Raw genomic sequence first — 57,671 nt, forward strand, 5'->3', positions numbered from 1 at the left:
GTGCCGGAGCCGGCGCGACCGCAGCAGGTGCCGGAGCAACCGGGGCGGGCGCAGGGGCCACCGGAGCAGGAGCAGGCGCGAGAGCAGGCGGCTTGTACTCCGGCTCGGGCTGCGGCTGGGGTTGCTGCTGTGGCGGCGGAGCCTGGATGACCGGCGGCGGCGCCAACGTGGTCGTCGTTGTCGTGGTCGTCGGCGTGGTGGTCGTAGGCGTCGTGGTCGTCGTAGTCGTGGTGGTCGTCGGAGTTGTCGTGGTGGTCGTCGGCGACGTCGTGGTCGTCGTCGGCGTCGGGAACGGCCACGTCGGCCTCGGGAACGGATCCCACGGCGGAATGACCGTCGGCGGAACCGGCGGCACCTCGGGAACCGGCACCGGCGCCTGGCCGGGGTCGACGACGACTGGCGGCGCCGACGGCACGTTCAGCGGCGCCGGGGCGCGATTGATCGGGATGTTCGGCCGCAGCGGAGCGGCGGGCTGCGGCGACACCACCGCCGCCGGCAACGCCACCGGATCCGGCTCGTGCGGCACCGCAGGCAGATAGCGGCCCGGCACCGTGTCGGACTGCACGGGCGGCAGCGGCTGCGCTTCGACGTCGGCAACCGGCCGGATGTTGATCGCGACTGCAACGGCCAGCGATGTAAACGCCATCACCACGAACGCCATCGCGCTGCCCATCAACAGCGTCTTCGGCGGCGGCGGCGCGATCACCGCGGTGTAGGGCGACTCGTCCTCCTGCTCGGGCAAGAACTCCTCGACCGATTCCGGGGACATCTCGTACGGGTCGGGCTCTTCCTGCGAGTAGGCCAGCAGCGGCCCGACGACGCCCTCAGCAGCGGGAGCCGCCTGCGTCGCATCGGCGGCAGCGGGCGCCATCTGCGTGGCATCACCGGCCGCCGGTGCCATCTGCGTGGCTTCCGCGGCCGCCAGGCCCATCGCCGTCGCGTCGGCGGCAGGCGCCATCTGCGTCGCCGCACCCGCGGCGGCGACACCGCCATCCCCGGCCGTCTGCGCGGCACCGCGGGCGATCGCGAAGCCAGGATCCGGCGGAACCTCCACCGGCATCATGGAATGTAGTTCTGCCGCAATCGAATCCAGATCCAGCCGCTGCCCCACCAGCATGACCCGGGTCGTGGCGTCCGCGCTGGGCACCTGCTGCAACACCGTCGCACACGCGACGGCTGCACCGCCCGCACCGATCGGCACCGACGCCAGCACCGACGTCCACCCGTCGTCTTCGCCGACCGCTGTCAGCGCCACGGTGTCGTCGTCGGCCAACAGCAGCGCGGCGTCGGCGCCCAGACTGCGGGCCACCGCTGCGGCCGCTGCGGTCTCGGACACCACCTCGACGTTCTGCACGCCGGCGTTCGACACGGTCTGGCGCAGCGTCTCCGCCTCGGATGCGTCGGGCAGGCACAGCCGCGTCGCGGCGACCCGGTTGCCGGAGTCGGCGACCGCCCGATACGTGCCGACGATGGTGTCGGCAAGGTCGTTCGACGAGTCGTCGGTCAGGTCGAGCGCATACTCGTCGAGCACCTGGCCGTCCGAGGCCGACAAATCGACCATCGCCAGACGCGCAACGCGTCCCGTGACGGCCACCCCGAGGACTACGTCCACAGGTTCACTCTCCTCCTCGCCGACCGCGCTTCCGCGAAGTTCCAAAGCTACCGCACACCTTTTGGCATCCTGGGTGGTTGAACCGATGCCCGTCGGCCTGCGTGCAGTAAAAAGTGACCACTAGTCACCTGCGAGAGGAATCGCCCCGTGAGCGACCAGCGTTACGACGCGCCTGAGACCGTCGCGGTGGCGACCCGTGCCGCGGCCGTCGTCGCCCGGTCGCCCCGGGTCGGCTACGTGCCCGTGCGCGCCAACATGCTGCGTGACGGCGTCGCGGTCGGCCTGCTCGTGCTGGCGCTGCTGCTGCCGTGGAACCTCGACTTCGGGCTCGGCATACCCGGCAGCGACGGCTCGCTGTTCGCAGTGGTCGCCGTCGTGACGCTGCTCGCGCTGGCCGCCGCGCTGGCGCCGCACATCGGCCCGTTCCGGCTCACGGACGCCGGCCAGGACGTGCGACGCATCAGCCTTCTTCGGCTACTGCTGGCCGCTCCCTATGCCGTCGTCGCGGTCGGGTTCGTCATCTATCAGGTGGTCGAGACCGAGCGCACCGGCGGAACCGGCCTGACGCCGCCCGGCATCGGGGCAGGCCTGATGCTCGGAATCGCCGGTGCGCTGCTAGCGGCGCAGCCTCCGATCACCAGTATCACCCTGGAAGACAACGGTTTTCGGCGTTGGTACGCCACGGCGCGACTGCTGGGCGCGGCGTCCATCGCGCTGGCGACGCTGTCGGTCGCCTACAACGTGTACTGGCGGCTGCGCTATCTGTTCGTCACCAACGGCCAGTTCGGCGGCCAGGACATCGCGACCATCGTCACCACGCTGCTCTACGGGGCGGCGGCGATGATCGCGTTGGTCATCGCGTCGCGCTGGCTTCTCGAGAAGACGGCGGCCGCGCGGCTGGCCACCACGGCGGTGGGCGTCTCGGGTGCGCTGGCGGCCACGCTGGTCTGGCTGCTGCCGGTCGGGCGTGACGTCGACGCCTTCCACGGCATCGCGCAGAACACCTCGACGGCCGCCATCGGGTACGAGGGCTACCTGTTCTGGGCGGCGGCCGCGGCGATCGTCGCACCGACGACGCTGTACGCGATCTTCCTGATCAAGCCGCCGACGCTGGGGGCCTACCGCTCTGCGGCGGAGAAATGCCTGACGCTGATCGCGTTCTGGGCGTTCGCCGCGGCCGCACTGCGCGTCGTCGACTACCTGATCGCATGGTCGCTGGATCTGCACCGCGCGCTGTACGACACCGTGGCGATGACGGTGTTCAACCTGATCACCGGTGTGATCGCGCGGTGGCTGCTGCGCCAACTGGCCCGCGGCGAGCTGGTGTTGACGGTGATCGCGGCATTCAGCGGGCTGCTGTTCGTGTTTACCGTCGCCAATCTGGCCATCGGCGTGGCACTCGCGCCGCGCTACGCCGAGCCGTCGCCGCAGACCGTCTTCGGCAACAACCTCGCCCAGCAGATCAGCAGCATGTTCGACGTGACCGTCTGCCTGCTGAGCCTCGCGGTGTTGGTGGTAATGCTGTTCACCGGGCCGCTGGCCGGTTACTGGGTGCGCCGCCGCGAGAATCGCGCGCCTGCTGCTCCGGCGTCTGTTCCTGCCGCCCAATCGCCGATTTCTGCGCCGCAACCGTCCGCACCGACCGTGGCGCGGCCTGTCCCGTCGGTGCCGAAAATCGTTCGGCTGAAGGAGGATTCGACGACGGTGCTGCCGTCTCCGCCGACCGAAGCCATGCCCGCGCCGACCACCGCACTGCGCATCATCCGTCGCCAGCCGGCATCCGAGCCCACAATCGCGTGGCCGTCGGATGACGACGGCGATCAGCCGACGACGAAGGGGCCGGCCACCGACGGCTGATTAGCCTCGTGCTGTGCATGACGACCTGTGGGCCGCCGCCACCCAGCATCCGTTTCTCGATGCGGTGCGCGACGGCACAATCACCGATTCCGCGTTCGACCGCTGGCTGGTGCAGGACGCGATCTTCGTCGCCGACCTGCTGACGTTCCAGGCGCGGCTACTGGCCCGGGCGCCGCGACCGGCGCAGGGCGTGCTCGCCGGCGGATGCGTCGCATTGGTGGCCGAGCTGGACTGGTTCGAGGAGCAGGCGGCTCGCCGGGGGCTGGACCTCGGCGCCCCGGCGCTACCCGCGACGCTCGCCTACCGCGACCTGCTGCAGCGGCTGGACGCGGCGCCGTTCGACGCCGCATTCACGGCGCTGTGGGTGCTCGAACGGGTCTACCTGCTGGCGTGGACGTCAGCGGCGTCGGAGTCCTCACCGCTGCGCGAGTTCGTCGAGCACTGGTCGGCGCCGGACTTCGCCGGCTACGTCGACGCGCTCGGCGAACTGGCCACCCCCGACGATCATGCGGACCTCGTCGGCGCCGTGCTCACCCACGAGGCGGCGTTCTGGGATATGGCGCTATCTGTCGGCTGACGGCAGTTCCCGCTGCCCGTCGCCGGCGCGCAATGACGTCGTCGTACGCGTCGGACGCTCGATGCGTGTCACGGGTGCCTGCTTGACCGACGTCGCCGGCCTTCCCTCGACCCACTGCTCCTCGGCCGAATCGGGCTCCGCCGTCTCCTCGGAGGTCACGCTCACCTTGTGGCTGCGCTTCAACGAGAAGTGGATTTCTTCGGTCTCCTCGAATACCTGGCGCGCAGCGCGCAGGGGCCGCGTCGTCGTGTCGATCGCAGTCGCGACGATCGGCGGCACGAACGGCCGCACCCAGCGTGCGGCCGCCTTCGCGACGTCGGGCACGCCGGGGATCGCCCCGCGCCTCTCCACGACCGCCGGTGCTTCAGTCAACGCAGGCAGGTTGTCCGACTCGTCCTGCTCGACCCGCTCCGAGGACACCTGAATCGGCTCCTGAATCGGCGGCGCATCCAACGCTGCGGCGACGCGACGACGCTGCTCCTCGCGTTCGATCTCATGCTGCGCCTCGAGCTCCATGCGGGCCGACGCCAGCTCCTGGTCAGCCCTCATGGTCTCGATCGCGGCGCGCACCTCGGCGCGCTTCACCGCGATCGCCGTATCGGCCTCCAGATCGGCCCGCTCCTGCTCCGCGCGTGCGGCCGTGCGGCGGTCCTCGGTCGTCTTCGCCCGCGACAGACGCAGGATCAACGGGAAGAGGAACAACACGATGAACACTCCGGTCAGCAGCGCGCGCAACACCGTCGCACCCGCGCTGGACAACGTGTAGCTGTTCATCGCCACCCATCGCGCGCCGAACCCGCGGTCTGCGCTCGCGATTGCGGCCTCACGCGCCTGCATCAGCGTCCGCTGATCGTCGGCGATCGCAGTGTCCAGTGACGGTGCAAGGCGATCGCGTTCTGTGACGGCCTTGTCCAGCTGCCGCTGCGTGTCGGCGAGAAACCCGTCGGCCGTGCGGTTTTCGGGCCCGACACCGGGAACGCCAGTGATGTGCGTCTGCGGGCAGGCCGGCGACGGGTTGAACTCGCAGCGCGCGACGACCAATGCCTCTTCACGGCGGCGGTTCGCGTCCACGACGGCGTCGTCAAGAGCAGTGCGCGCCTGGCGGCTGCGCTCCAGTTCCTCGGACGCGGCGGCGACGGCGGGTGCGGCGTCGGCGTTGCGCGCGGCGTGCTCGTCGATCCATCGGGAACTGGATCCCGCGAAGATCAGCATCGCCACGAGCTCGCCGACAACGACGCCCATGACGATCGCGACAACCGCATACGCCAGCGCCTGCGTGCGCGTGACAACAACACCAAAACCTCTGTTCGGCATCAGAACTCCATAAACCGGGTTACGTTGTTACGCGGCGGAATCGGCACGCCAGCGTGGGTTGTGGGCCATCGTCTCATAGGCGCCGTCGCGTATGCACATCCAACGCGCCACGTGTAGTTCGCGCCGCATTGTGGGTAACCCTCGCCGCATTGGGGAGGAGTGTTGAATGCACACGCGATTTTTCGGCCTGACGACGGCGTTCGCGGCGGTCGCAATCGCCGGCGGATGCGGCCTGGTCGGCACCGAGCCGACCGAACCTTCGCGGACCTCGGGCCGAATCACACTCGGCGACAAGTCCTCACCGACGCAATCGGTGACGTGCACCCAGGTTGAGCAACTGTTGACGATCCGGGCGGTCGCCTCTCCCGGAAACGCGCGTGCGCAGCTGGAACTCGGTGCGGCAAAGCCGGTCGTCAGGACGGTGAGCCTGGAGAACATTCAAGGGCTCAACGGCATCGCGGGAAGCGGCAACGGCAAGGCTGAAGCGTCGGCCAACGGCAGCAGCGCCTACAAGATCACCGGTACCGCCGTCGTCTCCGATCCCGCCCATCCGGGGCAAACGCAGAACCTGCCGTTCAGCATCGAGGCACCCTGCTGAGCCGTAGCATCACCGCACGTGCTGACGGATACCCGCTACGTCTCCGGTGTCGCCGCGGCGATGACCGTCGTCGCGATGGGCCTGGGCTATGCGATCTCGATCGGCGACCCCACGATCCTGTCGGCCAATCTGCAGGTCGTCTCGGCCGGTCTGCACATCACCGGATCGACCGCCACCTTCGTCGCCAGCCTGGCTACGCTGACCATGGCCGCCGCGGTGCTCAGCGCAGGCGCCCTCGGCGACAAATACGGCATGCGCCGCATGTATCTCATCGGGCTGGCCGGAGCGATCGCCTTCAGCGCGCTCGCCGCCGCCGCGCCGATTCCCGCGGTACTGATCGTCGCGCGCGCCGGTGTGGGCGTCACATTGGCATTCCTCATCGGCCTGTCGCTGGCGCTCACCAACGCGGTGTTCCCGCCAGGTCGGCGCGCCGCGGCCATCGCCGCCTACTTCGGCGTCGGCTACGCCGTCGCCACGCCGCTACCTGCCCTCAGCGGCATGCTCGCCAATGCGGTCGGCTGGCGCGCATGCTTTTTCGTGGTGCCGGTCATCGCCGCGCTGGGATTGGTCATCACCTGGCGGTTCGTGCCTGAGACCACGCCCGGTTCGCGCCTGCTCGACCTGCCGGGCCTAGCGCTGTTCGCCGTCGCCCTGCTCGCGCTGATCTTCGGCACCTCGCGGATGGAAACCGGCGTCGACGCGGTCGGCATCGTGTCGGTGGCCGTGGGCTTGGCGGCCGGCTGCGGATTCGTCGTGCTGGAGCTCCGCACGCCGGAGCCCGCGCTGGACATGCGGGTGTTCCGCTCCGGCCGGTTCAACGCCGCGGTCACCGCGGGTGTGGTGTTCAACATCGTGCTCGGCGGGTCGATGGTGCTGCTGTCGTTCTACCTCGTCACGATCCGTAAGGAATCCCACGAGCTGTTCGGGCTGCTGTTGATTCCGGCGACCGCGATGGCGGCGCTAGCCGCGACGTCCGCGGGCCCGGCCGCCAACCGCTTCGGCCCGCGAACGGTGATGACGAGCGGGCTCGTCGTGATGCTCGGCGGCCTGCTTGTGTTGCGGAGCTTCGACCTGGCCACGACACGGCCGGTCGTCTTCGCCACCACCGCGCTCATCGTCGTCGGCGGCGCGCTCGTCACCACGCCACAGGCCACGATCATGATGAGCAGTGCGCCGCCCGATCTGGGCGGTGCCATCTCAGCGGTGAAGAGCGCCGTGAACGAGGGCGGATACTCGCTCGGGCCAGCGCTCTTCGCGCTCGTCGGTGTCAACCTGTTTCTCACCGACAGCGTGCACGAGCTGTCGCGGTCCGGAATCAACCGCTCCGAAGCCCGCGAGGCCCTGGTGACCGCCCACGGCGGCCGCCAAGCACATCTGGTCAACCCGCAGCAGGCGCAGCTGGTGATCGAGCAGGCCCCGCACAACGCCGTCGACGCGATTCACACGCTGAGCCTCATCATGGCCGTCGGACCCGTGTTCGCGATCGTCCTCGCTCTGTGGTTGATCAAGCCGCGTCAGGACGGCGGATAGGGCAAGCCGTATTCGTCGGCCAGCAAGCTCTGCACGACGATCATTGCGGCCTGTGATCCCGACGCGATCGCGCCCGCCAGATGCGGCTGCTGGGTGCACACGTCGCCGCAGGCGAAGACCCCGCCCGCCTCCGTGCGGTGAATCTCGTCGATGCCGATCGCCTGGCCCAGCGGACTCGGCGTGCACGAGGCGCCCAGCTGCTCCGCCAACGCCGATCGCTGCTGCAGCGGCGCCTCCACCAACAGCCCATCGCGCTCCAACCGCGCGCCGTCGGCGAACGCGATCTCTGTCAAAGTGCCGCTCTGGCTTATCAATTCGACGACACGGCGGTCGTCGATCGTCACCCCAGCGGCGCGCAATGCCTTCTCGTCGTCCGGGGACAGATCTGATCGTCCGTCGGTCAACGCGACGACGTCGTCGCTCCACCCCCGCAACATCAGCGTCGAGTGGACCGCCTCTTCACCGGACGCCAACGACGCTAGCCGTTTGTCCCGCATCTCCCAGCCGTGGCAGAACGGGCACTGGAACACCGACGTGCCCCACAGCTCGGCCAGGCCGGGCAGCTCCGGCGGGCAGTACTGCATGCCGGTCGCGAGCAGCACACGTTTCGCCTGAACGATCTCGCCGTCGTCGACCTCCAGAACAAAGCCGTTGTCTTCCCGACGGCCGCTGTTGACCGACCCGCAGCGGTACTCGACGCTCGGATACTCTTTTAGCTCCCTGCGGCCCGCCGCGTACAACTCCGCGGGCGGACGCTGGTCGTAACCCAGCAACCCGCCGATGACGTCCGACGCCCGGTTGCTCTGTTGATCCGCGTCGATCACCACGGTGCGGCGACGCGCTCTGCCCAGCACCAGCGCGGCGCTCAGACCGGCCGCGCCCGCGCCGACGACGGCGCATTCCCATTCAATGCTCACGCCCACTCAGGTACCCAGGTGGGCTGGGTCGAATCCCGGATAGAGTCGCGCCATGCCGATTCGCCACTGTGCCGGGGCCGCGTTGATCGCTGTCGCGCTGACGCCACCGGCGGCCGCTTATGGCGAGGCGGGTGACGAGTGCGGGCCCGTCGGGGACAACACCGTCACCGTCGCGGCGGGCAGCATCACCTGCGCCGACGCGATGGGCGTCATCGATCGGTATCTGACCGATCCCTCGGTGGTGCGCGACGGGGAATGGGTGCGCTTCGACGGGTGGGACTGCTGGACCCCCTCACCCGAACAGCACGTGTTGAACGCCTTCAGCGCGGAGTGCAACCGCGGCGTCGACGACATCCAGATTCGCGACTGAGGGGGTCTCGGCCCTTCCTCGAGCGTGAAGTTGTTGTCGGAAGATCGCGCGATTGTGGGCAATAAGTTCACGCTCGGCGAGCCAGACGGCGCGCCTCGAGCCGTTCCCGCTGCGGGACGACGACGTACTTCGGATCCTTCGTGGACGCCACGCCCGCCTCGAAGACACCGAAGCGCTGCAACGCGCTGCCGGCCAACACAGCGAGCCCGGACGCCGCGACGACGGAGCGCCGGCGCCCGCCGACCACCGCTCCGACCGCGCCGCTGACGGTCAAGATCTCCGACCACCTCCGCAACCGGTGCGCGCGGCCGGTCGCATACGCCTCAGCGCTTAGTCCGAGCCGTTGCTCCAAGGTGCGTGACGCCGCCAGTTCCAGGGCAGCGCCGGTGACGGCCATCCGCCGCGCAGGCCCGCTTTCGTCGACCGGAGCCAGCAGCATGCCCAGTCCCCCGCCGCTCGCCGCCGCCGACCCGGTGAACACGAACGGCAGATACGGGTGCGCCTCCCGCCATGCAGGAACCGCCGTCTGCGACAACAGAACTGCTGTGTAAGACGCGACTCCTGGCGCGGTCGCAGCCGCCCACAATCCGGCGGGCCGCGCAGACCATGCCACGAGTCGGCCCAACCGCGTCCGGCCTAGCCGCCGCGGCATCAACTCCGCAACCGCGGCGAGGCCGGAGCCCGGCCCATAGGCTGACAGAATCCACGTGCCCATGCTCATCGGCGAGCTCGGCTTGGCCACCCGCAGCATGTGATGGAACCGCTCCGGGCGGCCCAGATCGCCGACGAGGAAATACAGGCTCGCCAATACACTTCCCAGCGAACCGATTCGGCTCACCTTGCGCAAACCGGGCCGACCCGTCAGATCCGCACCCGCCGCCAGCATCGCCGAGCCTGCCGACAGCCCGCCGGAGAACAGGTACGCCGCGATCATCCAGTTCCACACCGGCGTCTTGAGAATCTGGCGGCCGTAGTACGACCGGAACTCGGGCTCGCGCACTATCGCCTCCGCCCCGCGAACGCCGACACCGCCAGACCGACCAATGCGGAGGCCGCGACGCCCGCATACCGCCACATCGCTCCTGCATCGCGCGTCGGCACCACCGGATCGGGAGGCAGCCCGTAGACCTCCGGCTCGTCGAGCAACAGGAAGAACGCCCCGTCGCCGCCGACGCCGTCGTTCGGGTCATGGCCGTACAGCCTGGCTTCTTCCACACCCTGGCTGTGCAGATCCGAAACCCGTTGCGCCGCTCGCTCTCTCAACTCGTCCAGCACGCCGAACTGGATCGAGTCGGTCGGGCACGCCTTCGCACACGCCGGTTCCAGGCCGTCGCGAAGCCGGTCGTAGCACAGCGTGCACTTCCACGCCCGGCCGTCGCCTTCGCGCCGCTCGATCACCCCGTACGGGCAACCCGACACGCAGTAGCCGCACCCGTTGCAAATATCCTGCTGCACAACGACTGTCCCGAACTCGGTGCGGAACAGCGCGCCCGTCGGGCAGACATCCAAGCAGCCCGCATGTGTGCAGTGCTTACACACATCGCTGCTCATCAGCCACCGGAAGTCCTGTCGCGTCTCCGCGCCGGACCCGTCACCCGGGCGGGACAACGACGGCATGCCGAGGTCGACCGGTGCGGGCTGTTCGACAAACGCTACGTGCCGCCACGAGTTCGCCCCCAGGTTGCCGGTGTTGTCGAACGACATGCCCAGCAGATTGAACCCGTCCCCATCCCCCGAGACGGGCACCTCATTCCACTCCTTGCACGCCACCTCGCACGCCTTGCAGCCGATGCACACCGACGTGTCGGTGAAAAACCCCATCCGCGGTGGGTGCTCGCCGTAACCCGCGTTGCCCGCCGGGTCGGCCAGCGGGCCGTAGAAACTGTTCTCGGCTGTGTCTCTGCGCGATCCGCTTCGCTTCTGGCTCATGGCGTCTCCTCGGTGTGCAACCCGTCCTCGCCGTCGGTCGTGTCCAACCGGGTGCCCGTCTCAGCGGTGATGCCCGCGCGGTCGCGGTACATCGCGATGTACTCCAGCAGCGCGGGGCCGCGCGGCCGCCGACCCGGCTGGATGTCACAGGTGGCGACCTTGCTCTCCTGGATGAAGACGTTCGGGTCGGCCACCACGCCGAGCAGATCGTTCACCACATCACCGTCGATCAACCCGACGTTGCCCCAGTGATACGGCATCCACACCTGATGCACGGCGCGGTCCTCGATCCGCAACGGCCGCATCCGGTCGGTGACGAACACCCGCGCATCCACCGCCGCGCGGCTGGTGATCACATGCGCCCAATCCATGTGCGTCAGACCGCGTTCCACGGCCAGCGCTGGTGACACCTCGACGAACAAACCGGGCTGCAGCTCGGACAGATAGGGCAGCTGCCGGCTCATCCCGCCGGCGGTGTGGTGCTCGGTCAGCCGCGCTGCGGTGAACACGTACGGGAACGTCTCGCCGTGCAGCTCCGGCGGCGACGGGTTCGACGGGTTGTCGGCGCGGCCGTACACCTTGCGCGCCGGGTTGCCCTGTTGCGTGTAAAGCGCGTTGCGGATCGGTGATTCGTGCGGTTCGTAGTGCGTGGGCAGCGGGCCGTCGGCCACCCCGTTCGGCGCGAATAGCCACCCCTTGCCGTCGGCCTGCATGACGAAGGGGTCATCGCCGCGCAATGCGGCCACACCGACGGCGTCGGCGTCGGGTCGGTAGTCCGGCGGCTTGTTCTTCTCGAAGTCGGGCACGTCGTATCCGGTCCACTCGCCTTTTAGGGCGTCCCACCAGATGAGCTTCTTGCGTTCGCTCCACGGCCTGCCCTGCCGATCGCACGACGCCCGGTTGTAGAGCACCCGGCGGTTCATCGGCCACGTCCAGCCCCACTCGTTCTCGTAAGGCCCTTGCTGGTCGTGCGGCTTACGCCGCGCCGCCTGGTTCACCTCGTCGGCGTACACGCCGCTGTAGATCCAGCAGCCGCACATGGTCGAGCCGTCGGCCTTCAACTCCGTGTAGCCATTCACCGCGCGGCCCGTCGTCAGGTCCACGCCGTTGATGCGCCGCAGCACGTCCTCACCCGACGGCTCGTCACCGTCCATCGCGTAGTCCCACGACAACTCGAGCAGCGGACGGTCGCGCTCATCCGTTGAGCCGGCGAGCTTTTCGCGCAGAATACGGCCGAGGTGGTAGAAGAACCACAGCTCCGATCGGGCATCGTCGGGCGGGTCGACGGCCTTCTCGCGCCACTGCAGCATGCGCTGCGTCTGCGTGAACGTACCCGCCTTCTCGACATGCGACGCGGCGGGGAACAGGAACACCTCGGTGCGGCAGGTGTCCGGTGAAATCTCGCCCGTTTCGATCTCGGGTGCGTTCTTCCAGAACGTCGCGCTCTCGATCTCGACGAGATCGCGCACCACCAGCCAGTCGAGGTTGGCCATACCGAGCCGTTGCAGCCGGCCGTGCGCCGACCCGACCGCCGGGTTCTGCCCGACCAGGAAGTAGCCGAACACCTTGCCGTCGACCATGTCCATCACGGTGCGATAGGTACCGTGGTCGCCGTTGATTCGCGGCAGATAGTCGAAGCAGTAGTCGTTGTCAGCGCTCGCATGCTCACCCCAGTACTCCTTCAGCAGCGACACCATGTAGGCATCGGAGTTGTACCAGAAGCCTTTCTGGTTCTGTCCTTTGATGACGTCGAGGTAGTCGGCCAGTGTCTCGTGGCCGGCGCGCGGCATCGCCAGATAACCGGGCAGCAGGTTGAACAGCGTCGGCACATCCGTCGACCCCTGAATGCTGGCGTGCCCGCGCAGCGCGAACACCCCGCCGCCGGGGCGGCCGATATTGCCCAGCAGCAACTGGATGATCGAGCCGGCGCGGATGTACTGCGCACCCGTCGAATGCTGCGTCCAGCCGACGCTGTACACCAGCGCCGCTGTCCGTTCGCGGCCCGAGTTCTGCGCCCAGGCCTTGGCGATGTCGAGGAACACATCGGCGGGGACGCCGGTCACCCGTTCGACCATCTCCGGGGTGTAGCGGGCGTAGTGCCGCTTGAGGATTTGGTAGACACACCGCGGATGCTGCAGCGTCGGGTCACTCGGGATGTCGCCGGCGGCGTCGTCCATCGGTGATCCGCCGGAGCCCGCAACGTCTTGTGTCGCATGCTCTTTCGACTCGGCGCCGCCCACCGGCGAACCGGTCGACTCGTACTGCCACGTCTCGGTGCGATACGACGCGGTCTCCTCGTCGTAGCCGCTGAACAGCCCATCGAGATCCTCGGTGTCGCAGAAGCGTTCGTCGACGAGGAACGACGCGTTGGTGTAGGCCGTGACGTACTCGCGAAAGTCGAGCTCGTTGGACAGGATGTAGTTGATCACCCCGCCGAGGAACGCGATGTCCGTGCCGACGCGCAGCGTCACATACTGATGCGCCAGCGCGCTGGTGCGGGTGAACCGCGGGTCGATGTGCACCACGCGCGCCCCGTTGAGCTTGGCCTCGATCACCCACTGGAAGCCCACCGGATGAGCCTCGGCCATGTTCGACCCCATGATGACGATGAAGTCCGAGTTGGCGAGGTCTTGCTGATAGTCCGTCGCTCCGCCGCGACCGAAGGAGGCTCCCAGACCGGGAACCGTGGCGCTGTGTCAAATGCGGGCTTGGTTCTCGATCTGCAATGCGCCGAGAGCCGTGAACAGCTTCTTGATCAGATAGTTCTCTTCGTTGTCGAGCGTCGCTCCGCCCAGGCTCGCGATGCCCATCGTGCGGCGCAGCGTGTTGCGATCCTTGTCGAACTGCTGCCAGCCCTTCTCGCGGGCGTCGAGCACGCGGTCGGCGACCATGTCCATCGCGGTGTCGAGGTCGAGTTCCTGCCACTCGGTGGCGTACGGCGCGCGATAGCGGACCTTGGTCAGCCGCTGCGGGCCGGTGACGAGCTGCTTGCTCGCAGAACCCTTGGGGCACAGGCGGCCTCGGGAGATCGGGCTGGCGGGATTGCCCTCGATCTGGATGACCTTGCCGTCGGAGACATAGACCTTCTGCGCACAGCCGACGGCGCAGAACGGGCAGACCGAGTGGGCGATGTGGTCGGCCTCGGCGGTTCTTGGCGTGAGCGTGCTGGATCGCTTGGACTGCGCGGCCTTGCCGCGGCCCAGCTTGTCTGCGCCTGTGAGCTGCCGGTACACCGGCCACGACTCGAACAAACCCCTGAGGTCCACGCCGTCCTCCTACCCGTTCGGCGCCAATCCAACCACTGTCCGTGTCCCATCGTCGGCGCGTTGGGTGACGCGCCGTTTGTCGAGCTCCTCCAGAAGCGGGACGGCGACGCGGCGGGTGGTGTGCAGCGCTTGTTTGGCTTCGGCGACGGTGAACGGCTGCCCGAGCGTCTTGAGTGTCTTAGCGGCCTTGTCGAAAGCGTCCGCGCCCAGCACCACACCGTCGGCGATCCGGGTCAGCCGGCCGATGCGGACGGCTGCCGCCAGCTCCTTCGGGCCCAAATGCAGCTCAATCAGCTCGTCGGCCTCCGGCGCGCGGAACGGCTCGGCCGCCAGCCACTCCTCCACCGTGCGCACCGCCTTGTCCACCCGCGGCGGCAGTGTTGAACCTGGACGACGAACACGGCCGTCGACGACTTCGAGACCGGTGCCGTCGAGAAGTTCCGGCACCAGGCCGACGGCGGGTAGGTCGAGGCGTTGCCTAACTGTTTCCATGGGCATGCCCGCCGCGATGTCGTGCTGTGCCGACCAATCGTCGACCGCTGTCATAACTTGGTGACGTCGGTCGGACCACCAGTCCACGTCCACAGCCCACTCGCCGATACGCAGACCGGTGACCGGAAACCCCATGGCGCGCAACTCTTTTACGGTTGCGCAGACCGGTGGCGTGGCCTTGCCCGTCGCCAGTTCCTCGGCCCTCGCCTTGGCTGCCCCGCGTCGACGCAACACCGGTGGCCGCACGTCGAGCACCTCGACGCCCGCGGCGATGCGGTGCTCGCCGGGATCACGCAGCAACCCGATGTCGCCGATCCGCAACGGCAGTGGCTGCGCGAGCCGCAGCCGCGCCGCGGCCTCGCCGAGCGGACGGACAACAACCGGTACCGCCGCAGATCCGGTGTGCAACACCAGCTCTCGGTGCAACTGACCGGGAATGCGCAGCGCGACGTCGATCTCGGTGGTGTCCAGCCATGCGCCCGGTGTGCGGACCGTGTCGCCGCGGCCGATGTGCTGGCGGTCGACACCGCGCAGGTTCACCGCGACGCGCGCCACCGCTTCTACCGCTTTGCGGTCTTGTTCGAGTGACTGCAGCTCGCGGACGGTGACGCGGCGGCCATTGTGTTCGAGCTCGTCGCCGACGCGGATCGTGCCCGCCGCAAGCGTTCCCGTGACGACTGTGCCCGCGCCGCGCACCGTAAACGACCGGTCCACCCACAGCCGCACATCGGCGTCGATGTCCGGCAGCGGCAGACCGCCGACGAGCGCCCTCAGCTGTGCCCGCACCGCGTCCAGGTCCGTGCCGAGCACCACCGGCGTGTCGGGCAGTCGCTCCCGCACCTGCACTATGGCCGGTGCCGGGTCGGCGAGGTCGGCCTTGCTGATGACGACCATCACGTCGGAAACACCAAGCGCCCCAAGCGCGTCGAGGTGCTCGTCGGACTGCGGCATCCAGCCCTCGGTCGCGGCGACGACGAACATCACTGCCGGCACCGGGCCAACTCCGGCCAGCATGTTCGCCACGAACCGCTCATGCCCCGGCACGTCGACGAACGCGAACTGGCGCCCCTCGATCTCCGTCCATGCAAAGCCGAGATCGATCGTCAGCCCACGCCGCTGCTCCTCGGCGAGCCGGTCGGGGCACATGCCGGTGAGCCGCTGCACGAGCGTCGACTTGCCGTGGTCGACGTGGCCCGCCGTCGCTACGACATACATGCCAGCACCGCCGAAGCCAGCGCGTCGTCGTCGGAGGGCGCGACCGTGCGCAGGTCCAGCAGGCAGCGGCCGTTCTCGATACGGCCGACGATCGCGGGCGTGCCGACGCGCAGCGGCGCGGCGCATTTCTCGGGCAGGCTCACCGCGGCGCTGGGCAGTTCGACGTCGGGCGCCCCGCCGCCGCCGACGGCCGCTATGCAGTCGACCGCTTCTGCACCGGGCAGCCGCTCGGCCAGGCGCTGCGCCCGCGCGCGCAGCTCTGCGACGTCGGCATGCAGCGCCTGCGCGACGGGTGTGGGCGGACCGATAAGCGTGGCCTCCAGCGCAGCGAGCGTGAGCTTGTCGACGCGCAGCGCCCGCGCCGCGGGATGGCGTCGCAGCCGCTCGATCAGCGCGGCATCGCCGAACAACAGGCCGGCCTGCGGGCCGCCCAACAGCTTGTCGCCGCTGGCGCTTACGAGGTCGGCGCCGTCGCGCAGCATGGTCGTGGCGTCGGGTTCGTCGGGCAGCAGCGGGTGCGGGGTCAGCAGCCCTGAGCCGATGTCGGCGACCACCGGTATGTCCAGCTTGGCGAGCTCGGGCACCGACACCGCGGACGTGAAGCCGCTGACGTGGTAGTTCGACGGATGCACCTTGAGCACGAAGCCGGTGTCGGGTCCGATGGCGTCGGCGTAGTCACGCAGGTGCGTGCGGTTGGTGGTGCCGACCTCGCGGAATCGCGAGCCTGTCGACTGCATGAGGTCGGGCAACCGGAAACCGTCGCCGATCTCGATCAGTTCGCCGCGGCTGACGACGATCTCCTTGCCCGGCGCCAGCGTCATCGCCGCCAGCAGCAGCGCGGCGGCATTGTTGTTGACGACGTGCACGCCGTGTGCGCCGGGGACGGCCCGGGCCAGCGCCGCCAGCGCGCCCCTTCCGCGGCGGGCCCGGCGGCCGGTTTCCAGGTCGAACTCGACATCGGTCGCCCCGCTGGCCGTCACGACCGCGTCGACGGCGGCTTGTGACAGCGGCGCCCGGCCGAGGTTCGTGTGCACGACGACACCCGTCGCGTTGATGACCGGTCGCAGGCTCGTCGCACTGGCAGGCAATGCAGCCACGGCATCGTCGGCGACTTGCTCCGGGCTGATCTTCCCGCAGCGGGCGCGCTCTTGCGCCTGCGCCACAACGCTTTTCACGAGATCGCGGCCGAGCACACGCTCGGCCTTGGCCAGCCGCGGGTCGGCAAGCAGGACGTCGGTGCGGGGCACGCGGCGGCGCGGGTCAGTCACGCCCCACCCCCCGCGCGATTTCGGCGTGATTTCCCGCGGTGGGCGCGGGAAATCACGCCCAAATCGCGGGAGGGGCCATGGCGGAGGCGGACGGGAATCGAACCCGCCAGCGACAGCATCTGCCGCTCAGCGATTTTGAAGACCGTGCCGATCACCAGACCGGATACGCCTCCCTGGGCCATGACTTCATCATGGCAGGCACGATGGAGGCCATGCTGACGTCGGTCGGACACGGCGCTCTGGACCGGGCCGGGCTGCTGGACCTGCTGCGCTCGGCCGGCATCGAGGCCGTGGTCGACATCCGTCGCTTCCCGAACAGCCGGCACAACCCCGATGTCGAGACGACCGCGATGTCAACATGGACGCTTGAGGCACACCTGGCCTACCGCTGGGATGACCGGCTGGGCGGTCGACGCCGCCTTCCCCCCGGCCAGCAGCCCGAGGACAACTGGTGGCGGGTCGCACAGTTCGCCGCCTACGCCGCCTACACCCGCACCGCGCCGTTCGAGGAGGCGCTGGCGGAGCTGATCGAGCAGTCGAAACGACAGCGGACCGCGATGATGTGCAGCGAGTCCGTGTGGTGGCGGTGCCACCGAAGGATCGTCGCCGACGTCGCGGTCCTCCAGTTCGGCGTCGACGTCGATCACCTGATGCACGACGGCCGCACGACGCCCCACGTTCCGTCAGACGGCGCCCGGATCCGGCCGGACGGGCGGATCGGATGGCCCGCAACCGACTGAAGGCACGATAGAAGCCATGGGTTATCGACTGACGCAGTACGCCCACGGCGGCGGGTGCGCGTGCAAGATCCCGCCCGGCGAGCTGGAAGGCGTGGTCCGCGGCCTGACCACGGCGCAGCCGCGCGACCCCGTCGGCGAACTGCTCGTCGGTCTGGACAACGGCGACGACGCCGCTGCCGTGCGCCTCCCGCGCACGCGAGGAGCAGAGACCACAGGAGCCAATACGGCCTTGATTGCGACGACGGATTTCTTCACCCCGGTCGTCGACGACGCCTACGACTGGGGCCGCATCGCCGCGGCCAACGCACTCTCGGACGTGTACGCGATGGGTGGGCGGCCCGTCGTCGCGGTCAACCTGCTGGGCTGGCCGCGCGACGTGCTGCCGTTCGAGCTGGCCGCCGAGACGCTTCGCGGCGGGCTCGACGTGTGCGGCGAGGCCGGCTGCCATCTCGCCGGCGGGCACAGCGTCGACGACCCCGAGCCGAAGTACGGCCTGGCGGTGACGGGCATCGCCGATCCAAACCGCTTGCTGCGCAACGACTCCGGCAAGGCCGGTTTGCCGCTGTCGCTGACCAAGCCGCTCGGCGTCGGCGTGCTGAACAGCAGGCACAAGTCCACCGGCGAGGTCTTCCCCCAGGCGATCGAGGCGATGACGACCCTCAACGCCGACGCGTCGCGGGCCGCGCTGGCAGCCGGTGTCGAGTGCGCGACGGACGTCACCGGCTTCGGCCTGCTCGGCCACCTGCACAAACTGGCCCGCGCCAGCGGGGTAACGGCCATCGTCGACGCGGCGAAGGTGCCCTACCTCGACGGCGCACGCGACGCCCTGAAGGCCGGCTACGTCAGCGGCGGCACCCGTCGCAACCTCGACTGGGTGCGCCCCCACATCGAGCTGGCCGTCGACGAGAACGAGGCACTGCTGTTGGCCGACGCGCAGACCTCCGGCGGCCTTCTGATCGCCGGCGAGATCCCCGGCGCGAGCGTCATCGGCGAACTCGTGCCACGCCGAGAGCACACGATCGAAGTACGGAGCTGACACATGACCGAGCTTGACCTGAACCGGCTGGCCACAGACGATCTCGGCTTCACCGTCATCGACGAGGACGAAGACGATCCCATCCTGCTCGATCAACACGGCAATCCGCTACAGACCTGGCGCGAGGGCTATCCGTATGACGAACGCATGTCGCGCGACGACTACGAACGCGAGAAACGCCTGCTGCAGATCCAGTTGCTGAAGCTGCAGCGCTGGACCAAGCGCACCGGCGCGCGCATCGTCATCGTCTTCGAAGGACGCGATGCCGCGGGCAAGGGCGGCACGATCAAGCGGTTCATGGAGCACTTGAATCCCCGCGGGGCGCGCGTGGTTGCACTGGAGAAGCCCACCGAACGCGAGCAGGGGCAGTGGTACTTCCAGCGCTACGTCTCCCATCTGCCCGCCCGCGGCGAGATGGTGCTGTTCGACCGCTCCTGGTACAACCGCGCCGGCGTGGAGAAGGTGATGGGCTTCTGCACATCCGACGAATGCGGCGAATTTCTGCGTCGCGCACCGCAATTCGAGGAGATGCTGGTGGCCGACGGCATCAGCTTGACGAAGTTCTGGTTCTCGGTGTCACCGATGGAACAGCGCACCCGGTTCGCGATTCGTCAAGTGGACCCGGTGCGGCAGTGGAAGCTCTCCCCGATGGACCTCGAGTCGCTGGACCGGTGGGACGACTACACCCAAGCCAAAGAGCAGATGTTCCAGGCGACAGATACCGATGATGCACCGTGGATCGTCGTCAAGAGCAACGACAAGAAACGCGCGAGGATCAACGCCATGCGCTACCTGCTGAGCAAGCACGACTATGACGGGAAGGACCACCAGCTCGTCGGTGAGCCCGACCCGCTGATCGTGGGCCGTGCCCTCGAGGACTGACCGACTCGTTTCCACCCCCTGACTGGCGGGTACGCCGCGCGAATGGAGTCAGCCCACTTCTCCGATATCACGCTGGAGGTCGACGGCCAGCACCACCGGTTGAGCGTCGACAACCGCGTCACGCTGCTCGACCTGCTGCGCGAACACCTCGGTGTGACCGCCCCCAAAAAGGGTTGTGACCACGGGCAATGCGGGTCTTGCACGGTACTGCTGGACGGCCGCCGAGCGACCACCTGCCTGGCGTTCGCGGTCGCCCACGACGGCGCACAGATCGTCACCGCGGCCGGGCTCGGCGACGCCGACGCGCTGCATCCCGTCGCGCAGGCGTTCCTCGACCACGACGGCTTCCAGTGCGGCTACTGCACGCCCGGGCAGATCTGCTCGGCCGTCGGCATGCTCGACGAGGTGAAGTCCGGCGCGCCCAGCCATGTCACCGACGACCTCGAGGAGTCCCCCGAACTCTCCGACGCCGAGATCCGCGAGCGCATGAGCGGCAACCTCTGCCGCTGCGCCGCTTATCCCAACATCGTCGCCGCCATCAGGGAAGCTGCGCGGTGATCCCCTTCGACTATCACCGCGCCACCAGCGTCGCTGACGCGGTCGCCACCGTCACCGACCGACACGACGCCGTGTTCCTCGCCGGCGGCACCAATCTCGTCGACCACATGAAGCTCGGCATCGTCGAGCCGACGCTGGTCGTCGATGTCGGGCATCTGCCGCTCACCGACATCGAGCAGTTGCCCGACGGCGGCCTGCGCGTCGGCGCCGACGTGCGCAACAGCGACCTCGCAGCCCATCCAGTTGTGCGCACCCGATATCCCGTGCTCGCCCGCGCGCTCCTGTCGGCCGCGTCTGGCCAACTGCGCAACCTGGCGACGACGGGCGGCAACTTGCTGCAGCGCACCCGCTGCGTCTACTTCCAGGACGTGACTACGCCCTGCAACAAACGGAATCCGGGCACCGGGTGTTCGGCGATCGGCGGCTACGTGCGCTACCACGCGATCCTCGGCGCCTCCGAAGACTGCGTTGCGGTCCATCCCTCCGACATGGCCGTCGCCATGGCCACTCTGGATGCGGACGTCCTCTTCGTCGACGGCGACGGTGAACATCGTATGCCGCTCACCGAATTTCACCGGCTACCCGGTGACCGGCCCGACGCCGACACCGTGTTGCCGCCCGGCGCCCTGATCACCGCCGTCGACATCCCGGCGCCGCCCGAGGGCGCACGCTCGACCTATCGCAAGGTCCGCGATCGCGCGTCGTATGCGTTCGCGTTGACATCGGTCGCAGCCGAGCTCGTGATCGACGACGGCACTGTCGCGTCCGCGCGTATTGCGCTGGGCGGGGTGGCACACAAACCGTGGCGGGCACGGCTTGCGGAGCAGGCGCTCATCGGCGCGGCGGCCTCCGAGGAGACGTTCGACCGAGCCGCTGACGCCGAGCTGGAACAGGCAGAACCGCTGCACGGCAACGAGTTCAAGGTCGAACTGACCCGTCGCACATTGGTAGCGACGCTGACGGCCCTGGCGGAAACACAGCCGCGATGACCGTCATAAAGCCCCGCGCCATCGGCACCGCCGTCGCCCGACTCGACGGTCCCGCGAAGGTGACCGGCACCGCGCCGTACGCCTACGAGCACCACGTCGACCGTCCGCTGTATCTGTATCCGGTGCAGGCGACTGTTGCCCGCGGCCGCGTCACCGCCATGTACACCTCAGAGGCGCACGCGGTCGACGGGGTCGTCGCCGTCCTCACAGTCTTCGACGCACCCACTCTCGCCGACACCTCCAACGGCGACCTCACCGTGCTGCAGGACGACCATGTGCACTATCGTGGCCAGCTGATCGGTGGCGTCATCGCCGAAAGCGCCGAAATCGCCCGGCACGCAGCGGGTCTGGTTGTCGTCCACTACGACACCGCACGCCACCAGACCGAGCTGAGCGCCGACGATCCGGATCTGTATGCGCCGGAACAGGTCAACGCCGGTCATCCGACCGACACCTCCGAGGGCGACGTGGAAGCCGCTCTGCACGACGCCGAGGTCGTCGTCGACGAGACCTACACGACGCCGCACGAGCACAACAACCCGATGGAACCCCACGCCTGCATCGCGGTTTGGCACAGCGACGGCCCGCGGTTGACGCTTTACGACTCCACGCAAGGCGTGCATGCGGTGGCTAGTGAGCTGGCGACGGCCTTCGGCCTGGAGCCCGAGCAGGTGCGCGTCGTCGCCAAGAACGTCGGTGGCGGCTTCGGCTCCAAGGGCGCACCGCACTCCCACAACGTGCTGGCCGCGATGGCCGCGCAACGAGTTGACGGTCGGCCGGTGAAGCTGGCGTTGACCCGGCAACAGATGTTCGACGTCGTCGGCTATCGCACACCGACGATCCAGCACATCCGCCTCGGCGCGCGGCGCGATGGCACGATCACCGCCATCAGCCATGACGTCGTCGAGCAGACGGCGACGGTCAAGGAATACGCCGAACAGACCGTCACTCCGTCGCGCATGATGTACGCCGGCGACAACCGGGCAACGTCGCACCGGCTCGCGAAACTGGATGTGCCCGTGCCGTTCTGGATGCGTGCACCCGGCGAATGTCCCGGTATGTATGCCCTCGAGGTGGCGATGGATGAGCTCGCGCTCGCCTGCGGCATCGACCCGATCGAGCTCCGCATTCGCAACGACCCTGACGTCGACCCCGAAACCGGCCATCCGTGGTCGGACCGCCGCCTCGCAGAATGCCTGCAGTCCGGCGCGCAGCGGTTCGGCTGGGCGCCGCGGGATCCCACGCCCGGCGTGCGCCGCGACGGCGAGTGGCTGATCGGGACCGGCGTGGCCTCGGCGGTGTATCCCGCGATGGTCATGCCGGGCAACTCGGCGCGCATCGAGCTAGTCGCGCCTCTCCGCTACGCCGTGCAGATCGGCGCCGTGGACATCGGCACCGGAACGTGGACGGCTCTGTCGCAGATCGCCGCCGACGCGTTGGGCTGTGAGATGTCGGCCATCGATCTGCAGATCGGCGACAGCGAGCTGCCGTCGGCGTCGGTGGAGGGTGGATCGTCGGGCATCAGCTCGTGGGGTCGCGCGATTGCGGCTGCGGCACAGATGTTTCGTCGCGAGCACGGCGAGCACCCCCCCATTGGGGCCGCATCCACCGCCGCAGCGCCGGAGAACGACGAAGCCGAGAACTACGGAATGTATTCGTTCGGAGCACATTTCACCGAGGCTCGGGTCAGCCGCTACACAGGCGAGATCCACGTGTCGCGCATGCTCGGAGTTTTCTCTGTGGGCCGGGTGATCAACCCCACGACGCTGCGCTCGCAGCTGATCGGCGGCATGACGATGGGGCTGTCGATGGCATTGCACGAGGAGAGCGCGCGCGACCACCGGTTCGGCCACGTGGTCACCCGCGACCTGGCGACCTACCACATCAGCTCGCACGCCGACATTCCCGACATCGACGCAGTCTGGCTCGATAGCGTCGATGAGCACTCCAATCCGATGGGTTCTCGCGGCGCGGGCGAAATCGGCATCGTCGGCTCAGCGGCCGCGGTTGTCAACGCGGTCTACCACGCCACCGGCGTTCGGGTGCGAGACTTACCGGTGATGTGCGACGCGCTGACCTTGTGAGCATCGTCGAGGACCTTCTCGGCGAATGGGATCTGCGCACCGATGGTGACACGATGCGCAGTCCGCAAGCTGTCGCGGTGCCCGTGCGGACTTCCGACGCAACGCCGGCGGTTCTGAAGGTCGGCCACGACGGCCACGAGCATCTGGTGCTGCGCCGCTGGAACGGCGACGGGGCGGCGCGGCTGCTGCGGGCCGACCCGCACCGGCGGGCCCTGCTGCTGGAGCGCCTAGGGTCGCAATCCCTTCACGCCCTGTTCGACGTCGATGCCTGCGAAACCGTCGCCGCGCTGTACGGCCGCCTTCACGTTCCCGCGATGCCGCAATTGCCCTCGCTTTCATCACTTCTCGCACAGTGGGCCGACGAATTCGCGGCGCTGCCGCGAAGCGCTGCCGTGCCGCACCGCCTCGTCGAGCAGGCGATGACACTGTGCCGCGACCTCGCCGCAGAACCGGCCGCGCGTGTGCTGCACGGTGACCTGCACTATGACCACGTGCTCGTCGCCGATCGGGAACCGTGGCTGGCGGTCTCGCCGAAGCCCGTCAACGGAGACCCGCACTACGAGGTCGCGCCGATGTTGTGGCACCGCTGGGACGACGTCGCCGACGATGTGCGCTTCGGGGTGCAGCGCCGGTTCTACGCCGTGGTCGATGCGGCCGGATTCGACGAGGACCGTGCCCGCGGTTACGCGATCGTGCGTGTCGTCCGAGGTGCGACGCGCGACCCGGACAACCTGACGAAGTACGTCGCGCTGGCCAAGGCTGTGCAGGACTGACGGCCGCAGTCACATTCGCGAATACCGGGTCAGCGCGAAGCTGTAGAGACCGTAGGCGGCGAAACCGACCGCGGCAGCGATCAACAGCGCGCCGCCGAACTGTGTCGAGCGGAAGGCTTTGACGGCTCCGTCGAGCCCAGTCGCTTTCGCCGGCTCACCGAGGAACGTGGCCACGATGACGGAGATGCCGACCGCCGACAGCACCAGGCCCTCGGCGACGTGTCCGCAGATGCCCAACGCGGTGAGCAACCGTCCAGCGTCGACGTTCAGGTCGTCGAGGAACCGTCGAGATGCTCCCTTGTGCGCGTAATACGCCCCAATGGCCAAGACGACGACTCCCACGGCCACCAACACCGCCTTTCCGCCGAGCGTCTGCATCAAGCGCGCGCTCAGGCCCGCCGTCTGCCGACTGCCCCGCGCGTGGGCACCGAGCGCGAACTGCAGCGCCGTCGACGCGACAAAGCCGTAGACCATGGCCAGTCCGAACGCCTTCAACCGGTGCAAGACCGGAGACTCCCGCTTGTGCGCATCGGAATGCTCGGCCGGATGCAGCCCCAGCACGCTCTCGGAGAGCCGCCACATCGCCAGCGCGATCAAGCCCGCCGCGACGACATAGAGCATCACCGCCCCACCCGGCGTCCGCGCGACCGTCGCCAACGCACCCGTCTGGTCGGCCTCTGCCTCCGCCTCCGCACCGAAGGCGATCCGCACGATGATGACCGCGACGAGAAGATGCAACGTCCCGCTGATCAGGTAACCGGCGCGTGCCACCCGCTGTGCCGCCCGGTTGTCGGTGGCACGGTTGACGGCGCTTTTGAAGCCCATGGGGCCGCTCGACTACCCCGGGAGCGGCCCGGCGAAACCGGGCGGATTCGGGCCGTGACAGCCGGGTCGGCTATGCTCGAAGCAACGTCAGCTGTTCGAACCATTTCAGCTGACCCGTCGTGAAGCGCTCTTTCATCCTTCCGGCGCCGGCCCATACTGCGGCTGCGGCTCCGCTTCAGATGATTCGTGTACCAGCACAGATGTCTCGCGGCGATCGATTTTGCCCACCGGGCAATCTCGCCATTCATCACCACCGATGCCCCGAAAGGCATGATCCTGAATACCGATACGACTTTCGCCGACCTCGGCGTCAGCCAGCGGCTCGTCGACGTGCTCGCCGAGCGTGCGATCACCCGCCCCTTCCCCATCCAGATCTCGACCCTGCCCGACACCCTGGCCGGCCGCGATGTCCTCGGACGCGGCAAGACCGGCAGCGGCAAGACACTGGCGTTCTCGCTACCGCTGGTAACCAGGCTCACCGGACACCGGCGCCGCCCGTCGCACCCGACGGGTCTGATCCTGGCGCCCACCCGCGAGCTGGCCACACAGATCAGCGCCACCCTCCAACCGCTGGCCGCCGCCTGCGGCCTCACGGTCACTACGATCTTCGGCGGCGTCGCGCAGAGCCGACAGGTTACCGCGCTGCGGTCCGGCGTCGACATCGTCGTCGCCTGCCCGGGCCGGTTGGAGGACCTGATGAAGCAGCGCCTCATCAGGCTCGACTCGGTCGAGATCACCGTCATCGACGAAGCCGACCACATGGCCGATCTGGGGTTCCTGCCCGGTGTCACCCGCATCTTGGCCGCGACGCCCACCGGCGGTCAGCGGCTGCTGTTCTCCGCGACGCTCGACAACGGCGTCGACAAGCTCGTCAAGCGCTTCCTGCGCAACGAGGTACTGCATTCGGTCGACGAAGCCCACTCGCCTGTCGCCGCGATGACGCATCACGTGTTCCATGTGTCCAGCGCGCAGGACAAGAAGGCGCTCGTGCACCGACTGGCAGCCGGTGAGGGCCGTCGAATCCTGTTCATGCGCACCAAACATCAGGCCAAGAAACTCGCCAAGCAGCTGACCGAGTCCGGGGTGCCGTCAGTTGACTTGCACGGCAACCTCTCTCAGCCAGCGCGCGACCGTAATCTCGCGGCGTTTTCCTCCGGGGAGGCCCGTGTGCTGGTCGCCACCGACATCGCCGCACGCGGCGTCCACGTCGACGGCATTGAGTTGGTGGTGCACATCGATCCGCCCGCCGAACACAAGGCGTACCTGCACCGGTCCGGGCGCACGGCGCGGGCCGGAAACGCCGGCGATGTCGTCACCGTCGTCCTTCCCGAACAGCGCAAGGACACCCAGACGCTGCTGCGCCGCGCAGGGATCCGCGTCATGCCGCAGGAGGTCACCGCTGATTCGGCCGCCGTCCACGCCGTGGCCGGAGCGGTTGCTCCCTACCGCAAGCCGGTCCGCCCTTCGGCGGCACCGTCGGCGCCGCAGCGGAAAGGCGATGGGCGCAGGCGCAGAATGCATAAGCGCACCAACTGATTTCGCCTAGTTGCGGCTCCGCATGCTAGGCTCACCCTGCGGATATATTGGTTTATCCGCTTTGAATGAGAGAAGTAAGTAAATGGCACAGGGAACTGTGAAATGGTTCAACGGCGAAAAAGGCTTCGGCTTCATCGCTCCTGACGGCGGCGCGGCTGACGTGTTCGTCCACTACTCCGAGATCCAGGGCAGTGGATTCCGCTCGCTCGAGGAGAACCAGCGCGTCGAGTTCGAGATCGCGCAGGGAGCCAAGGGTCCCCAGGCAGTGGGAGTCTCCGCGGTCTGATCGATCGACCCAAACACGGTGGGCTGGTACGGAATTCCGTACCAGCCCATTGTCGTGTTCGAGGGTCAGTCGCGCATGTGTGCGGCCCAGTTGGCGCTTGCCACCTGCGCGGTGCGCACCACCAGATCGGCGGTCTGGAACGCGCGGCCGTCGCGGTCGTGTCCGACGATCGGGATCGCTGCGGCACACCGCATTACCAGCATGCCGAGGTCCACCGACGTCATATGTGGCACCACGAGAAGTTTCGCGCAGCCGTTTTTGCCGTCGACGAACATCAGCCGCGGCCGCCTGCACTTCGTCGACACCTGCGCCCGGGCGGCGACGAGCGTTTCCAGGTCAAGCGGCCCTTCGGTCACCGACCAGTTGATGCGGATATCGACGATTTCGCCGAGCGGTTTGTGCAGTGTGCCGATCAGCCCCGGCAGCTCATCTGCCACCGAACCGGAGTGCGGCCACCACGCGCCGTCGATATCACCACCGAGCCGGGCCGCCAGCGTGAGCCTGACAGGTCGCGCCATGCGTCGCGTCCCGGTCATGCCGTTCATGACGGGTGCGGCTGACTCCGCGGCGAATCCTGGTCCGAAAAGGCGGGCGGCTGCACAGGGTCCGACGAGCTGTCACTCTTGACAGCCTCCGGCTGGTTGGGATGAGAAAACAAGCCAGATGAATCCATGTATCAATTCCTTTGCGCATACCCACGGTTGTCCGGGGGTCGGGCCGAAAGCCAACAGCGTGGCAGAACGCGCTGATCGATTCACGTGAGAATGCTGGCGAAGCGGCCTGCACCGATCCTACACCCGCGTTGACAGGCGTGCGGCACGTATCCCGATACGCTTAGCGCGTCGTCTGCACCAATCCCGGATATCCTTGCTGTGCAACGTCATCCAGCGACCGCCGGTAGTTGCCGAACCCGCCGATGTAGGGCATGAACACCCGTTTCTTGCCGTCGATGTTGGATCCCAGATACCACGACGACTGCGCCTGGGGAAACAACGTCCGGTCGGCGGCTTCCGCGACGTGGGCGGTCCAGGCTTGGGCGGCGTCGCGGCGCGGTTCAACCTCGATGATGCCTTGCCGACGCGCGGCGATCATCAGGTCGACGGCCCAGTCGACTTGCACCTCGGCGTGCAGCACCATGTTGGCCAGAACCGACGGGCTGCCCGCACCGCTGAAACTGAACAGGTTCGGCAGCCGCGGCATCATCATGCCGAGAAAGGTCACCGGGCCGTCCGCCCACATCTGCGACAGCCGATCACCGGCCGGGCCCACCGGGTCGATCCGCATCAGCGCACCCGTCAACGCATCGAAACCGGTCGCGAACACGAGGACGTCGCATTCGTAGGACCCCGCGCTCGTGCGCACCCCGTCGCAGGTGATCGCGTCGATCGGCTCGCGGCGCAGGTTCACCAGGCGCACGTTGTCGCGGTTGAACGTCGCGTAATAACCCGCGTCGGTGCAGATGCGCTTCGTGCCGATCGGGTGGTCGGTGGGGATCAGATCCGCGGCGACCGCGGGATCGACGACGATATCCCGGATGCGGTCTTCGGCGAACCGCCGCGCAATGTCGTTGGCCGCCAGCACCGACGTCTGGTCGGGAAACGTCTTGCTGAACAACACTCCACCGTCGCGCCAGCGGTTCCACATCGCCTCGAGGCGTTCCTCGGGCTCGGCGTCGAGTGCGTTCTTGTGGTAGGCGAGGTGCGGTGTGCCCGCTGGAGCGTACGCCGACCGCCGCCGGCGCTCCGGATACTCTGCGCGGATGCGCTCGATGTCCTCGTCGGTCCACGGGTAGTTCGGCATCGGGATCGTGTAGTTCGGCGAGCGTTGGAAAACCACCAGCGACTCGGCCTGCTCCGCGAGGATCGGCGTCACCTGGATACCCGAGGAGCCGGTGCCGATGACGCCAATTTTCCTGCCGCGCAACGGCGGATCCTCGCGTGGCCAGGCGGCCGTGTAGTACACCTCGCCCGCGAAGTCGTCGAGGCCGGGGATGTCGGGCCGGTTCACCGCCGACAGGCAGCCCGTCGCGCACAGCAGGAACCGTGCGCGCCGAATCTCACCGGTCGAGGTGTGCACCACCCACTCGCCCACCGTCTCGTCGAACTGCGCGCCGACGACCATGGTGTCGAACACATAGTGCCGCCGCAGGTCGTACCGATCGGCGACGTGGTCGAGGTAGGCCAGGATTTCGGGCTGGGCCGCGAACCGCTCGGTCCACGTCCATTCGCGTTGCAGTTCTTCGTCGAAAGAGTAAGAGTAGTCCACGCTTTCGACGTCGCAGCGGGCACCCGGATACCGGTTCCAGTACCAGGTGCCGCCCACGCTCTGAGCCGCTTCGATGCCCAGCACCGTCAAACCCTGTGATACGCAGCGGTGTACCGCGTAGAGTCCGGCGAACCCGGCGCCGATCACGATTGCGTCGGTGCTCATGCCGCGACTCCCGCCGACACCGCCAGCAGCCGTCGCATGTCGGCCCATAACAGTTCCCGCGCCGACGCACCCGCGCAGAATGCCATCATGGTCAGGAACCCGTGAAACAGTCCCGGGTAATCCCGGTGCACCACAGGAACGTTCGCCTTTCGGAGCCGCTGTGCATAGGCCACGCCCTCGCTGTACAACACGTCAAACCCGGCGGTGACCACGATCGCGGGCGGCAGGCCCTCATGCGATTCGGCCCGCGCCGGTGCCGCCAGATACTCAGGCGAGGGCATCTTGTCGTTGAGGTACTGTCGCCAGTAGTACTGCATCGCATCGCGGGTGTTGACGTAGCCGATCGAATACTTGCGATAGCTCTCGGTGTCGAAGAAAGGCTCGATCGCCGGGTAGATCAGCACCTGGCCCGCAGGCATCCGCACGTTGCGCTCGCGGCACATCAGCGCAGAAGCCGCCACCAAGTTGCCCCCGGCGCTGTCGCCGGCGATCAGCCCGCGCGACGGGTCGACACCCAATTCGTCGGCGTGGCGAGTCACCCAGCACCACGCCGCGTACACGTCCTCGGCTGCCGCGGGCGCGCGGTGCTCCGGAGCAAGCCGGTAATCCACCGAAACGACGATCGTCTGGGTATAGCGCGCCATCGCCCGGCAGAACCCATCGTGCGAATCGAGGTCGCAGAACACGAACCCGCCGCCGTGGGCGAACACCACCGCGGGCCGTTTTTCCTCGGACCCGTGCGGCCGGTAGATGCGTACCGGCACGTCGCCGTCCGGACCGGGCAACACGCGGTCGTCGGCGCGCGCGACGTCGTCGACATTGTCGACCGGAGGGCGCCGGCTGATGTTCAACGCCCGCGCTTCCTGCGGCGTCATCGCTTCGTACCGCGGCATGCCGTCGTCCATCGCACGCATGAACTCCCGCACGCCGTCGTCCATGAATTGCACATTAATGCGTCGCCGTCGGCGCGCGGTCCCTAATCTGGACGTCGGCGCCCGTCCCGAAGGAGTCCTTATGGCCGCCCCGAACTTGCCTTCCGGATTCGACTTCACCGATCCCGACATCTACGCCAACCGGTTACCGATGGAGGAGTTCGCCGAGGTGCGCCGCGCCGCCCCCATCTGGTGGAATGCGCAGCCGCCCGATGTCGGCGGGTTCGGCGACGGCGGGTATTGGGTGGTGAGCAAGCACCGCGACGTCCGCGAGGTGTCGCTGCGCAGCGACGTGTTCTCCGCGGCGGCGAAGACCGTCGTCCCTCATTTCAATCCGGGCGTGGATGTCCAAGGACAGGTCAAGGCCTCGAAACTGTCCATGCTGATGATGGACGACCCTGAGCATGCGCGGCTGCGCAAGATCGTCTCGCGGGGGTTCACGCCGCGGGCCGTCGAGCGTCTGCGATCCGAGTTGAACGAACGCGCCCAGCGCATCGCCGCCGAGGCCGCCGCACAGTCGTCGGGTGACTTCGTGTTGCAGGTTGCCCGCGAGCTGCCGTTGCAGGCGATCGCCGGACTGCTCGGCGTTCCGTTGGAGGACCGCGAGAAGCTGTTCGACTGGACGAATCAGATGATCGGCGGTGACGACCCGGAGTTCGCGGAATACGACTCGCTGGCCTCGACGGGTCAATTGATCTGCTACGCCATCGATTTGGCGGCACGCAAGAAGGAGGAACCCAGTTCCAAAGACCAAGACATCGTCAGCACGCTGGTGGACTCGGAGGCCGACGGTCAGCTGACCGAGGCGGAGTTCGGGATGTTCGTGGTGACGCTGACGGTGGCGGGTAATGAGACGACCCGCAACTCGATCACCCAGGGCATGATGGCGTTCACTGAGTTTCCCGACCAATGGGAGCTGTTCAAAGAGCGGCGGCCGAAGACCGCCGCCGACGAAATCATCCGGTGGGCGTCACCGATCACGGCGTTTCAGCGCACGGCGTTGGCCGATACCGAAGTCGGCGGGATGCCGATCAAGAAGGGCCAGCGGCTGGTGCTGTTCTACCGGTCGGCGAACTTCGACGAAGACGTTTTTGAGGATCCGTACATGTTCGATATTCGGCGAGATCCTAACCCGCACCTGGGTTTTGGCGGTACGGGTGCGCACTACTGCGTCGGCGCGAACCTGGCGCGGATGACGATCGACTTGATGTTCAACGCGATCGCCGACCACATTCCCGACCTGAAGCCGGTGTCCGAGCCGCAGCGGCTGCGATCGAGCTTCATCAACGGCATCAAGCACTGGCAGGTCGAATACCGGTAGATTCCGCCGGCAGCGGGTCCTGTGGGTTGCCCACGGGGATCGACGCGCAATTGTTCGGCGCGGGCCGCCCGGCGAAGCGGTCGTTGATCCAGTCGATGGCCTGCATCAGCCACGGGCCGAGCGCCGAGGTGTGGCTGAGAATGTCGTACTGCTCGTATTGCACGACGCCGCCGCGGGCACAGTAGCCGCGGGCCAGCGTGCGGACGTCGCCGGCGATCATCACACCGTCGCCGCGGCCGATGCCGGGCTTGTTCCCCGGCGTGCCTTCGGGAAAGCCGTTGGCGCCCTGGCCGATGAACAGCGGAATCGTCGGCGTTCCGCGGCTCCCCATGATGAGCTGGTTGGCCAGCATTACGAATATGGGCAGGCTCTCCGGTGTCGGGAAGGCCGGTATCACCAGGTCGCGCCACGTCAACCGCCGGTACCGTGGCTGGCCCAGCACATGCACGATCGACGAGTTCTGTATGGCGGCATACAACTGCCGGCCGCGTGGCGTGAGGTACGGCGTGAAGTCCACCTCGAACGCACGCGCGATTCCGATCAGCGCCATCGGCATCACGCCCGCCCAGATGGGGGTGCCCTCGACGTAGTGCAGGTTGTGCGCGGGATGCACCAGCACGCCGCCGATCGCCGCACCGATCAGGCGCTGGTTGACATCGGGGGCATACGCCGGCGCGAGTTCGGCGGCCCATCCGCTGGCGATCGCGCCGCCGGAATAGCCGAGCAGCGCGACGTTCGCATCGGCCGCCGTTTCCACCGCCGACGCGTTGAATGCGGCGCGGATCGAATCGAGGGTGTTCATCCCGTATTCCGGACCAGCGGCGAAGGCTGCGCGCTGGCCTTCGGTGTCGGGCACGATCACCGTGAACCCTAGAGCGAGAAAGAGCCCGAACACCGCTAGCTCGACGCTGGGCACCAGGCCGCCGAGCGTCAGGCCGCCGTTGATCGCATACGACGGCTGATCGCTTCGGTTCAGGGAGTCGTAAGCGGATTGGTAGGACAGGATTTTCGCCGTATCGGGTTGGCGCAGAGGCTGAATCACCGATGTGACGTTGACAGTCGGTTTGCCGGTCTGACTCGTCGACCGGTAGAGCAACTGCGTGGTCTTCAACGGCGTCGGCAGACCCAGGATGTGGTAGGGCACGCTGCGGTTGGCCAGCACGGTGCCCGGCGGGATCTGCTCGAGCGGCGTGCTGCCCGAGTAGGTGTAGAACGGGTCGTCCTGCGGCTGCGGCACGGACGCTCGCGCCGGGATGACCTGGACGGGCAGCGCGCTCGGCAGCGGGTAGAAGCCCTCGGCTGGCGGTGGCACGGTCATTGCGCCGAGTATGCCCGTCCGCGCGCCTCCCGCCTCCACAGCACGCCGTCGCCGGCCGTCACGCCGTCGGCGATCAATGCCCGCTTCAGGATCTTTCTGGTCGCGGTCTGAGGTAGTGCGTCGTTGATGCGCACGTACCGCGGCCACGCCTTCGGCGACAGATCAGGCTGCGACGCCAAGAATTCCCCGAGCTGCCGGGGCGACAACGCCGCTCCGTCGTTGAGGACGATGGCGGCCATCACCTGGTCGCCGACGTGCTCGTCGGGCACGGCGTAGACCGCGACGTGGTTGACCTCGGGCAGCCGCTGCAGAATCCGCTCGATCGGCCCCGCCGCGAGGTTCTCACCGTCGACCCGCATCCAGTCGGCGGTGCGGCCGGCCAGGTAGATCCAGCCGTCCGCATCGCGGTAGGCCAGATCGCCCGACCAGTACATGCCGTGCCGCATCCGCTCCGCGGTGGCCGCTTCGTCGTTGTAGTAGCCCGTGAATCCGCCGACGCCGTAGGTGTTGACCAGCTCGCCGACTGCCTCGTCGAAGTTGACCAGCGCCCCGTGCTCGTCAAAAACCGCTGGCGCACATTCGGTCACGGTGTCGGCGTGGTACACGCTGACACCCGGATACCCCTTGCCGATCGACCCCGGCGGGCAGCCGTCCTCACGCATGACGACGACCGCGAATTCACTCGAGCCGAAGCTGTCCACCACCTGGCAGCCGAAGCGCCGCGCGAACTCCTCGGTGTCGCGCTCGGTGGCCTCGTTGCCGAACGCTGCCCGTAGCGGGTTGTCGGCGTCGTCGGGTTTCTCGGGTGTGCCCAGCACCAGCGCCAGCGGTTTCCCCACGTAGTTCATGTAGGTGGCGCCGTAACGGCGGATATCGGGCAGAAACCGCGACGGCGAGAACTTCGCAGGCACCATCGTCGCGCCGCATGCCAGCGCCACCGCCCAGCCCGCCGCCACTCCGTTGGAATGAAACAGCGGCATCGACAGGTAGCAGACATCGTCGGAGGTGAGCCCGAAACGTTCGGCCAGGCTGGCGCCGCACATCACCGCCATCGCGTGGGCGAACCGCACGGCCTTCGGGTCGCCACTGGTGCCCGACGTGAACAGCATGACGACGGGATCCATGCCCTCGGCTTCGCGGTGCGGCACAAGCGGGCCCGCGGACTCGGTCGCGGTGCGGTAGTCGGTTCCGTCGACGTCGATGACGGCTGCGCCGCCCAGGTCGAGTCCGTCGAGCAGCGGCAGGTGCTCGGTGTCGACCAGCACGAGTTGACAGTCCGAGCGCAGGATGTCGGCGGCCAAGCCGTCACCGCGGCGCGTGGTGTTGATCCCGCACAGCACATACCCGCCGAGCGCGGCGGCGGCCATGGACCGCAGCATCTCGGGCGTGTTGCCGAGCAGCGCGCCGACGTGCAGGGGCCGCAACGGGTCGGCGCGTTTGATGAGCACCGACGCCTCCGCCGCCGCCTCGGCCAGGTGCTCACGCCATGTCCACGTGCGGTCGCCGTAGACCATCGCGATCTCGTCGGCGCCCATCCGTGCACGCAGCAGTTGCTGCACAGTCTCAAACATTGTCGCCTGGCCGATACTTCAGCAGCGTGACCCCGCCTTCATCGCAGAACACCGGTGTCACGCGCATCCCGATATGGATGTCCTCGGGCGCGACGTCGACGAGTTCGGTGCTCACCCGCGGGCCGGCGTCCCACTCGACGACGGCGAGCAGCTGCGGCAGCTTCTCGGTCCACGGCGGACCGGTCGGCCTGCGCGCGACCGTATAGGTGTACAGCGAGCCGTTGCCGTCGATCTCCCGCCACTCGAGGTCATCGGCCAGCGTGCCCGGTGCGAACGTGCGGGGGTAGAACACGAAGCGGCCCGTCGACGGCGAGTACTGGATCAGTATTCGATGCTCGCGCAACGCATCCCAGAACGGTTGCGAGACGGGCGTCGGCTCGGGCAGCGGCACCGTCATCGGTCGCCGCCCAGGATCAACGCGACCTGCTCGCTCATGATGCCGCCGTTGCCGGTGACGAAGGCCGTGTTGCAGTCGGCGACCTGCGCCTCCCCGGCGCGGCCCATCACTTGCCGGGCGCCGTCGACGACGTGGTGCATGCCCCCGGCAATCCCGGCCTGCCCGTACGACAGCTGGCCGCCGGCGGTGTTGAGCGGAAAGTCGCCGCGGAAGGTCAGGTCGTGCTCGGTCAGCCACTTCATGCCCTCGCCCTTGCCGCAGAAGCCGGCGTCCTCCAGTGTCATGAGGACCGTGATGGTGTAGCAGTCGTAGATCGAAGCCATGTCGATGTCGGACCGCTGCAGGCCCGCCATCGCAAAGGCCCGCTCGGCCGCCCGGGCGATGGGAGTGCGGATGAGGTCATCGGCGTAGGTAGGGGTTTTGAAACGGATGTGCTCGCCGAAACCCTTGACCCATACCGGGCGATGACGCGCCTTGCGCGCGACGTCGGCGTTGGCGATCAGCACACCCGCACCGCCCTGCACCCGCATCACGGTCTCGAGCATGTGGATCGGGTCGGCGATGACCGGACTGTTCAGCACGTCGTCGACGGTGATCGGCTTGCCGTGGAACACCGCTCCGAGGTGAGCGCACGCATTCGTCCGCTGGTCCACAGCGATGCGGGCGAGAGCCGCTGCGTCGTAACCGAATTCGTAGGCGTAGCGTTGGGCGATCTGGGCGTACGGGCCGTTCTGCCCGACGTTGCCGTAGGGGATCTCGAACTCGGCCTGCGGAGATCCGTAGTTGTTGCTCGACGCGCCGTACCAGCGCAGTGTCCGCCCGGGCTTGGACTCCGAGCGCGGGATCTCGGTCGATCCGGGCATGACGACGAGCACCGCCTCGCACTGGCCGAGCTCGACGGCCGCGGCGGCCCGCCACACCATACCGGCCGCAGTGGCGCCGCCGAGGTCGACACGGTCGCCGAAGTCCAGCGGCAGCCCGAGGTATTCCGACAGGGTCGCCGGCGCGAACATGTCCGACTCGGCGATGCCGTGGGTCGAAAGCCCGTTGACCACAGCGGGATCCACGCCGGCGTCGTCGATCACCATTTTCGCCAGCCGGGCATACTGGTCGAGCGTGAACGACGGCGGCGCCGTCTGCTTCTTCTCGGCGGGCAATTCGGCGATGCCGACGATGGCGGCCTCGCCCCGCAGGCCCGTCACTGACTGCTCCGGTGCGGCAGGGCGACGGTCGCGGTACCCGGCATCAGCACGTCGTCACCGCGTTTGCAGTAGATGTCGAGATCGACAAGGCCCAGGCCTTTTGTGCTCCTCGCGTGCGCGTCATGTTTGCCTGTGACAGAGCCGCCGAACGTCAATTCCTGTCCGGGATAGGCGATTGCACGGTTCTGCACCGAGAACGCGACCAGCCGCCCGTCGCCGCCGACCCAGTCGGTCAGCGCCCGCGACAGCAGCGCCGCCTGCAGCGGCCCCTGCACGAGCACATTGTCGTAGCCCTCGCGATCGCGTGCCCACTCCTTGTCGTAGTGGATGCGATGCCCGTTGTAAGTGGCGGCGCTGAAGAAGAACATCTGCATCTCATCGACGGTGACGGTCAGCGTGGGAATCGCATCACCGGCGGCGACGTCCTCGAAGTACGGTTGCCTTCTCCCGCGAACAGACGCAAACGCACCCGTTTTCTCGGCGTTTTGCATGCGTTCACGTCTGCTCGCGGGCATTGGTGAGCTCATGCAGGCCGCGCGATCATCGATGTGGTGGCTTCGGCCAGCAGCTCGCGGTGCTGATTGCGGTATTCAGCCCGCCATGTGACCAGCACGAATTTGCCTGACCTGCCCTCCTTTTCGAGAATCGACTCGACGATGCGTGTCATCTCGACTTCATCGCCGTGATAGGCGGGCGCATGAAACGTCGTGGATTCGCCGCCCGCCATCCGCCGCGGGGCGCGGGGGAACGCCATGCTGCCCGTCACCGCGCCCGACGACCCGTCGGGCCGTAGCTCACCGAGCGCCGCGACGCCGAGGATCGCGTACTGCAGGTACAGCGGTGGGCACACGATGTCGCGGTAGCCGTGCTTTCGCGCATAGTCCGCGTCGAACCACAGTGGGTTGTGGTCACCGACCGCGGCCGCCCAGCGCTGCCAGTCGCGCCGGTACACCTCACCCGTGGCAACGGCCACGACTTGGCCGATCTTGGCGGCTGATTCCTCATCGATAAGGCTGTCGGTCACCGGACTCCTTCGAGCCATGTCGCGGCGATGTCCGCGCCACCGCCGAGCGTCGACAGGATGCGGGCGCGTTCGGAGAACCGGTGGAGGCCGGTGTCGACGACGTAGCCCATGCCGCCGTGCAACTGGTGCGCATCCAACGTGATCTTCTTGACCTCGGCGGCGCGGATGCGGGCGATCGCGGTCTCGCGGGTGGCGACCTGTCCGCGGCCGATCTGAAACACCGCCGACTGCGCGGCGAGCCGCGCCGCCGTCAACGCGATGTGCATATCGGCGACGATATGCTGGGCGGCCTGAAACGACGCGATCGGCCTGCCGAACTGCTCCCGCATCTGCGTGTAGTCGACCGTCCGGTCGATCACCGCCTCGCCGACGCCGACGAGGTCCAGACAGTCCAGTGCCACAACAGCATTCGCCAGCCGCCGCAGCTGGTCGCCGTTTACGGGAGCAGGCTCAGCCAGCACCCTCTCGTCGAAGGAGACCGTATATGCCGGGAAACCGCCCATGGCCGTAATCGGCTCGACGGTGACAGCGGACATGTCGACGGCGACGACGCCACCGTCGGTGGCCACAACGATCACGTCGGCGACATCCGCATCGACGACGAACTCCGCGACCCCGCTGACCGGTCGGTGCGCCGCGGCGTCGCGGGGGTCGAACACAGCGACAGTTCCGCGCGCCTCACCCGAGGCAAGTCGCGGCAACCACTGCGACCCGACGCCGAACCAGCTCAACGCCAACGACGCATACAGCGTGCTCTGAACCACCCTGGGGCACAACGCGCGTCCCGCCTCGACGCAAAAGACCCCGATGTCGCTGAGCGTGCCGTCGACTGCCAGGCTGAGCACCCCCGCGTCGGCCAGCGCCTTCCACTGCGCGCCCGGCTCGAGTTCGGCGGCCAGCACGCTCCGACACATCGCGGCCAGGTCGCGCTCGTCCTGAGAGGGGATCACTCGCATGCCGTCACCGACCGTAGGAGGGCATCTTGTAACCGCGCTGCGCGATCACGTCGCGCAGGACTTCGTTGGTGCCGCCGCCGAAGCGCATCAGCGGCGACACGCGGTAGAGCCGCTCGAAGAAGTTGCCGACGCGGAGCCCGTCTGGTCCCAGCACGTCGATCGCGAGATCGGCGATGCGCTGGCGCAATTCGGATGTGAAGATCTTCTCGACGCTGACCTCGACGGTCGGGATTCGGCCACTGTCCAGGATCGACGCGGCTTCCAGACACATCAGCCGGGCGACCTCGACGTCGGCCTCGGCTTGAGCGAGGCGGCGCCGAAACACCGGATCCGGCTCGCCCGCCATGGCGATCAGGTCGTCGAGCGCGCGACGCAGGTCGCCTACGTTGGTCAGCGCGCCGCGCTCGAGGTCCAGCGCGCCGGTGATGTAGGTCCAGCCGGCGTTGAGTTCGCCGATCAGATTCGTCACCGGTACGCGGACGTCGTTGAAGAACGTCTCGTTCGTGCGGTAGCCCGACCATGCGTACAGCGGACGGATCTCCACGCCCGGGGTGTCGACCGGCACCGCGATGACCGAGATGCCGCGGTGGCGTGGGGCATCGGGATCGGTTCGCACGCACAGCCATTCGTGGCTCGAGCGTTGGGCGCCGCTGTTCCAGATCTTGGACCCGTTGATCACCCACTCCCCATCTCCTGAGCCGTCGCGGACCGCGCGGGTGCGCAGGCTGGCGAGGTCGGTGCCCGCATTGGGCTCGCTGTAGCCGAGCGCGAAGATGATCTCGCCGCGCGCGATGCCCGGCAGAAAGTCGCGCTTGTTCTGCTCGGTGCCGTGTCGCATGATCATCGGCGCGATCGAGGTGACCGTGAGATCGGGTCCCGGCACGCCGGCGTATTCGAACTCGGTCATCAGCAGGTGCTGGTGCATGGCCGTCAGGCCGAGGCCACCGTACTCGGTCGGCCAGTTCAGCCCGAACCAGCCCTTCTCGCCGATCTTGCGGCGGAAGGCCGTCAGCTCGCCGCCCTGGTACTCCAGACCGTGCTCGGCCATCTCTGCCCGCAGCGCCGGCGTGACGTTCTCGGCGAGGAACTGCCGCACTTCGGCGACCCATGCGCGCTGGGCGTCGTCGAGCTCGAAGTCCACGAAGGCGACACTAACGAGAAGTTGTCTACCCGGCGGGCGAACGGTTCAGGAGATCAGCAGCCTCGACGTTTCGGGCGGCCCGCGACGGGTAACCGCGTCCGAACGCTACCCGAGGAGCAGCGAAATGAACGTCGTCGACACCGCCAAGGCGCAGGTCAAGCAGATCGTCGAGAAGGTCACCGACAAGGTGACCGAGGCTGCGTCCACCCAGGGCGGGGTGCAGGCGGTCACGATCGGCAGGCCGAGGCACGAAGTTATTGACAAGCTTCGCAACGCCGACTTTCTTACCCAGGTCTTCGGTGACGTGGCCGACGTCCACGAGAGCGGCCCCGAAAGGCTGCGCTGGACGTTCCGGTTCGACGGAAGTGACGGCCCAGCATGGGAATGCGTCGTCGCCACCGAAGGCGACACCCAACTGCGCTTCGTCGACGTCAATCCCGACAGGAGCGCGGGCATCGTCATGGACCTACGTGACGCGCCGCAGGACCGCGGCACCGAGGTGATCGCCAGGGTCACCAGCCCTGCACCCGGTGCCCTCACCGGCGCCTTGACCTTCAAGGCGCTCTATCGGGCACGGGCACTGCTGATGACCGGTGAGGTGCCGACGATCAAATGGAACCCGAGCGCGCGCGGCTCGGACCGCTGAGCGAAGGAAGATTCATGAGAGCACTGGTATGGAACGGCGTCAACGACCTGTCTGTCGAAACCGTTGACGATCCGGCGATTCTCAACCCGCGCGACGTCATCGTCGAGGTGAAGCTGACCACCACCTGCGGATCGGACTTGCACTTCATCGACGGGTACATCCCCGGAATGCGCGAAGGCGACGTCTTCGGCCACGAGTTCATGGGTGAAGTCATCGAAGTCGGCCGCGAGGTGAACCAGATCAAGGTCGGCACACGAGTGGTCGTGCCGTCGTTCATCGCGTGCAATCAATGCTGGTACTGCGATCACGACCTGTACTCGCTGTGTGACACCACCAACCCGAACCCAGAACTGCAGGCCCCGCTGCTGGGTTCGCCGACGGCCGGCATCTATGGCTATACACACGAGTTCGGTGGCTACGCCGGCTCGCACGCCAAATACGTTCGCGTGCCGTTCGGCGATGTGAACTGTTTTGCCGTACCGGATTACGTCACCGACGAGCAAGCGCTGTTCATGTCCGACGCAGTGCCGACCGGCTACATGGGCGCAGACTTCTGCGGTATCGCCGGCGGAGACGTCGTCGCGGTCTGGGGTGCGGGCGGCGTCGGCCTGATGGCGGCGCGCAGCGCACTGCTCAACGGCGCAGGCAAGGTGTTCTCGATCGACCGCCTACCCGAACGCCTCGCGGTCGCAGCACAACTCGGCGCTCAAACGATCAATTACGAGGAAGTCGACAGCGTGCAGGAGGTCCTGCGGGAGGAAACCGGTGGCCGCGGCCCCGACGCCGTCATCGAGGCGGTCGGCATGGAGGCACACAGCACCGGCATCCAGCACGCGTACGACCGCGCCAAGCAAGCCCTGCGCATGGAGACCGACCGTGCAGCCAGCCTACGGGAGGCGATCCTGGCCTGCCGCAAGGGCGGAGTCGTGTCGGTACTCGGCGTGTTCGGCGTGACCGACAAGTTCCCCATGGGCGCGATCATGAACAAGGGACTGACGCTGCGTTCGGCGCAACAGCATGGGCAGCGTTATATCCCTCAGTTCTTCGACTACGTGCAACAGGGCGACCTCGACCCGTCGATCCTCATCACCCACGACATGTCACTCGAGGACGGCGTGCGCGCCTATGACATGTTCAAGAACAAGACCGACGGCTGCATCCGGGTAGCGTTGCGGCCTTAGCGATTACGGATACGGCTTCTCATCGCGATCGGGCGCAACCGGTGCGGCCGCCAGGCCGACGAGAAACGCTGTCAGGTGTCCCACCTCGGTGAAGGTCGGCCTGATCGCCGCATTCAGGAAGAGCGCCGCGACGCCGGCGAGTTGGCTGCGCGCGCGCCAGGGCGGCTCGATGTAGCCCGTTAGCGCACCCCCGACCCCGAACAGGAAGTAGCTGACGCCGACATCGCGGGCGTTCACCAGCCGCATCGGCGCCTTGCGCCTGCCGATCAGCAGCCGCAGATACGTCTGGCCGACGTAGGTACCGATGACATGCGCACCGAAGCCGACGAGAATCCAACGCCACCAACCCAATCGGCGTTCCGCCGGTGCGGCGACCGCAGCGAAGACGGGAACATACGGCCACCACTTACGGTCGTCGGTCAACAAGAGGCTGGCGGCGAGCACCCGCGTCGGTTCGGAGTCCAGACGGCGCAGGTTGGTCGAATGGTTGCGCTGCAGTTGTTTTGCCTTGCGCTTACCCGCCGAGCGCTGGATGCGGGTCGTGACGAAGAGGATCGCCAGCCACGTAAAGCTGAGCGGGGCACTGGTGACGCTGCGGGCGGTCACAGTCACTCCTGTCACAAAGTTGGCGGGGCAGTCGTCTCGAAATTGCGATACCACAATTTGGGGAGCAGAAACTCACCGACCGCAAGCCCAGCATCGACTGGTAAGTCAGCTGACCGCCCCGTTGATCGCCGGCTTGGCGATCATCCCTTTCTCCACACCCCATTTCGTAGCGATGTCCTTGTACGCGCCCGTGGACATCACGTGCTCCAGCGCTTTGCGCAGCGGTTCGGCCAGTCCCGAATCTTTCTCCACCGGCCATCCGTACGGCGCGGTGTCGAACACCTCACCTGCCGGTTCCAGCGCGCCGCCGCTGCCCTTGATCGCGAAACCCGTCACCGGCGAGTCCGCCGACATCGCGTCGATCTCCCCGTTGATCAAGGCGGCGGTGAGTTCGTCCTGGCGTTGGTAAACCACGGCCTGCACCGGCGGCAGCCCCGCGGCCACACACTGATCGCTTTTGGCAGGGATCTCGATGGTTTCGTGGGTCGAGCCCGTACTCGTGCCGACCCGAAGCCCGCAGGCGGCGTTGGGGTCGATGCTGGACCCGGTTCGCTGCGCCCACAACGTACCCGCCTCGAAATACGTCACGAAGTCGACCTGTTGCTGACGCGCCAAGGTGTCTGTGAATGACGACATTCCAACGTTCACATCACCACGCTGAACGGCCGGCAAGATGTCCTCGAACGCAAACTCCCGATACTCGGGCGTCAAGCCGAGTGTCTTGCTCACCGCATTCACGAGATCCACGTCGAAGCCGACGATGTCGCCCGCCGAGTTCTTGAATTCGTTTGGCGCATACGGCACATTCACCCCGACCGTCAACCGGCCCGAGTCCTTGACCGCCGCGGGCAGCGTCGCCGCAATCGATGCAACCACGCCATCCGACGACTCCGTCGAGGAGCCGTCGTGGCGGCCGCCCCAGAAGTGCCACGCGCCAAAGACCAACGCCGCACCCAGCACGACGGCCGCCCCCAGGATCGCCAGCGTCCGCGCCGACAGCCGGCCGCCACCCGACGTCGTCATTGCACCGCCTGCCGAATGGCGTCCGGAGCCAGTCGTTCGAACCGGCGCATTCAGCGCCCTGCGCGCCGCTGCGGCCAACTCGCCCGCGGATCGATACCGTTGATTCGGTTTCTTGGCCATGCCTTTCGCGATGACCTCGTCGAAAGCGGCCAGCTTGGGATTGACGGCCGACGGCTTCGGCGGCGGCGCGCCGATGTGTTTGGCGATCTGCTCCTCGAGGCTATCCACCGGGTACGGCCGCGAACCCGTCAGGCATTCGTAGAGCACGCACGACAGCGCGTAAACATCGGAGCGCGGGTCGATTTCGCCGCCCTCAAACCGCTCGGGCGACATGTAGGCCATGGTGCCGAGCGTGCTGCCCGCCGTCGTCAGCCCCTGCTGACCGGCCGTGCGGGCCAGCCCGAAGTCGATGAGGTAGGCGAAGTCGTTCTTGGTGACCAGAATGTTCGACGGCTTCACATCGCGATGAATCAGACCCAACTCGTGCGCGGCGTCCAACGCCGCGGCCACCTGTTCGATGATCGACACCGCCAACGCCGGCCGCAGCGGCCGATTCCTGCCGTCGTCACCCTCGAGCATGGCGCTGAGGTTGCGACCCTCGATCAGCCGCATGTCCAGATAGAGTCGCTCGTCGATCTCACCAAAGCTGTGGATTGGCACCACATGCGGTTCGTTGATGCCCGCGGCGGCCTGCGATTCGCGGCGGAAGCGCTGCTGGAATATCTCGTCCTTGGCCAGGTGCGGCGGCAATACCTTGAGCGCGACAGTGCGGTCGGTTCTGGTGTCGAAGGCCTTGTAGACCTCCCCCATTCCGCCCCGGCCGATCAGCTCCTGCAGCTGATATTGCCCGAATGGTGTCGCATCCACCGCGTTTACTCCTCGGCACGCGAACCCGCGCTGATGTGTCGCTTGAAGCTACACCACGTTTGCCGAGGTTGTCCGGGGGAGCGTAAAGACAGGCTGAAGAGAACTACGTCTCGTCGGCGACCTGGTCGCGAGTTTGATGACCGGCGGGCGCGTCCGGGTCGTCGTTCTGGTGCTCCAGTTCGCCCTGCAGCTCGCGCTGTTCCTCGGTCACCTCCCTGGCATCCGCTGGATTTTTCGGTGGGTCGTTGCGCTGTTCCATGCGAAGCTCCTTACCGCGATCCGAACTGCAGGGCCGGTTCGTCGGAATCCACCCCGGCGTTGCTGAGGATGCGTAGCCGGTCGGGGCGGATTTCGTAGCGAGCCCCGTCGGCCGGGTTCGTCACGTCGTAGCCGCCGCCCGCCGGCACAGCACCGTTGAGCTGCAGGTTCACCCCGTCGCTCAGGCGTTCGCCGCGGTACTGATAGTTGCCCGGTGACGTCTCGCAGATCACCGCCTGCGACAACGCCGTCTGGATCGCCGCCACCAGCGTGTTGCCCGAGTCACAGCGGGTGGTGTGGTCGACGAAGCCCTGGCTGTCCGTTCCGGTCACACCCGCCAGACCCGCCGAGCTAGTCGTCGTGGGGGTGGTCGTGGTCGCCGACGACGTCGTGGCCGATGGCGTGACGGTCTTCGTCGTCGTGCTCGGCGACGGCGGCACCGTCAGCGAGGCCCGCGGCGTGGTAGCCGTGTCCCCACCTCCGAACGCGAGTATCGACGCCAGGATGACGGCAACCAATAACAGCCCGGCCGTAGTGGCCACCAGCGCCACCTGCGTGCGACCGAACCGCCGTTTGGGGGCTGGTGCGGGCGCGGGCCGATACTCCGGCGGTGGCGGCGGATACGGTGTGTAACCCGTTCCCGAGGGGTTTTCGTAGACCGCCGAGAACTGTCGCGTGCTGGTCGGCGGCAACGAGCGGGGCAGCGGCGGCCGGGCCGGCATTTCCGAACCCGCGGCTGCCGTCGCCGCCTTCGCCAGCTCGCTGGCGGTCGCGTACCGGTCGGCCGGTTTTTTCGCCATGCCCTTGGCGATCACCTCGTCGAATGCCCGTGTGATGCCGGACCGCATGATGCTGGGCCGCGGCGGCGGCGAGAACATGTGCGCCGACATCAGCTGTCGCAAATCCCCGCCGGTATCGAAAGGTGCCCTGCCGGTGAGACATTCGTACAGCAGACAGGTCAATGAGTAGATGTCGGCAGCTGGCCCGACGGGCCCTCCGGCAAACCGTTCGGAGGCCATATACGCACACGAGCCGATGATCAGGCCCGTGGACGTCATGCTCGCATCACCGCCGACGTGGGCGATTCCGAAGTCGACGAGGTAGGCGAAGTCATCCGGGGTCAGCAGCACGTTTTCGGGCTTGATGTCGCGGTGGACCAGCCCGTCGGCATGTGCGGCATCCAGGGCCGCCGCGACCTGCGTGATGATCGACGCCGCCCGCTTGGGCTCCAGCGGGCCGTTCACCCGCAGCTCGTCCTTCAGGCTGGCACCCTCGACCAGGCGCATGTCGATGTAGAGCGTCCCGGCGATTTCGCCGAAGTCGTGCACCGGGATGACGTGGGGTTCCTGCAGGCGTGCCGCCACCCGCGACTCACGCCGGAACCGCTCCTGATAGCTCTTGTCGGCGGCCATCTCTTTGCGCAGCATCTTCAGCGCCACCATGCGCTCTTTGACGGTGTCGTAGGCGCGATACACCTCGCCCATTCCCCCGACACCGATCAGCGAGTGCAGCTCATAGGGCCCGAATCGGGTTCCCAGCCGTGCGCCGCTTTCCGCGGAGGCCATTCGTAATCCTTTCCGTCCCTTCGCAACGTCGTACACCGACTCGGTCTGTTCGACGTGCGGCTGCAGACAGTTGTTCCCGCATCGGACAGCCGCTTAACGCATTCGTCAAACGAGTCACGCTGAACGCGGTCGTCGTTCCCCCGACAGAACGCAGTGCGAATCGGGGCCGATGCACCCCGGTAAGTCCTACGGTAGCGGCATGACAGCAGACTCGCCCGCCATCACCACCTCACATCCACCGGACAAGCTCCTCAACGCCGTCAAGCCCGTTGTGAAGTTCCTGCTCGGAAGCCCTTTGGGCGGTGGTCTACGCCATCAGATGATGGTGCTCAATTTCACGGGCAGCAAAAGCGGCCGCCAGTTCTCTCTACCGGTCAGCGCACACGTGATCGACGACACGCTCTACGCGTTGGCCAACGCGGGCTGGACGGCTAATTTCAGCGGCGGCGCCGACGCCGACGTGTTGCACGACGGCAAGACGACGAGCATGCGCGGTGAACTCATCCGCGACCCAGCAATAGTCGCCGAAATGGCACACCGCGCCGCCGAGTCCTACGGCGCAAAAAAGGCGCAACGCATGATGGGGCTGAAGTTCCGCGACGACCGTGTGCCCGGCCTTGAGGAGTTCACCGAGGTCGCGCAGCGGGAACGTATGCGCCTGATCAAGTTCACCCCGGCCTAGTAGGTCGCCGCGGCCAGCGCCAGGATCTCATCGCGATCGACCCGCAACAGATAGCCGGCGCGGATGGTCGCGTCCAGTGACTCGGCGAAGCGCTGCAAATATTCGGCCTTGCCGCCGGGATACAGCCTGCGGCGGGTGGCCTCGTCGAACGGCTCACCCGAACCGAACAGCAGCGCCAACGGGTTGTCGTGACTGCCGACACCCGAGGTGCGCCCCACCGGCACGTCGACCCACGGTGTGCGCACGCCACCTTTGACGATGCCGAGCTCATCCACGATGAACGACGGTGGCTGCGCGTCGTCGGTCTCGAGCCGCGGCGCGTGCGGTGGCGGGGTACCGCTGCGCACCCACGAGTGCAGCCCCGAGATCGCCGCCTGCAACACGTAGTGATGCTGCGGCGCGAAGTTGATGAAGTGCGGCAGCTGCTGACCCATCAATTCCTTGGTCGGCGCGTAGCCCGCGGCCAGCTGCTCGATCGGCGTCGACCCGGTGTCACTGAAACCCACCGCGATCGTGTACGCGTCAGCATGCGACGTCCCCGCGATCTCCCACGTCCGCAACAACTCACCATCGGACTGCCGCGCCATGTAGTAACCGGGCAGAATCGCACCGACGACGTCGGTTTCGGTGATCACATTCACCACCGGAACCCGCAGATCGTCGCGGAACGGCGAGGGGTCCAGGCGGTGCCCTTGCTCCAACTCGCTCAGGATCGTGGCGCCGGTCAGCGGCGCCGCACCGCCGAACCGGGAGTGCACCAGAAACCCGTCGTAGGTGCGTGCGAACCGGTCGACGTGGTTGATGTAGGACGTCAGAAACATCGCCGACTGCGACTCACCAAAGGCCACAACCACTTCCGGCGTCAGACGGCCCAGTAGTTCGGCCGGCGAATCCCGCACCAGCCGGCCGACCTGGCTGAACATGTCGAACGAATACGCATCACCGGGATGATGCAGGGGCGAATACCGTTGCGGATCCTGGGTTTTCAACGAGAAGTCGCCGACGAGGCTCTCGCCGCCCTGGATACCCACCGCCTGGGCCGAGACGCCGACGTAGGCGTAGCCCTCGCGCACGATCTCGCGGTGCGCCATCAGCCACACAGCGGGGGCGTCGACTCCACCGCTGACATTGAGCCACTCGACGATCACCGTGCCGTTGAACGAGCCGATGTCGGCCGGCGTCAGCGCCACCACCCTTGTGGTGTAGTCCGCGTCGCCCAGCGCGCCCTCGCCCGCGAACGACGACGCCGTGCCCGACACGAAGAACTCGTTGGCGGTGTAGCCGATGTCGGCGACGTCGTAGGCGCCGATGATCATGTTCGGTTTGCCGGGTACATGCGCGACGGTGGGCATGGCGATGACATTAGTCATCAGGCGATACTGGGCCGATGCCGGATCTCAACGTGTTGGGCACACCGATGGAGCCGTGCGGCACCGATCCCCTCACCGGGTTCTACCGCGACGGCTGCTGCACATCGGGAGCCGAGGACGTCGGACGTCACACCATCTGCGCGGTGATGACGGCCGAGTTTCTCGAGCACCAGAGCTTCATCGGCAACGACTTGTCCACGCCGCGACCGGAATTCCGCTTTCCCGGCCTGGCCCCCGGCGACCGCTGGTGCGTCACCGCCGCCAACTGGTTGAAGGCGTACGAGGACGGCCGCGCCGCGCCGGTGGTGATGGCGTCGACGCACGAGCGCACGCTCGAGGTTGTCCCGTTGGAGGCGCTTGCCGAGCATGCCGTCGATGTGCCCGACGATCCCGGCGACCTCTAGGGCTCACCGGCATTGACGGCGACGGGATCGCTTCGCTTTGTACATCGCGAGATCGGCGTCCCCCAGGATCTCCTCGGCGCCGCGCCGCTCGTCGCGATCGACCTCGACGATGCCGATGCTCGCACGGATGGGAACGGTCGCCTCGCCGATGTTGACCGGCCGGGCAAGCTGGGCCCAGAGTCGGCCCCGCCACTCGCAAATTTCATCCTCGGGGGCGTCGCCGAAGATGAGGACGACGAACTCGTCGCCCCCGTGCCGCGCGACGACGTCATCCGGACCCACGCACTGCCGCAGCCGCGTCGCGGCCGCCTTCAGCAGCTCGTCACCGGCTTTGTGGCCGAACATGTCGTTGGTGGCCTTGAGGTCGTCCAAGTCGAGGAACAATACCGCGCGTAACCGCCCGCCGTCTGCTGACTCCAGCGCCTCGGCGATTCTGCGCAACACGAAAGCGCGGTTGGGCAGTCCGGTCAGCGGGTCGTGGTGGGCTTGATGGTGCAAGCGGTCTCGGTCCTCGCGCTCGGCGGTGACGTCGGAGAACGACACCAGCACGTCGGGGAACGGACTTTCCCGGTTGAGCAGTCGGGCGCTCATCAGCACCCACAGTCGCTTGCCATTCGGCAGATCAACACCATAGAGCTGTCTGCTGAACGCTCCGCTGCGATAGGCGAGAGCGCGCGGGTGACGCTCCGGTGGCACCGGGGCGCCGTCGGCGTCATAAAACTGCGATCTGGTCGCCTGCTCGAAGAAATCGGCCGCCTCGCGGAGGGTCCGTAGGCCGTAGATCTGCATGGCCGCGGGGTTGAGGTATTTGAGGTTGCCGTCCATCCGCAGGATGACCACTCCCTCGTCAAGGGAGTCGACAACCGCTGCGAAAACCGATTCGCGATCGAGTTCTGACGCGATCTCCCAGGAGAAGAGCGGAAAGGTGGACTCGCCCTCCGCTTGCCGCACGTTGGGCCGCTCGTCCTGACTGTCGTTTGCTGGAAGCGGTCTTAGCACAAGGTTGTGCTTAGAATCTGTGGTAGCTACTAATGAGGGGTGCCCGCTTTCGGGAGCATGCATGGCGATACTGTAGTCGGATTCGCGCTTCATGTCGGCTTTCTGGTGGCTTCTGATCATGCAACTCACGATTGTTCCCACGCGGTTAACGTCGCCATAACGCAGGACAGGCAACTCTTAACAAATTTGCTTGCTTCATCAATTATCGTGCTCGCTATCGTGGAGTCATCAGCGTTCATCGATGGGCCGCCGCCCTGACGGTCCTATCTCTTGCGATTGCCTCCGTGGTGCAGTGCAGCCGCGCTCAACCGACTCAGCAGCCGACCACATTGACCCCACCTGCCGCCTCACGGCCCGCCCCGCCCCCCTCGACGACTTCGTCGCCGGTTATGTCGCCGGTGCCGACGCCGGCCGCGGTGCATGCGGTCACGACAGCCGAACTCGGCGCGACGTGGCGGCCCGGCTGCCCCGTCGGGCCGGAGCTGTTGCGCCGCGTCGAGGTGGACTACATCGGCTTCGACGGCCAGGCCCATCGCGGAGATCTCGTCGTTCACCAGGACGTGGTTGCCGACGTCATCGGAGTATTCGACCGGCTGCAGCAGCAGCGCTACCCGATCGCCAAGATGCAGACCGTCGACCACTATCCGGGTGCCGAGGACGAGCTGTCGATGAGAGACAACAACACCTCGGCGTTCAACTGCCGACCACTGCCCGGTTCGAACACGCCGTCATTGCACGCGTTCGGTCGGGCGATCGATGTCAACCCGCTCATCAACCCCTACATCGACAGCAGCGGCCATATCGAGCCTGCGACGGCTGGGCCCTACCTCGACCGCAGCCGCACCGATCCGGGGATGCTGCACGACGGCGACCCCGCCGTGCTGGCGTTCACCGATCTCGGTTGGCGGTGGGGCGGCGACTGGCGGACGCCGAAGGACTATCAGCACTTCGAGCGTCGCTGAGCCTTCTTCGGTGATCGACGCTAAGGCGTCGGATACATCGGCTGCGGTTCGTGGAACCGGTTGATGATCGGAATGCGCTCGATGATCTTGTCGCGCAGGCGTGGTTGGGGCTGCACCGCCGGAACCTGCGGCTGCGCGGGCGGCACGTACACCGGTGCGGGCGGCGTGTACGCCGGAGCCGGCGGCGTATAGACCGGTGCAGGAGGCACATACGCAGGGACCGGCGGGGTCGCCGCGGGAGGATCGACCTCCGGCACCGCCTCGGGCGCCGGCGGCGCCGCGGCAACCATCGTTTCGGCGATCGGCGGGGCCTGCGGTTCCGGTGCGGGCGGAAGCGCCGCGGGTTCCGCGGCAGGCGCCGCCGGCCGCGGCTGCACCTTTGGCGCAGCCAGCGCGGCCTTTGCCTCCGGCGCCACCGTGTTCTTTTTCAGTTGCTCGCCGGTGGCGTTGGCATTGGTGGTCTCCGACGGAGAGTCCGATGTCGCTTGCAGACCGAGCACGACCGAGAGCGACACCACCAGGGTGACGGCCGCGCCGACGACGACAGACGTCAGCACCGTCGTACGTGACATGTCCCGCAGGCTCAGCGGTGATCGCGAGCGCCCGTCCATGGCGTACACGGCCAGGGCCGAGGCGACCGCCGCGCCACGCGCCATGGCCATATCGGCCTCCGCCGAGGAAATCACCGGCGCCGCGGCAACCGCACCCATCGCCGACACGACCGGGACGAGATCTGCGGATCCGACGACGAAGATGGCGTCCAGCTGGCGGTCGTTGAGGTCCAGTGCTATCACACTGCTGGCCAATTCCACGTCGTCGGGCAGGTTCTGCGGATCGGCCGTCACACCCCTGCCGTTCACCACGGCGACGAGCTGGTAGTCGGGCTCGAAGACGCAGACCGCGATGCTCTGATAACCGGCAATGTCGGCGATACCGCCGGCCAGCGCCTCGGCAGCCTCGACCTCCGACACCGCGATCGCATTGGGAAGGCCGCGCGCCTGCAGCGCCTCGAGAATGTCACCTGCGACGATCTCGCCCGCAGGAGTCCACGTGACGCCGACGGCGTGCACACCGTTTTCGATGACGGCCTCGTTGGCGTCCAGCAGCACCGTCAGCAGGGCTTCAGCGTCGAACGCCAGACCCTCCACGATGTCGAGGACACCGCGATCGACCGCATCGCCGTCGCCGGCCACACCCTCGACCAGCACCCACCGCACGGCTGTCGAGGTCACCGACAGACCCAGCACCAGGTCCATTAGCTCTCCCTCTCGCCTGTCATCCAGGTCAGAGACTACCCAAGCGCTCGCTCAATGGACATCCAGCAATCTTTCGTCAACGCGCTGCGTTGAGACTGCGCTCACGGCGACATTTACTCGCACTTCGTCGCCGCCATTGCAGTCTGAATTGCGCGTGGAGCTGCCAAACCGTCCGGTTAACTAGTCCGCGTGCGCGTCGACGGACGGGACATCTCCGTTTCAGGCAGCTTGTTGCAGCCACTGACTCGCCGCACGAGCGACATTCTGCGGCTCCTGCTGGCCGCCATCTTTTTGGCCGTCGTCATCGCCAGCTCGCTCATCACTCGCTATGACTGGGTATCGCTGGAGAGCTCGATCTCCGACATCGTCGGGGTGTTGACGCCCACCCAGTCCAACCTCGTCTACCTGGCTTACGGCATCGCAATTCTTGTGCTGCCGTTCGCGATCCTCGTCGGGCTGATTGTCGGTCGGCATTGGAAGCTGCTGGGCGCCTACGCGGCGGCCGGGGTCATCGCGGTGCTCGCCCTGTCGGTGCGGCCCGACGGCATCGCCGCCCCGCGCTGGCACTTCGACGTGGCCGAGCAGCCCAAGACCTTTCTGTCGCAGTTCCTCGACGACCCGCGCTGGATCGCGATGCTCGCCGCGATGCTCACGGTGTCGGGGCCCTGGCTGCCCGCGCGGTGGCGGCATTGGTGGTGGGCGCTGCTGCTGGCGTTCGTCCCGATCCACCTGGTGGTCAGCGCGGTCGTTCCGGCCCGCTCGCTGCTCGGGCTTGCGGTGGGCTGGTTTGTCGGCGCGCTGGTGATCCTGGTGGTCGGCACTCCTGCACTCGAGGTGCCGCTCGAAGGCGCCGTGCGCGCGTTGGCCCGGCGCGGTTACCAGGTGACCGGCCTGACCGTGGTGCGGTTGGCCGGCCGCGGGTCGCTTCTCTTGTCGGCGGTCTGTACCGACGGGTCGGTCAAGGACATCGAGTTGTACAGCCCGAACCAGCGCAGCGGAGGCGCGGTCCGTCAGCTGTGGCGAAAATTCACGCTGCGTGGCGGGGAGACGGCGCCGTTTCATGCGTCGATGCGCCGTATCGTCGAGCACCGCGCGCTGATGGCGATCGCGGTCGGCGATCTCGGCGTCGCCAACACGGTGCCGCTGGCCGTGACACCGCTCGACCGCGGGTGGACGTTGTACGCGTATACGCCGGCCCGCGGCACACCGCTGGCCGATGCGACCGAGACAACGCTGGTACCGCGGATATGGGGGTCGCTGCGAATACTGCACGACCAGCACATCTCGCACGGCGACCTGCGCGCCACCGAGATCACCGTCGACGGTGAAACCGTGCTGTTCGGTGGCTTCGACCACGCCGAATACGGGGCCACCGATACGCAGATGCAATCCGACATCGCGCATCTGCTGGTGACCACGAGCGCGCTGTACGACGCGCCCACCGCCGTGCGGGCGGCGATCGGGGTATTCGGCAAGAGCGCGGTGCTGACGGCGTCGCGTCGCCTTACGAAAGCCGCTGTGCCCAAACGCATCCGGGACACCGTTCCCGATGCGCGAGGCATCCTCAACGCTACCCGGGACGAGGTGAAGCTGCAGACCGGCGCCGCCGAGATCGAAACGGAGACAGTGACGCGGTTCAACCGCAACCAGATCCTGCAGATGGTGCTGCTCGTCGCACTGGTCTACGTCGCGCTGCCGTTCATCAGCACCGTGCCGACGTTCTTCTCGGAGTTGAAGACCGCGAACTGGTGGTGGGCTCTGTTCGGGCTGGCGGTGTCTGCGCTTAAGTATCTCGGCGCGGCGGCGGCGTTATGGGCGTGCGCCGACGGCCTGGTGAGCTTCGGCAACCTCACGCTGATGCAGGTGGCGAACACGTTCGCGGCGACGACGACGCCGGCGGGCGTCGGCGGGCTGGCGTTGAGTGCACGGTTCCTGCAGAAGGGTGGACTCGGCGCGTTGCGGGCGGCCACCGCGGTGGCGCTTCAGCAATCGGTGCAGGTCGTCACCCACATCACGCTGCTGATCCTGTTCAGCGCGTTCGCCGGAGCGTCGGCAGACCTGTCCCACTTCGTTCCGTCGGCGACCATCGTGTACGTCGTCGGTGGTGCGCTGCTGGTGATGATTGCGACGTTCGTCATCGTGCCCAAGCTTCGTTTGTGGCTGACGGCGACGCTCGGGCCGCGCATCGCCGAGGTGCTGCGGGATCTTCGGGAGCTGGCCGGTGAGCCTCGACGGCTTCTGCTCATCGTTCTCGGCTGCGCGGCAACGACTCTCGGCGGTGCACTGGCACTCTGGGCGAGTATCGAAGCGTTCGGCGGCAACGCGTCGTTCGTCACGGTGACGGTGGTGACGATGATCGGCGGCACCCTTGCCTCGGCGGCGCCGACGCCGGGCGGTGTCGGCGCGGTGGAGGCGGCGCTGATCGGTGGCCTCGCGGCGTTCGGGTTGCCCGCCGGGGTCGCGGTCCCGTCGGTGCTCCTCTATCGGGTGCTCACGTGCTGGCTGCCGGTGTTCGCCGGCTGGTTTTTGATTCGCCGCCTGACCGATAAGGACATGATCTAGCCGCAGAATTGGCTGGGCCATCATCCATTTGTGCACGATGGCAGTTTCACCAAGCAATTAGCAACCGTGCGGCATAATTCGGCGGAAAATAACTAAACGAGTGATGGCCGATTCATAAGACGTTCATTAGCTGTTAGTTCTTCGAATCGCGAGCGCCACCGGGATATGTCAACATTGCGCGCGTGAAGGCACGCAATATCGCGATATTGATCGCGTCGGTCACCGGTGTGACCCCACTGAGCGCCATTCCGGCCGCATCGGCGCAGCCGTGCCCTGACGTGGAGGTCGTTTTCGCGCGCGGTACCGCAGAGGCACCCGGACTCGGCCCCACGGGCGAGGCCTTTGTCGAAGCCCTGCGTTCGCGGATCGGGTCGAAGTCGCTCGAGGTATATCCGGTCGACTATCCGGCCACCACCGAATTCCCGCGGGCGCTCGACGGTATCCGCGACGCCAGCCAGCGCGTCGAATTGCTTGCGGCGAACTGCCCTAACACCAATATCGTGCTCGGCGGCTTTTCCCAAGGCGCGGCCGTGGCGGGTTTCGTGACCGCCAACGTCATTCCCGACGGAGCACCCGAGGGCGTACCCAATCCGATGCCGCCCGATGTGGCCAAGCACGTCGCCGCTGTCACGTTGTTCGGAAAGCCCAACGACCGGTTCATGCGCGCGATCAATCAGCCGGATGTCGACGTCGGCCCGCTGTATGCGGACAAGACGCTCGAGCTGTGCGTCGACGACGACTTCGTCTGCTCGTCAGGCAGGGACTTCAACGCGCACACCCAGTACGTCGAGACCGGAAAGGTCGAGCAGGCAGCGCTGTTCACCGCCGCCAAGCTGGCGACCACGCCTCCGCCCGCGGCGACCCCACAGCCCCCGCCTCCTGCCGGTCAACCGCATCTGCCGACGCCTGCTGCCGGCCAGCCGGCAGCCACGCCGCAGCCGCCCGCCGCCTCACCGCTGTCGACGATTCCGGTCGCGCCGCCGCAGCAGCACCCGCCGCGCTCGCCCGAAACGATCCTCTCGTGTGCGGTCGAATGTCGTGTCGTCGGACCGCAGTAACTCAACCCACGCCGTTACCAGGCGTGAGGCCCTGAAATACACGCTCGGCGCTCCAATCCTCGCCGGCCTCGCCGCTACGGTCGGCCAGCCCCGAGCATCGGCTGCCAATGGCAAGCTGATCGACTTCGCCGAGCGCCTGGTGCCCGCCGATCAGGTCGCCGCAGCCGGATATGCGGGTGCGCTGGTCTATGTGTCCGAGCTGCGGCCCGGCGCCACCTTCGATTTCAAGCCCGTCACCCGCGAGTACGCGGATGCGTTGCGGGCGTTGGGGCTTCACGTTGTCAGCTGTTATCAGTACGGGAAGCCGGGCTGGCCGACGCCGTCGGATTTCACCCGCGGCTACGATGGCGGCGTCGCGGACGCCCAGACGGCCATCCGCCTGCACACGGCGGCCGGCGGCCCGGCCACGGCGCCGATCTTCTTCAGCATCGACGAGGGCATCGACGCGGGTACGTGGAAAAGCGTTGCTGTGCAATGGCTTCGCGGCATCAACTCCGTGCTGGGTGTGGAACGCACAGGCGTCTACGGTTCCGCCGGAGTCTGCGGATGGGCCATCGCTGACGGTGTCATCGGACACTCGTCCTCCCCGGGTTATCGCTGGGCGTGGCAGACCAGAGCGTGGTCGGGTGGCAAGCGCGAGCCTGCCGCCGTGCTTTACCAGAGAGTGATTGTCACCGGGGCCGACCCGGGCATCAGCCTCGGCGGAACCCACGTCGACGAGGACGACATCCTGGCCGCCGACTTCGGCCAGTGGGATTTGCCGCGCTGATCCGCTTCACGCCATAGGATCCACGCCGTGGCCACCGCGAAGACCAGGGCTACCGACGACGACCGCACGAACACGTGCCAGGTCTTGGACACAGCGCTCGGTGACGGCCAGCTCTCGATGGAGGAGCACCGCCAGCGGGTGAGCTCGGCGACCAAGGCGGTGACGCTCGCAGAGCTGCAGTCGCTCGTGTCCGACCTCCAGATTCGCAGCGCACCTGCGGCCATCCGCCCCGACTCGTCCAAGGGGATCTGGGTCGCCGCGGCGGTTGTCGTTCTGCTGGCCGCCGCGGGCATCGGCTGGGCCGTGCACGGCGGCACGGCGCCGTCGAAGAGCACGGCCAGCGCGGGTTCGCCCACCGCAGCCGCCGCCAGTCCCAAGCCCAGCACCGCCACGGCGCCGCAGCCGCCGCAGGATCTGTTGAGCCTCGGCGGCCTGACCGGCCTGCTGGCTCAGATGGGCAAGAACTTCGGTGACACATTGGGCTACCAGCTCGACATCCGCAGCGGCCGCGCCGACCTCCTACGTCCCGACGCGGTGAACGGCCACAAGACGGTTCTGTGGATCTACAGCGACGGCACATGGGCCAAGATCAAGGATGATGCGACCACACCGATCCATGCGACGGTCGGCGACTTGAGCAAGTTCGACCCACAGGCCATCGTCGGCGCGGTCCGCGATGCACCGCAGACCCTCGGCATCGTCAACGCCAGCGATGAGTGGCTGGACATTCAGTCGACACAGGACGGCAGCCTCGCGCTTCGGGTGCACGTCAGTCAGGGTGGGCAAGGGGGCGGCTACGTCGCGCTCGGGGCTGACGGTTCCGTCATTCGGATATCCGGCCCTGGGCAGTGACCGACGCGGCTAGGCTCGGCCATGTGGGCGAACCCAGTCGTACGACCGCTGAACTGATAGTCGAATGCCTGGAGAACGAGGGCGTCACGCACGTTTTCGGCATTCCCGGTGAAGAGAACATCCGATTGGTCGACGCGCTGTCGAAGTCGTCGATCGAATACGTGTTGACCCGCCACGAGCAGGGCGCCTCGTTCATGGCGGAGGTATACGGCCGCTTGACCGGGCGGGCCGGCGTCTGCTCGGCAACGCTTGGTCCGGGAGCGATCAACCTGCTGCTCGGTGTTGCGGACGCGACGACGAATTCCACGCCGGTCGTTGCGCTTTCAGCACAGGTGGGGTTGGGGCGTTTTTACAAGGAGTCCCATCAGGGGGTCGACCTGGTGTCGATGTTCGAGCCGGTGACGAAATGGGCGGCGCTCGTCGCGACGCCGTCTGCGGTGCCGGAAATGGTTCGTAAGGCGTTCAAGCTGGCACAGACGGAACGACCGGGCGCCGTCCATCTCGCCGTGCCGGAAGACGTCGAACAGGCCGAGGTCCCCGCGGAGGCGGAACCGTTGCCGGTCAACATCCCCCGGCCCGACGATCCGTCTGTCACCCAACTGGACCGCGCCGCCGAGATCCTGTGCACCGCACGCAATCCCATCCTGTTAGCCGGTCATGGCGCGGCCCGCAGCGAGGCGGCCGACGCCGTGCGACGGTTCGCCGAAGCGCTCGAAATACCGGTGGCCACCACCTTCCACGGCAAGGGTGTGATCCCCGACGATCACGAGCTCGCGCTCGGCGCCGTCGGCTTCATGCGTCATGACTACGTGAACTTCGGCTTCGACCAGGCCGATGCGATCGTCGCCGTCGGCTATGAGCTGCAGGAGTTCGATCCCGTTCGGATCAACCCGAGCGGTGACACGAAGATCATCCACATCCACCGATTCCCGGCGGAAGTGGATGCGCACTACAACGTCGCGGTCGGGCTACACGCCGACATCAGCCGCACGCTGGACGAGCTGGCACCCCGGGTGAAACGCGAGCATCCCGCGTTGTCGGGCCGCGAGAAGATCCGCCAGCTGCTCGCCGACGAGCTCGAACGCGGCCGCGAGGACTCTCGGTTCCCGCTGACGCCGGCGCGTATTGTCGCCGACACACGAACGGCGTTGCAGCGCAACGACATTGCTCTTGTCGACACAGGTGCCCTCAAGATGTGGATGGCCAGGCTCTATCCCACGTACGAACCGAACACGTGCTTGATCTCCAATGGGCTCTCGACGATGGCGTGGACGCTGCCCGGTGCCATCGGCGCGAAGATCGCTCGGCCCGAGGCGAAGGTGCTCGTGGCCACCGGCGACGGTGCGTTCCTAATGAACTCGCAGGAGATCGAGACCGCGATGCGGCGCGAGATCCCGATGGTGATCCTGATCTGGAACGACAACTCTTACGGCTTGATCGGCTGGAAGATGGATCTCGAGATCGGCCACAACGTCGATACCCGATTCAGCAACCCTGACTTTGTCGCCTACGCCGAGAGCTTCGGCGCCAAGGGGTATCGCATCGGATCTCCCGACGAACTGCTACCGACGCTGCAAACCGCGCTCGAGGACGACACCGTCAGCGTCATCGACTGCCCGGTGGACTATTCGGTCAACGGTGATCTCATCGACGCACTGGGCGAGT

52 protein-coding genes and 1 tRNA gene (1 of these 53 running past the window's edge) are annotated in these 57,671 nt (G+C 67.2%); 25 read left to right on the forward strand and 28 right to left on the reverse strand.

Going from position 1 to position 57,671, the window contains the following annotated elements:
* The coding region (locus A5651_RS03155; RefSeq protein ID WP_197496522.1) for a hypothetical protein at positions 1 to 1,612 on the reverse strand (1,612 nt) is incomplete at its 3' end.
* Between the two features lie 147 nt (positions 1,613 to 1,759).
* Between A5651_RS03155 and A5651_RS03160 the strand changes: the two genes are divergently transcribed.
* Positions 1,760 to 3,469 carry a hypothetical protein gene (locus A5651_RS03160; RefSeq protein WP_231988531.1) on the forward strand — a complete coding sequence of 570 codons (1,710 nt, stop codon included), beginning with the start codon at positions 1,760 to 1,762 and terminating at the stop codon, positions 3,467 to 3,469.
* Positions 3,470 to 3,482: 13 nt separating this feature from the next.
* Entirely contained in the window at positions 3,483 to 4,046 is a 564-nt protein-coding gene (locus A5651_RS03165) for a TenA family transcriptional regulator (protein ID WP_066975495.1), read from the forward strand.
* On the opposite strand, the gene A5651_RS03170 is transcribed toward A5651_RS03165, so the two are convergent.
* Positions 4,032 to 5,360 carry a DUF4407 domain-containing protein gene (locus A5651_RS03170; RefSeq protein WP_066975497.1) on the reverse strand — a complete coding sequence of 443 codons (1,329 nt, stop codon included), beginning with the start codon at positions 5,358 to 5,360 and terminating at the stop codon, positions 4,032 to 4,034. The genes A5651_RS03165 and A5651_RS03170 overlap by 15 nt on opposite strands.
* Before the next feature lie 166 nt (positions 5,361 to 5,526).
* Here A5651_RS03170 and A5651_RS03175 point away from each other — a divergent pair, with 166 nt between their 5' ends.
* Positions 5,527 to 5,958, forward strand: coding sequence for a lipoprotein LpqH (locus A5651_RS03175; RefSeq protein ID WP_066975499.1), 432 nt, complete (start codon positions 5,527 to 5,529; stop codon positions 5,956 to 5,958).
* Between the two features lie 18 nt (positions 5,959 to 5,976).
* Positions 5,977 to 7,488 carry an MFS transporter gene (locus tag A5651_RS03180; RefSeq protein WP_231988533.1) on the forward strand — a complete coding sequence of 504 codons (1,512 nt, stop codon included), beginning with the start codon at positions 5,977 to 5,979 and terminating at the stop codon, positions 7,486 to 7,488.
* Here A5651_RS03180 and A5651_RS03185 read toward each other — a convergent pair.
* Positions 7,473 to 8,405, reverse strand: a complete 933-nt coding sequence (locus A5651_RS03185) for an NAD(P)/FAD-dependent oxidoreductase (RefSeq protein ID WP_156662556.1) — start codon at positions 8,403 to 8,405, stop codon at positions 7,473 to 7,475. The genes A5651_RS03180 and A5651_RS03185 overlap by 16 nt on opposite strands.
* 52 nt (positions 8,406 to 8,457) lie before the next feature.
* On the opposite strand from A5651_RS03185, the gene A5651_RS03190 reads away from it, so the two are divergent.
* A complete protein-coding gene (locus tag A5651_RS03190) occupies positions 8,458 to 8,775 on the forward strand; it encodes a hypothetical protein (RefSeq protein ID WP_066975501.1) in 318 nt (105 codons plus the stop codon).
* Between the two features lie 67 nt (positions 8,776 to 8,842).
* On the opposite strand, the gene nrfD is transcribed toward A5651_RS03190, so the two are convergent.
* From nrfD to A5651_RS03225, 6 genes are all read right to left on the reverse strand, one after another.
* Positions 8,843 to 9,778 carry an NrfD/PsrC family molybdoenzyme membrane anchor subunit gene (nrfD, locus tag A5651_RS03195; RefSeq protein ID WP_082943569.1) on the reverse strand — a complete coding sequence of 312 codons (936 nt, stop codon included), beginning with the start codon at positions 9,776 to 9,778 and terminating at the stop codon, positions 8,843 to 8,845.
* Complete coding sequence (locus tag A5651_RS03200; protein WP_066975503.1) at positions 9,775 to 10,704, reverse strand: 4Fe-4S dicluster domain-containing protein; 930 nt, start codon at positions 10,702 to 10,704, stop codon at positions 9,775 to 9,777. Before A5651_RS03200 ends, nrfD begins: the two co-directional genes overlap by 4 nt.
* The gene (fdh, locus tag A5651_RS03205; protein ID WP_156662558.1) at positions 10,701 to 13,970 is read right to left on the reverse strand and encodes a formate dehydrogenase; all 3,270 of its coding nucleotides are present in this window, start codon (positions 13,968 to 13,970) and stop codon (positions 10,701 to 10,703) included. Before fdh ends, A5651_RS03200 begins: the two co-directional genes overlap by 4 nt.
* 9 nt (positions 13,971 to 13,979) lie before the next feature.
* Positions 13,980 to 15,677 (reverse strand): selenocysteine-specific translation elongation factor, encoded by a 1,698-nt coding sequence (gene selB / locus A5651_RS03215; protein ID WP_066975507.1) that lies wholly within the window; start codon positions 15,675 to 15,677, stop codon positions 13,980 to 13,982.
* Positions 15,665 to 16,945 (reverse strand): L-seryl-tRNA(Sec) selenium transferase, encoded by a 1,281-nt coding sequence (gene selA / locus A5651_RS03220; RefSeq protein ID WP_066975509.1) that lies wholly within the window; start codon positions 16,943 to 16,945, stop codon positions 15,665 to 15,667. Before selA ends, selB begins: the two co-directional genes overlap by 13 nt.
* A 78-nt stretch (positions 16,946 to 17,023) precedes the next feature.
* A tRNA-Sec gene (locus A5651_RS03225) sits at positions 17,024 to 17,118 on the reverse strand.
* Positions 17,119 to 17,157: 39 nt separating this feature from the next.
* On the opposite strand from A5651_RS03225, the gene A5651_RS03230 reads away from it, so the two are divergent.
* The 7 genes from A5651_RS03230 to A5651_RS03260 are packed head-to-tail and all read left to right on the forward strand — an operon-like array spanning position 17,158 to position 24,007.
* On the forward strand, positions 17,158 to 17,685 hold the full coding sequence (locus A5651_RS03230; RefSeq protein ID WP_066975619.1) for a DUF488 family protein: 528 nt from the start codon (positions 17,158 to 17,160) through the stop codon (positions 17,683 to 17,685).
* 16 nt (positions 17,686 to 17,701) lie between these two features.
* On the forward strand, positions 17,702 to 18,721 hold the full coding sequence (selD, locus tag A5651_RS03235) for a selenide, water dikinase SelD (RefSeq protein ID WP_066975511.1): 1,020 nt from the start codon (positions 17,702 to 17,704) through the stop codon (positions 18,719 to 18,721).
* Between the two features lie 3 nt (positions 18,722 to 18,724).
* A complete protein-coding gene (gene ppk2 / locus A5651_RS03240) occupies positions 18,725 to 19,603 on the forward strand; it encodes a polyphosphate kinase 2 (RefSeq protein WP_066975513.1) in 879 nt (292 codons plus the stop codon).
* Positions 19,604 to 19,645: 42 nt separating this feature from the next.
* A complete protein-coding gene (locus A5651_RS03245) occupies positions 19,646 to 20,161 on the forward strand; it encodes a 2Fe-2S iron-sulfur cluster-binding protein (protein WP_066975515.1) in 516 nt (171 codons plus the stop codon).
* Positions 20,158 to 21,150, forward strand: coding sequence for a xanthine dehydrogenase family protein subunit M (locus tag A5651_RS03250; protein WP_066975517.1), 993 nt, complete (start codon positions 20,158 to 20,160; stop codon positions 21,148 to 21,150). Before A5651_RS03245 ends, A5651_RS03250 begins: the two co-directional genes overlap by 4 nt.
* On the forward strand, positions 21,147 to 23,234 hold the full coding sequence (locus tag A5651_RS03255; RefSeq protein ID WP_066975519.1) for a xanthine dehydrogenase family protein molybdopterin-binding subunit: 2,088 nt from the start codon (positions 21,147 to 21,149) through the stop codon (positions 23,232 to 23,234). Before A5651_RS03250 ends, A5651_RS03255 begins: the two co-directional genes overlap by 4 nt.
* Complete coding sequence (locus A5651_RS03260) at positions 23,231 to 24,007, forward strand: aminoglycoside phosphotransferase family protein (protein WP_082943561.1); 777 nt, start codon at positions 23,231 to 23,233, stop codon at positions 24,005 to 24,007. Before A5651_RS03255 ends, A5651_RS03260 begins: the two co-directional genes overlap by 4 nt.
* A 9-nt stretch (positions 24,008 to 24,016) precedes the next feature.
* Here A5651_RS03260 and A5651_RS03265 read toward each other — a convergent pair whose 3' ends face one another.
* Positions 24,017 to 24,832, reverse strand: coding sequence for a DUF1206 domain-containing protein (locus tag A5651_RS03265; RefSeq protein ID WP_066975523.1), 816 nt, complete (start codon positions 24,830 to 24,832; stop codon positions 24,017 to 24,019).
* 276 nt (positions 24,833 to 25,108) lie between these two features.
* Between A5651_RS03265 and A5651_RS03270 the strand changes: the two genes are divergently transcribed.
* Positions 25,109 to 26,368 (forward strand): DEAD/DEAH box helicase, encoded by a 1,260-nt coding sequence (locus tag A5651_RS03270; RefSeq protein ID WP_066975621.1) that lies wholly within the window; start codon positions 25,109 to 25,111, stop codon positions 26,366 to 26,368.
* Between the two features lie 82 nt (positions 26,369 to 26,450).
* Complete coding sequence (locus tag A5651_RS03275; protein WP_066975525.1) at positions 26,451 to 26,654, forward strand: cold-shock protein; 204 nt, start codon at positions 26,451 to 26,453, stop codon at positions 26,652 to 26,654.
* 65 nt (positions 26,655 to 26,719) lie between these two features.
* Here A5651_RS03275 and A5651_RS03280 read toward each other — a convergent pair whose 3' ends face one another.
* The 3 genes from A5651_RS03280 to A5651_RS03290 all read right to left on the reverse strand — a co-directional run bounded on the left by A5651_RS03280 (position 26,720) and on the right by A5651_RS03290 (position 30,022).
* Positions 26,720 to 27,172 carry a DUF5994 family protein gene (locus A5651_RS03280; RefSeq protein ID WP_231988535.1) on the reverse strand — a complete coding sequence of 151 codons (453 nt, stop codon included), beginning with the start codon at positions 27,170 to 27,172 and terminating at the stop codon, positions 26,720 to 26,722.
* A gap of 316 nt (positions 27,173 to 27,488) precedes the next feature.
* Positions 27,489 to 29,084, reverse strand: coding sequence for an NAD(P)/FAD-dependent oxidoreductase (locus A5651_RS03285; protein WP_066975530.1), 1,596 nt, complete (start codon positions 29,082 to 29,084; stop codon positions 27,489 to 27,491).
* A complete protein-coding gene (locus A5651_RS03290) occupies positions 29,081 to 30,022 on the reverse strand; it encodes an alpha/beta hydrolase (RefSeq protein ID WP_066975532.1) in 942 nt (313 codons plus the stop codon). Before A5651_RS03290 ends, A5651_RS03285 begins: the two co-directional genes overlap by 4 nt.
* Positions 30,023 to 30,098: 76 nt before the next feature.
* Between A5651_RS03290 and A5651_RS03295 the strand changes: the two genes are divergently transcribed.
* Positions 30,099 to 31,337: a cytochrome P450 gene (locus tag A5651_RS03295; protein ID WP_066975537.1), complete on the forward strand. Its 1,239-nt coding sequence runs from the start codon at positions 30,099 to 30,101 to the stop codon at positions 31,335 to 31,337.
* Here A5651_RS03295 and A5651_RS03300 read toward each other — a convergent pair.
* Genes A5651_RS03300 through A5651_RS03335 form a run of 8 tightly spaced genes read right to left on the reverse strand, consistent with a single transcriptional unit; the run spans position 31,309 to position 38,946 of the window.
* Positions 31,309 to 32,655, reverse strand: coding sequence for a lipase family protein (locus A5651_RS03300; protein ID WP_066975623.1), 1,347 nt, complete (start codon positions 32,653 to 32,655; stop codon positions 31,309 to 31,311). The genes A5651_RS03295 and A5651_RS03300 overlap by 29 nt on opposite strands.
* A complete protein-coding gene (gene fadD1, locus A5651_RS03305) occupies positions 32,652 to 34,226 on the reverse strand; it encodes a fatty-acid--CoA ligase FadD1 (protein ID WP_066975539.1) in 1,575 nt (524 codons plus the stop codon). The genes A5651_RS03300 and fadD1 overlap by 4 nt, the downstream gene beginning before the upstream one ends.
* Complete coding sequence (locus A5651_RS03310; protein ID WP_066975541.1) at positions 34,219 to 34,623, reverse strand: Zn-ribbon domain-containing OB-fold protein; 405 nt, start codon at positions 34,621 to 34,623, stop codon at positions 34,219 to 34,221. The genes fadD1 and A5651_RS03310 overlap by 8 nt, the downstream gene beginning before the upstream one ends.
* A complete protein-coding gene (locus A5651_RS03315) occupies positions 34,620 to 35,825 on the reverse strand; it encodes a thiolase family protein (protein WP_066975543.1) in 1,206 nt (401 codons plus the stop codon). The genes A5651_RS03310 and A5651_RS03315 overlap by 4 nt, the downstream gene beginning before the upstream one ends.
* The gene (locus A5651_RS03320) at positions 35,822 to 36,316 is read right to left on the reverse strand and encodes a MaoC/PaaZ C-terminal domain-containing protein (RefSeq protein WP_066975625.1); all 495 of its coding nucleotides are present in this window, start codon (positions 36,314 to 36,316) and stop codon (positions 35,822 to 35,824) included. Before A5651_RS03320 ends, A5651_RS03315 begins: the two co-directional genes overlap by 4 nt.
* Before the next feature lie 32 nt (positions 36,317 to 36,348).
* Positions 36,349 to 36,849, reverse strand: coding sequence for a MaoC family dehydratase N-terminal domain-containing protein (locus A5651_RS03325; RefSeq protein ID WP_231988537.1), 501 nt, complete (start codon positions 36,847 to 36,849; stop codon positions 36,349 to 36,351).
* On the reverse strand, positions 36,846 to 37,805 hold the full coding sequence (locus A5651_RS03330; RefSeq protein ID WP_066975547.1) for an acyl-CoA dehydrogenase family protein: 960 nt from the start codon (positions 37,803 to 37,805) through the stop codon (positions 36,846 to 36,848). The genes A5651_RS03325 and A5651_RS03330 overlap by 4 nt, the downstream gene beginning before the upstream one ends.
* A gap of 4 nt (positions 37,806 to 37,809) precedes the next feature.
* Positions 37,810 to 38,946, reverse strand: a complete 1,137-nt coding sequence (locus A5651_RS03335) for an acyl-CoA dehydrogenase family protein (protein ID WP_066975549.1) — start codon at positions 38,944 to 38,946, stop codon at positions 37,810 to 37,812.
* A 124-nt stretch (positions 38,947 to 39,070) separates the two neighbouring features.
* On the opposite strand from A5651_RS03335, the gene A5651_RS03340 reads away from it, so the two are divergent.
* Together A5651_RS03340 and A5651_RS03345 are read left to right on the forward strand one after the other, a co-directional pair.
* Complete coding sequence (locus A5651_RS03340; RefSeq protein ID WP_066975551.1) at positions 39,071 to 39,592, forward strand: hypothetical protein; 522 nt, start codon at positions 39,071 to 39,073, stop codon at positions 39,590 to 39,592.
* Between the two features lie 14 nt (positions 39,593 to 39,606).
* Positions 39,607 to 40,773 carry a zinc-dependent alcohol dehydrogenase gene (locus A5651_RS03345; protein WP_066975627.1) on the forward strand — a complete coding sequence of 389 codons (1,167 nt, stop codon included), beginning with the start codon at positions 39,607 to 39,609 and terminating at the stop codon, positions 40,771 to 40,773.
* Between the two features lie 3 nt (positions 40,774 to 40,776).
* On the opposite strand, the gene A5651_RS03350 is transcribed toward A5651_RS03345, so the two are convergent.
* The 4 genes from A5651_RS03350 to A5651_RS03360 form a co-directional block, all read right to left on the reverse strand.
* Entirely contained in the window at positions 40,777 to 41,379 is a 603-nt protein-coding gene (locus A5651_RS03350; RefSeq protein ID WP_231988539.1) for a rhomboid-like protein, read from the reverse strand.
* Positions 41,380 to 41,484: 105 nt separating this feature from the next.
* Positions 41,485 to 43,269 (reverse strand): bifunctional serine/threonine-protein kinase/transporter substrate-binding domain-containing protein, encoded by a 1,785-nt coding sequence (locus A5651_RS03355; RefSeq protein WP_066975555.1) that lies wholly within the window; start codon positions 43,267 to 43,269, stop codon positions 41,485 to 41,487.
* 103 nt (positions 43,270 to 43,372) lie between these two features.
* Positions 43,373 to 43,528, reverse strand: coding sequence for a hypothetical protein (locus A5651_RS25630; RefSeq protein ID WP_197496524.1), 156 nt, complete (start codon positions 43,526 to 43,528; stop codon positions 43,373 to 43,375).
* 10 nt (positions 43,529 to 43,538) lie between these two features.
* On the reverse strand, positions 43,539 to 45,092 hold the full coding sequence (locus A5651_RS03360; protein ID WP_066975557.1) for a serine/threonine-protein kinase: 1,554 nt from the start codon (positions 45,090 to 45,092) through the stop codon (positions 43,539 to 43,541).
* 199 nt (positions 45,093 to 45,291) lie between these two features.
* Here A5651_RS03360 and A5651_RS03365 point away from each other — a divergent pair, with 199 nt between their 5' ends.
* Positions 45,292 to 45,774, forward strand: a complete 483-nt coding sequence (locus A5651_RS03365) for a hypothetical protein (RefSeq protein WP_066975630.1) — start codon at positions 45,292 to 45,294, stop codon at positions 45,772 to 45,774.
* On the opposite strand, the gene A5651_RS03370 is transcribed toward A5651_RS03365, so the two are convergent.
* The gene (locus A5651_RS03370; RefSeq protein ID WP_066975559.1) at positions 45,771 to 47,144 is read right to left on the reverse strand and encodes an alpha/beta hydrolase domain-containing protein; all 1,374 of its coding nucleotides are present in this window, start codon (positions 47,142 to 47,144) and stop codon (positions 45,771 to 45,773) included. The two genes, A5651_RS03365 and A5651_RS03370, sit on opposite strands and share 4 nt — an antisense overlap.
* A gap of 17 nt (positions 47,145 to 47,161) precedes the next feature.
* Here A5651_RS03370 and A5651_RS03375 point away from each other — a divergent pair, with 17 nt between their 5' ends.
* Positions 47,162 to 47,548 (forward strand): DUF2237 family protein, encoded by a 387-nt coding sequence (locus tag A5651_RS03375; RefSeq protein ID WP_066975561.1) that lies wholly within the window; start codon positions 47,162 to 47,164, stop codon positions 47,546 to 47,548.
* 3 nt (positions 47,549 to 47,551) lie between these two features.
* Here the strand turns inward: A5651_RS03375 and A5651_RS03380 are convergent, their stop codons facing one another.
* On the reverse strand, positions 47,552 to 48,499 hold the full coding sequence (locus A5651_RS03380; protein WP_066975563.1) for a GGDEF domain-containing protein: 948 nt from the start codon (positions 48,497 to 48,499) through the stop codon (positions 47,552 to 47,554).
* Between the two features lie 437 nt (positions 48,500 to 48,936).
* Here A5651_RS03380 and A5651_RS03385 point away from each other — a divergent pair, with 437 nt between their 5' ends.
* The gene (locus tag A5651_RS03385; RefSeq protein WP_197496525.1) at positions 48,937 to 49,509 is read left to right on the forward strand and encodes a M15 family metallopeptidase; all 573 of its coding nucleotides are present in this window, start codon (positions 48,937 to 48,939) and stop codon (positions 49,507 to 49,509) included.
* Between the two features lie 20 nt (positions 49,510 to 49,529).
* Here A5651_RS03385 and A5651_RS03390 read toward each other — a convergent pair whose 3' ends face one another.
* Entirely contained in the window at positions 49,530 to 50,765 is a 1,236-nt protein-coding gene (locus tag A5651_RS03390) for a hypothetical protein (protein ID WP_066975566.1), read from the reverse strand.
* A 189-nt stretch (positions 50,766 to 50,954) separates the two neighbouring features.
* Between A5651_RS03390 and A5651_RS03395 the strand changes: the two genes are divergently transcribed.
* From A5651_RS03395 to A5651_RS03415, 5 genes are all read left to right on the forward strand, one after another.
* Positions 50,955 to 53,327, forward strand: a complete 2,373-nt coding sequence (locus A5651_RS03395) for a lysylphosphatidylglycerol synthase transmembrane domain-containing protein (protein WP_066975568.1) — start codon at positions 50,955 to 50,957, stop codon at positions 53,325 to 53,327.
* A 182-nt stretch (positions 53,328 to 53,509) separates the two neighbouring features.
* The gene (locus A5651_RS03400; RefSeq protein ID WP_066975570.1) at positions 53,510 to 54,385 is read left to right on the forward strand and encodes a cutinase family protein; all 876 of its coding nucleotides are present in this window, start codon (positions 53,510 to 53,512) and stop codon (positions 54,383 to 54,385) included.
* Positions 54,351 to 55,154, forward strand: coding sequence for a DUF1906 domain-containing protein (locus A5651_RS03405; protein WP_066975572.1), 804 nt, complete (start codon positions 54,351 to 54,353; stop codon positions 55,152 to 55,154). The genes A5651_RS03400 and A5651_RS03405 overlap by 35 nt, the downstream gene beginning before the upstream one ends.
* Positions 55,155 to 55,181: 27 nt before the next feature.
* Positions 55,182 to 56,006, forward strand: a complete 825-nt coding sequence (locus A5651_RS03410; protein ID WP_082943565.1) for a DUF1707 domain-containing protein — start codon at positions 55,182 to 55,184, stop codon at positions 56,004 to 56,006.
* A gap of 56 nt (positions 56,007 to 56,062) precedes the next feature.
* Positions 56,063 to 57,671, forward strand: the 5' portion of a protein-coding gene (locus tag A5651_RS03415; protein WP_197496528.1) for an acetolactate synthase large subunit. The gene runs 20 nt beyond the window's last position; 1,609 of the gene's 1,629 nt are visible here — the first part of the coding sequence; it begins with the start codon at positions 56,063 to 56,065; the stop codon falls past the right edge of the window.

It is taken from the genome of Mycobacterium sp. 1274761.0 (assembly GCF_001668615.1).
Taxonomy (GTDB): domain Bacteria; phylum Actinomycetota; class Actinomycetes; order Mycobacteriales; family Mycobacteriaceae; genus Mycobacterium.

Excerpts from the sequence above, each read along its gene's own strand:
- A5651_RS03385 (WP_197496525.1), top strand. The coding sequence starts at position 48,937 with ATGTCGCCGGTGCCGACGCCGGCCGCGGTGCATGCGGTCACGACAGCC.
- fadD1 (WP_066975539.1), bottom strand. The coding sequence starts at position 34,226 with ATGTTTGAGACTGTGCAGCAACTGCTGCGTGCACGGATGGGCGCCGAC.
- A5651_RS03170 (WP_066975497.1), bottom strand. The coding sequence starts at position 5,360 with ATGCCGAACAGAGGTTTTGGTGTTGTTGTCACGCGCACGCAGGCGCTG.
- A5651_RS03310 (WP_066975541.1), bottom strand. The coding sequence starts at position 34,623 with ATGACGGTGCCGCTGCCCGAGCCGACGCCCGTCTCGCAACCGTTCTGG.
- A5651_RS03255 (WP_066975519.1), top strand. The coding sequence starts at position 21,147 with ATGACCGTCATAAAGCCCCGCGCCATCGGCACCGCCGTCGCCCGACTC.
- A5651_RS03345 (WP_066975627.1), top strand. The coding sequence starts at position 39,607 with ATGAGAGCACTGGTATGGAACGGCGTCAACGACCTGTCTGTCGAAACC.
- A5651_RS03280 (WP_231988535.1), bottom strand. The coding sequence starts at position 27,172 with ATGGCGCGACCTGTCAGGCTCACGCTGGCGGCCCGGCTCGGTGGTGAT.
- A5651_RS03290 (WP_066975532.1), bottom strand. The coding sequence starts at position 30,022 with ATGGACGACGGCGTGCGGGAGTTCATGCGTGCGATGGACGACGGCATG.
- A5651_RS03295 (WP_066975537.1), top strand. The coding sequence starts at position 30,099 with ATGGCCGCCCCGAACTTGCCTTCCGGATTCGACTTCACCGATCCCGAC.
- A5651_RS03285 (WP_066975530.1), bottom strand. The coding sequence starts at position 29,084 with ATGAGCACCGACGCAATCGTGATCGGCGCCGGGTTCGCCGGACTCTAC.
- A5651_RS03300 (WP_066975623.1), bottom strand. The coding sequence starts at position 32,655 with ATGACCGTGCCACCGCCAGCCGAGGGCTTCTACCCGCTGCCGAGCGCG.
- A5651_RS03175 (WP_066975499.1), top strand. The coding sequence starts at position 5,527 with ATGCACACGCGATTTTTCGGCCTGACGACGGCGTTCGCGGCGGTCGCA.
- A5651_RS25630 (WP_197496524.1), bottom strand. The coding sequence starts at position 43,528 with ATGGAACAGCGCAACGACCCACCGAAAAATCCAGCGGATGCCAGGGAG.
- A5651_RS03190 (WP_066975501.1), top strand. The coding sequence starts at position 8,458 with ATGCCGATTCGCCACTGTGCCGGGGCCGCGTTGATCGCTGTCGCGCTG.
- selB (WP_066975507.1), bottom strand. The coding sequence starts at position 15,677 with ATGTATGTCGTAGCGACGGCGGGCCACGTCGACCACGGCAAGTCGACG.
- A5651_RS03320 (WP_066975625.1), bottom strand. The coding sequence starts at position 36,316 with ATGCAAAACGCCGAGAAAACGGGTGCGTTTGCGTCTGTTCGCGGGAGA.
- A5651_RS03360 (WP_066975557.1), bottom strand. The coding sequence starts at position 45,092 with ATGGCCTCCGCGGAAAGCGGCGCACGGCTGGGAACCCGATTCGGGCCC.
- A5651_RS03370 (WP_066975559.1), bottom strand. The coding sequence starts at position 47,144 with ATGACTAATGTCATCGCCATGCCCACCGTCGCGCATGTACCCGGCAAA.
- A5651_RS03330 (WP_066975547.1), bottom strand. The coding sequence starts at position 37,805 with ATGCGAGTGATCCCCTCTCAGGACGAGCGCGACCTGGCCGCGATGTGT.
- A5651_RS03200 (WP_066975503.1), bottom strand. The coding sequence starts at position 10,704 with ATGAGCCAGAAGCGAAGCGGATCGCGCAGAGACACAGCCGAGAACAGT.
- A5651_RS03230 (WP_066975619.1), top strand. The coding sequence starts at position 17,158 with ATGCTGACGTCGGTCGGACACGGCGCTCTGGACCGGGCCGGGCTGCTG.
- A5651_RS03340 (WP_066975551.1), top strand. The coding sequence starts at position 39,071 with ATGAACGTCGTCGACACCGCCAAGGCGCAGGTCAAGCAGATCGTCGAG.
- A5651_RS03245 (WP_066975515.1), top strand. The coding sequence starts at position 19,646 with ATGGAGTCAGCCCACTTCTCCGATATCACGCTGGAGGTCGACGGCCAG.
- A5651_RS03275 (WP_066975525.1), top strand. The coding sequence starts at position 26,451 with ATGGCACAGGGAACTGTGAAATGGTTCAACGGCGAAAAAGGCTTCGGC.
- A5651_RS03390 (WP_066975566.1), bottom strand. The coding sequence starts at position 50,765 with ATGGACCTGGTGCTGGGTCTGTCGGTGACCTCGACAGCCGTGCGGTGG.
- A5651_RS03365 (WP_066975630.1), top strand. The coding sequence starts at position 45,292 with ATGACAGCAGACTCGCCCGCCATCACCACCTCACATCCACCGGACAAG.
- A5651_RS03265 (WP_066975523.1), bottom strand. The coding sequence starts at position 24,832 with ATGGGCTTCAAAAGCGCCGTCAACCGTGCCACCGACAACCGGGCGGCA.
- ppk2 (WP_066975513.1), top strand. The coding sequence starts at position 18,725 with ATGACCGAGCTTGACCTGAACCGGCTGGCCACAGACGATCTCGGCTTC.
- A5651_RS03375 (WP_066975561.1), top strand. The coding sequence starts at position 47,162 with ATGCCGGATCTCAACGTGTTGGGCACACCGATGGAGCCGTGCGGCACC.
- selD (WP_066975511.1), top strand. The coding sequence starts at position 17,702 with ATGGGTTATCGACTGACGCAGTACGCCCACGGCGGCGGGTGCGCGTGC.